We start from the raw sequence: 57,671 nt of genomic DNA on the forward strand, positions 1-57,671 counted from the left end.
ACACCCTGATCACAACCTTCTGCTTGTATATTTTATATGGTGTATTTATTGGCTACTCCATTTCCTATGAAGAAAACGAGTTGAGACATCAAGATCAGAAAGAAAAATCAGGTGAAGTTTCACATTAACAAATCCTTATTATCAGACAATTATGTAGGTATAGGTAAAAGGTTTATGTTAGAATGTTCATGATGAACATTCTATTTTTTTAGGAGTTTACATATGAATAAAATCTTGCTTTTAAATGGTCCTAACTTAAATAGGCTCGGGAAACGTGAACCCGATATTTATGGACATGTCACCCTGCCACAACTTGAGGAAAAGCTTTCGAAACAAGCAGAAGGTGAAGGGTTTCAACTCTTTTCAGCTCAATCGAACCATGAAGGGGAACTGATTGATTACATACACAGGGCAGAGGATGAAGGGTATGGGGGAATCATCCTGAATCCCGGTGCTTTCACGCATTACAGCTATGCGATAAGAGATGCAGTGGCTTCGGTATCAGTACCGGTAGTGGAAGTGCATATATCTAATATCCATGCCCGTGAAGCGTTCAGACATCAATCTGTCGTGGCAGCTGAAACGGTTGGCCAGATCGTCGGTTTTGGACTGTTTGGTTACGAATTGGCTTTACAAGCGATCATAAAGAACATTAAGGGAGTGGAATTGAATGAAGATTGAACGATTAAGAGAGACTTTTTCAGAAAACGAACTTGACGGGATTTTACTTACCAGTACCTACAACCGTCGGTACATGACAAACTTTACGGGTTCATCAGGTGTTGCTCTGATTTCTAAAGACAAAGCATTATTCATAACAGATTTCCGCTACATCGAGCAAGCAACCGAGCAGGCTGCCGATTTTGAAATCGTCCAGCATACTGGACCCATCCATGAGGAAGTAGCCAAACAAGTGAAAAACCTGGGGATCAAGAAACTGGGCTTCGAGAAGAACTACATGACATTCAGTGCGTATGACAGCTATCGTGAAGTGCTGGAAGCAGAACTTGTACCGGTATCAGGGCTGGTAGAAAAGTTACGCTTGATTAAGACACCTGAAGAGCTTAAGATAATTAAGGATGCGGCGGATATCGCCGATGCAGCATTTAAGCATATATTAGATTTTATCAAACCGGGTGTGACAGAGTTAGAGGTTTCCAATGAATTAGAATTCTTCATGAGAAAAGCAGGCGCAACTTCATCATCTTTTGACATCATCGTTGCTTCAGGTAATCGCTCTGCACTTCCTCATGGGGTGGCCAGTGATAAAGTCATTGAAAAAGGTGATTTTGTAACGTTGGATTATGGAGCATACTATAAAGGATATTGCTCTGATATGACACGTACCTTATCTGTAGGAGAACCAAGTGAGAAACTGAAAGAGATCTATGATGTTGTTCTTCAATCACAGCTTCTTGCCATGGAAAAAATTAAGCCTGGTATGACAGGTAAAGAAGCGGATGCGATTGCACGTGATTACATAACAGAAAAAGGGTATGGTGAGTATTTCGGACATTCACTGGGTCACGGAATCGGCCTTGAAGTTCATGAAGGACCAGGATTGTCCTCCCGTTCTGATGTGGTACTGGAGCCTGGAATGATCGTAACGGTTGAACCAGGAGTCTATGTTCCAGGTATTGGCGGTGTTCGAATTGAAGATGATACACTCATAACAGAAGATTCCAATGAAACACTGACACACTCTACAAAAGATCTAATCATTCTACCATTGTAGTCCCGACACAGGTCTACTTGACAATAGGAGGAAATAAACATGATTTCAGTAAATGATTTTCGAACAGGTTTAACAATTGAAGTCGACAACGGGATTTGGCGAGTAATTGATTTCCAACACGTTAAACCGGGTAAAGGAGCAGCATTCGTTCGCTCTAAACTTCGTAACCTGCGCACTGGTGCCATCCAGGAAAAAACATTCCGTGCTGGTGAAAAAGTAGGAAAAGCTCAAATTGATAACCGTAAAATGCAATACCTATATGCTAATGGTGACATGCATGTATTTATGGACAACGAAAGCTACGATCAAATTGAACTTCCTGCTTCTTCCATCGAATATGAATTGAAATACCTGAAAGAAAACATGGAAGTGTCCATCATGATGTACGGAGGAGAAACTCTTGGAGTTGAACTTCCTAACTCAGTTGAATTGAAAGTAACTGAAACAGAACCGGGCATCAAAGGCGACACAGCTTCCGGGGGTTCAAAACCTGCTACAGTAGAAACAGGATTGGTGGTTAACGTACCGTTCTTCGTCAACGAGGGAGACACATTGATCATTAATACAACTGACGGATCTTACGTATCACGTGGATGATTGAGTAAAAAGCCTGAGCGAGATTTTTCTCGTTTGGGCTTTTTTTATTTTTTTTTGTTAGTGGCAGGGGAGGTGTAAGCCGCCTCCGTTTTGGTTTATCTGCCAACACTTCGATATATCTGCCATTCAACAAATTTCGGCAATTTCCGAATCCTCATTCCCTTTCATCTACAACTCTCCAAACAAAAACTCCCAATCCACACCTCATATCTTCCAACTCTACTGTCATAATCTTTTTTTACTAGAATACATTGTATTATCGGGAAGCATGTACGAAGAATTCATTTATGTCGTCCTATATTCCGAAGTGGAACAAGATTAGGAGGTACTTAATATGCAAGAAGTTCTAGCCTTACTACCCAGCACTATTTCTGACAAAGTCCTGAGCCTTCCACAAGATCTTATTGACCGAATTGAAGAAATTAGAGTTCGTACCAACCGCGTGTTGGAGGTCACGGCCAGGGGGAAGCCATATTTTCTTTCTTATACCGTTACCGAGGAAGATAGCGAACAGCTCATTAACAAACTATCCCGGCATTCATTTTATACATTGGAAGAGGAACTGAAGAGAGGCTATATCACGATTGAAGGCGGACATCGAGTCGGCCTTGCCGGCAAGGTTATTCTAGAAGGTGGTGTGGTGAAAGGTATTCGGAATCTTTCTTCCTTTAACATCCGTATCGCGAGGCAAAAGCTTGGCATAGCTCAATCAATTTTTCCATATGTTTATGATAATGGCTGGAAGCATACGATGATTATCGGCTCTCCTCAAACAGGGAAAACCACATTACTCAGAGACCTTGCACGTATGATATCGACGGGCGTCCCGGAAAAAAAGATCCCCCCGTTTAAAGTTGGGATTGTCGATGAACGGTCAGAAATTGCCGGCTGTGTAAATGGAATCCCTCAGCTTTTATTCGGGCCCAGGGTGGATGTGTTGGATGCATGTCCAAAAGCTGAAGGCATGATGATGCTGATCCGCTCCATGAGTCCTGATGTCCTGATTGTGGATGAGATCGGACGAATCGAAGATGGTCAAGCTATCCAGGAAGCCGTGAATGCCGGTATTACCCTTGTGATGACGACTCATGGATCAACATTTGGGGAAGTAGCGAAGAGACCCGTTATCAAGGACATTGTGAATCTTCAAACCATCGAGCGGTTTGTTGAACTAAGGAGAGGGGATGAGCCTGGTAAGGTTCATGAAGTGTGGAATGAACATGGTCAATCTCTTCTGAAAAAAGTGAGTGTGACATAAATGATTAAACTAATCGGTGCTGTTTTCATCCTGCTTTCTACTTCCTGGGCTGGTTTCGAAGCGTCTAAATATTTAACGGAAAGACCGAGGCAGCTTCGGTTATTGAAGGTGGCCCTTCAGTCCTTGGAAGCAGAAATCACTTACAGCCATACCCCTTTGCATGAAGCATCGAGAAAGATCTCCAGGCAGCTGCAAAAACCTGTTTCTTGGTTCTTTGAAACGTTTTCAAAGAAATTGACGGAGCAGGAGATTTCAGTGAAGAAAGCATGGGAAGAAAGCCTGAATGATATTTGGAAATTAACCGCTTTTAAAACAGGTGAATACGAAATCCTGAAACAATTCGGAGAAAACCTCGGCAAACACGACATGATGACACAGCAGAAACATATACAGTTAGCGTTAAAACACCTGGAAAGAGAAGAAGCAGAGGCGATAGAAAAGCAGAGGAAATATGAAAAGATGACAAAGAGTTTAGGCTTTTTATCGGGTTTATTACTGATCATTCTATTGCTTTAACGATGCTTCATAACAATTGTAGCTACCGATCGCTTGCGAGAACAGCTGATAGAAACCAGGAGGGAAACAAATATGGGAATTGATGTAGATATTATTTTCAAAATCGCAGGGGTGGGGATTGTAGTGGCCTTTTTGCATACGATTTTAGATCAGGTCGGGAAGAAGGAATATGCACAGTGGGTTACCCTCTTTGGATTCATTTATATTCTGTTTATGGTGGCCTCGATTGTCGATGACCTGTTCCAGAAGATTAAATCTGTCTTCTTATATCAAGGATAGAGGGGGCGTGCGCGATTGAAATCATTCAAATTGTTGGTATAGCACTGGTTGCGACCTTTCTGGCTTTGATCGTGAAAGAGCAGAAACCGAATTTTGCTTTTTTGCTTATTGTGTTTGTTGGATGTTCGATTTTTTTATTTCTGATCGATCAAATCTACTCCATCATTCATATGATCGAGAAGCTTGCTGCGAATGCAAATGTGAATATGGTGTATGTAGAGACCATTCTCAAAATTATCGGCATCGCCTACATAGCGGAATTTGCTTCTCACATAACAAAAGATGCCGGACAGGGGGCACTTGCGGCGAAAGTGGAGCTTGCAGGGAAAATCTTGATTTTAGCAATGGCGGTACCTATTTTAACAGTGATTATCGAAACGATTATCAACATGATCCCAACTGGATAAGCGAAATGTTAAGAGGTGGAAAAAATTGTTGCAAATATATCGAATACTCGTCATAGTACTCGTAATCTTTTTCATTGGAGCCTCTAGTGGACAAGCAGAAGAAGGGGATGAACAGAATCCTCCCGATTCGACGATTCAGCAGCAAGTGATCGATCAACAGTTAGATCAGTTGGGAATTGAAGAATTAAAAGGCTTTTGGAATAGCATCGTTGACCAATACGGTGGTTACCTTCCTGAAAGTCAAAAAGGCAGTTTGGTTGATTTTATAAAAGGAGAAAAAGAATTTTCTTTTAAAGCATGGTTCAGTGGGATATTCAAGTTTGCTTTCCAGGAGCTTGTGATGAATGGGAAGCTATTAGGAACACTGATTATGCTAACGATTTTCAGTATGTTCCTTCAATCCCTGCAGAATGCATTTGAAGGAGGGAGTGTCAGCAAGGTTGCATACAGCATTGTGTTCATGGTCCTGATCATCATCGCCCTTAATAGTTTTCACGTGGCGATTGATTACACCCGGGATGCCATCTCCACCATGATCCACTTCATCATTGCCCTCATACCCCTGATGTTAGCCCTTATTGCAGCTTCCGGGGGAGTTGTATCCGCAGCATTTTTTCATCCTGTGATTATCTTTTTAATGAACACAAGCGGTTTGTTGATCCAAAATGTCGTTCTCCCCCTGCTATTTCTGGCGGCGTTATTAAGTATCGTAAGTACACTTTCCACTCATTATAAAGTGACGCAGCTGGCCCAGTTATTGCGAACATGGAGCATCGGGTTGTTAGGAGCCTTTATGACCGTTTTCCTTGGTGTTATATCCGTACAGGGAGCCACGGCAGCGGTGACAGATGGGATTACGATTCGAACAGCGAAATTTGTTACAGGAAATTTTGTCCCTGTGATCGGAAGGATGTTCACGGATGCGACGGATACAGTGATCAGCGCTTCCGTTCTTTTAAAGAACACGGTGGGAATCGCTGGTGTGGCCATTGTTCTGATCATTGCGGCCTTTCCGGCAATCAAGATCCTCATGATTGCGTTTATTTATAAATTAGCAGCGGCTCTCCTGCAACCCCTCGGTGGCGGCCCGGTGATCGAATGTCTCGATATCATTGCCAAAAGTGTGATTTATGTCTTTGCGGCCCTTGCCATTGTGTCCTTTATGTTCTTTTTAAGTCTTACTGTCATCATTGCAGCAGGAAATATCACGATGATGATGCGATAAAGAGGAAGGAGTACCGTCATGTCATTTCTCACCGATTGGATTACAAATATTATAATCTTTGTTCTCTTAGCAACCGTCATTGACATGCTTCTTCCCAGCTCCAACATGCAAAAGTATGCAAAAATCGTGACGGGCTTATTGTTGATCACCATTATCCTGACACCATTGTTTAAATTGATGGCCACCGATTTTGATACGGTGCTCGAATCAATTGATATAAATGGAGATTCCCGGAATAATTCAGTAGAAAATTTAATAGAAATGAAGAAAAAAGAAATACAAGCCTCACAACGTGCATATATTTTAGAACAGATGGCTGTCCAAATGAAACAACAAGCTGAAAAGGAGATGATGGATGAACACGGTAAAGTCATTGAGAAGGTTGTAGTCAAAGCTGACGACTTAGAGAATATCCCAGATAGTATCACCGAAGTGACAGTGGTTGTAAAAGACAAACAAGAAAACACCACGATTGAAACCGTTCAAAACGTGGAGATCGATACGGGAGATGAAACGAGAAAGAAAACGCCTGATGAGAGTGTGTCCCAAATGGCCTCCTTACTTGCCAAGCAATGGAATCTTACACCAGACAAAATAATCATTACAGTTGAAGGGGGGACTGGGGAAGCAAATGAACTTTAATAAAGGTCCGCTTAACGCATTGAAGGAATGGCTATCAAAGGAAAATACCAATTCACCACCAAAGGAAAAAAAAGGGAATAAATTTCAATACTTTCTCATTGTGCTGTTAATAGGTATCGCCTTCATGCTGATCAGTGATCTTTGGAGCAGGGATAGTAGCTTAGAGGTCTCGAAATCAGTAGACGAAGAAGCACCGGAAGAGGTAGCGACATTCGGCTCCAACCAAAAGGAATCGGATGGCTCCATGAGGGGGTACGAAGATCAATACGAAAACCAATTAAAAGAAGCCCTGGATCAGATTGTCGGGGTGAGTGAAGTACATGTTGTTGTCAATGTAGAGGCAACAGAGTCAAAAGTATATGAAAAGAATGAATCCACACAGTCACAAACAACCTCAGAAGAAGATAAGCAAGGTGGAAAACGATCGATAGAAGATAAATCACAAGAGGAAGAAATGGTCATCATCAGGAATGGAGATAAAGAAGTTCCCATTGTGAAAGAAACTAAAAAACCTAAAGTCAGCGGTGTCCTAGTTGTAGCAAAAGGCGCCGATAATATACAAATCAAAAAATGGATCATAGAGGCTGTTACCCGTGGATTAGACGTACCAAGTCACCGGGTATCGGTCCTGCCCAAAAAATAAGGGGGAAATGATAGATGTTACTTAAAAAACAAACGGTTTGGTTATTAACGATGTTGAGTCTTGTGATCGTGCTATCAGTATACTACATTACTTCTCCAACGCAGCAAGTGACAGATATGGCTTATGAAGAAAAAGACGGAAAAGAACAAGCGAAGGAAGAGGGTAAAGAAACCATGTCTGACATGGAAGTCGTAACGGACGCTGCTGGAAATGAAATGTTCGAAGCTTTAAGAATTGAAGTATTGGACCAGCGCGAACAGCTTCGTGAAGAATTAGAAGCAAAAGTAGCCAACGCCGATGTATCAGCAGAAGAAAAGAGTGCAGCCTATGAAGAAATGGAAAACTTGAGAGAGTTAGCCATGACAGAATCCGTGTTGGAGACGATGATCAAAACAATGGGTTACGAAGATGCCTTAGTCAGAGCTAATGGGGAAAACATCCGTATTACAGTGAAGTCCGACAAAGAGCACTCAACAGCCGATGCGAATGAGATCATCCGCCTCGTGATGAGTGAAGTGGGCCAGATGAAGCCAGTAGCAGTAGAGTTCCAGCCTACAAATTAAAGTAAAATAAAGAGGTTGGGACAAAAGTGTTTTAGTCTAAGTGAAACCCGAACAAATCTACCTTCTAGGAAGCAGATTTGTTCGGGTTTATTATTTATTTCGATACATTTGATTTTAGCTGTTTCCAGCGGTTGATTGGAGTGCAAGACGAAGACTCCTGCGGGAAAAGTAGCTTATGTGAGACTTGTCCAGCTATAGGGCTTAGAGGCAAATGTCATAAGGCAGATCGTCCATGAAGGCAAAGAACGCCTTCAAGGCCGCTCCGCCTTATGCCAACCGCCTCTGAGCGAAGCCCCTCCGCTTTTCTACCCGCAGGCTTGCCGAGGAGGCTCACGGGCTACCCGCGGAAAGCGTAGTCTTGCACGGAAATCATTAGCGGTATTAAGAACCTACACTTCAATTGTTCGGCTTTACATCGTGGCATTTTAGTTTTGTCCCATGCTCATTTTTTTTGAAAAAGGAAGTCCAAAAGGCTTGGAAGGTCCGCTCTATCTGCCCCCATTTGGCTTCAAACCTTATAAATATTCACTCGTTTTAACAGAGAAATAAAAAATCCTTGCTATTATTTTATTTTTTTCCCAAAAAGGTCTAGAATAGAGAGTAGAGTTGTATGCGCTTTACAGAATGGTAGGAATCACATATTGAATTTATACGAGGTATTATCGTATGATATTAGTAGCTAGTCATAATTTTTTAAACTATAAGAGGGGTGTCAACCGTGTTAAAAATTCAAGAAATTCGTGAAATAATCAAACTTGTAAGTCATTCTAGTGTTGATGAGTTTACATACGAACATGAGGGTTCGAAAATAAAACTTAAAAAGAGCAATGGTGTTACAGTAGCTGCGCAGCCGCAAGTTACTCAAGCAGTGGAAGAAGTGAAACCTGCAGCTCAAGCGGTACAACAGGCTCCTGCACCTGTACAGGAGGCAGCTCCTTCTGTAAATACAGAAGAAAAAGAAGCTCCACAAGCAAAAGAAGATTCAAACCTACATAAAATCACGTCTCCTATGGTAGGGACGTTCTATCAATCTTCCTCTCCAGAAGCAGGTCCATATGTTAAGGTGGGGGATAAAGTCGATGAAAGTTCTGTCGTATGTATCGTAGAAGCGATGAAACTATTTAATGAGATTGAAGCGGAAGTAAAAGGTGAAATTACTGAAATCTTAGTAAAAGACGGTCAATTAGTTGAATATGGACAGCCGTTATTCTTGGTCAAACCTGAATAAGGAGCGGAAATAGATATGATAAAAAAGGTATTAATCGCCAATCGAGGAGAAATTGCGGTACGTATTATTCGTGCATGCCGAGATTTAGGCATCGAAAGTGTAGCCGTTTATTCTGAAGCAGATAAAGAAGCCCTTCATGTTCAATTAGCAGATGAAGCGTATTGTATTGGGCCGACTGCATCGAAAGACAGCTACCTAAACTTTACAAACATCATTAGCGTGGCAAAACTGACAGATTGTGATGCCATTCACCCAGGTTACGGATTTTTAGCCGAGAACTCTGACTTTGCAGACCTATGCCGCGATTGCAACATCATCTTCATTGGTCCTTCACCAGAAGCGATCTCGAAGATGGGTACAAAAGACGTGGCTCGTGAAACCATGAGGGAAGCGGGTGTTCCCATTGTGCCCGGCTCAAAAGGGATCGTGAAAGATGCAGAAGATGCTGTACAGCTTGCGGAATCCATGGGATATCCCGTTATCATTAAAGCTACTGCTGGTGGCGGTGGGAAAGGGATCCGTGTTGCGAAAAGCCAGGAAGAGCTTGTTAAAGGAGTAACGATCACTCAGCAAGAAGCCATGACTGCATTCGGTAACCCTGGTGTTTACATTGAAAAATTCATTGAAGACTTCAGGCATGTGGAAATCCAGGTGCTGGCTGATAATTTCGGAAACGTGATCCATCTTGGAGAACGTGACTGTACGATTCAGCGCCGCCTTCAAAAACTGATCGAAGAAACACCGTCACCTGCTTTAACAGAAGAAATTCGTGTTAAAATGGGGGAAGCGGCAGTAAAAGCAGCCAAAGCGGTTGATTATACTGGTGCCGGCACGGTAGAATTTATCTATGATTACGTTAATCAAACATTCTACTTTATGGAAATGAATACCCGTATTCAAGTAGAGCACCCTGTAACAGAACAGGTAACAGGAGTTGATTTGATCAAAGAGCAGATTCTCGTGGCATCAGGAGAAAAGCTTTCTCTTACACAAGAAGAAGTAACGTTCACTGGTTGGGCCATTGAATGCCGTATTAATGCAGAGAATCCAGAGAAGAATTTCATGCCTTCAGCGGGCCGGATTGAAATGTATCTTCCACCAGGCGGGATTGGCGTAAGAATCGACTCAGCCGCATATCCTGGATATATGATCCCTCCATATTACGATAGTATGATTGCCAAAGTGATTACCTATGGAGCGACACGTGAAGAGGCCATTTCAAGAATGAAACGCGCTCTAAGTGAATTTGTCGTTGAAGGTATACACACAACCATTCCGTTCCATCTGAAACTATTAGAACATGAAACCTTTGTTGGTGGAGAATTTAATACGAAATTCTTAGAGAAATATGAAGTAATGAAATCCTAGTGTGAATTCAGGAGGTGCCTTAAATGGCGGAAAATCAAAACCTTTTACAAATGTCTCACGGTAAAGACGGTCTTGGGAAGATTGAAATCGCACCTGAAGTGATTGAAGTAATTGCAGGTATCGCCGCTTCAGAAGTTGAAGGCGTATCACAAATGCGTGGGAACTTTGCGACAGGTGTCGTCGAGCGTCTCGGAAAGAAAAACCACGGTAAAGGTGTAAAAGTGGAGCTGGCTGAGGAAGGAATCATCGTGGATGTCTACTGCATCATGAAATTCGGCGTAGCGATTCCGACGGTTGCCCAGAAAATTCAGGATAACATTCGTCAAGCCCTGTTGAACATGACTGCTCTTGAAGCAGACGAAGTGAATGTTCATATCGTAGGCGTTCAATTTGAAAATCAAAAGTTTGAAGCTGAAATTGAAGACGAAATGTAATGGGGGAACGGTCCTTTAGGGGGCCGTTCTTTTTTTGTGCCTGGGGTTGTGTTTAGATTGGTTTTTTTTGTAAAACGGCTGGATTATTGCGTAAATCGGCCGGATTATTACCTGGAATGGCTGGATTCCTAAAGGTTTCGGCCGGATTTTTCATCAAAACGGCTGGAATTATTGAAATTTCGGCCGGATTCTTCTGATGGGGGCCAGCAAAGCCCCTCCGCTTTTCGATTGTCCAGCTCCGGGGCTTAGAGGCTCGAGGTCATAAGCCAAACCTGCCAAAAAGGCAAAGAACGCCTTTCTGACAGGTTCGTCTTATGCTTGTCGCCTCTGGGCAAAGCCCCTCCGCTTTTCGATTGTCCAGCTCCGGCGGGTAGCCCCTCGAGGTCATAAGCTAAATGGGCCAAAAAGGCAAAGAACGTCTTCCTAGCCCATTCATCTTATGCTTGTCGGGCCAACCCAGTCGGCTCCGCTTTTCTGTCAGAATATTGATTTTTTTACATAGACGTGCGTATTGCCCTTAGTTTGTGCTATTATCAAAGGTATGAAAATTGATGGATTAAAAGGAGTAAATATAAGATGAAGAGAAGAGTTGCTCGTGAAAAAGCCTTACAAGCGTTATTTCAAATAGATATGAGTGGGATTGAGCCGGATGTTGCATTAACCAATGTGCTGGAGGAAGAGGAGAAGATGGATGCCTATCTTCAACAGATTGTTCTCGGGTTTATCGAGAATCAGGAACGTATCGATGGGCACATTCGTGAAAACCTTGAGAAATGGTCATTTGACCGATTGGCAAAAGTAGATCGTAATATTCTGCGTTTAGGAGTGTATGAACTGCTGTTTGTGGAAGATGTTCCGAATAAAGTAGTCATTAACGAAGCGGTTGAAATTGCAAAGATCTTTGGAGATGATCAATCCAGCAAGTTTATCAATGGTGTTCTTTCAAAGGTAAGTCAATCTTAACAATGTTAGGGGGGCGAGTGGAATGACAGCTTCTATAATTGATGGCAAACTCATTGCAGGTCATTATCGTGAACAATTAAAAAGTCAGATCGGGGAGCTGGAGAAAAAGGGTATCACTCCAGGCTTGGCTGTTATCCTGGTAGGGGATAACCATGCTTCTCATTCATATGTCAAAATGAAGAGAAAAGCGTGCAGTAATCTTGGCATTCATTCAGAGCTCTATCAATATGAATCCAGTTTGACTCAAGACGAACTGCTGAATAAAATAGAAGAGTTAAATGAACAGAGCCATATTCATGGAATTCTAGTTCAACTGCCTCTCCCTGAGCATATTGATCCAATAACCGTGATTGAAAAGATTTCTCCATCTAAAGATGTGGACGGATTTCATCCCGTTTCGATCGGGAAAATGGTCACAAATCAAGATACCTTCTATTCCTGTACGCCGCTTGGAATCATGAAGATGCTTGAATATGAAAACATCTCAGTAGAAGGTAAACACGTCGTGATTTTAGGAAGAAGTAACATTGTTGGAAAGCCGGCAGGCCACTTATTCTTGAATCGTAATGCGACGGTTACGTATTGTCATTCGAAGACAAAGAATATGTCATCATACACAAAGCAAGCTGATATTATCGTATCTGCAGTAGGAAAGGCGAATTTAATCGGCGCAGAAGATATTAAGTCTGGAGCCGTCGTCATTGACGTCGGAATGAACCGTGATGAAAACGGCGGACTTTGTGGAGATGTGAATTTTTCAGAAGTGAAGGAAAAGGCTGGGAAAATCACACCTGTTCCTGGTGGTGTCGGTCCTATGACCATTGCGATGTTACTGTACAATACAGTGAAATCTGCAGAATGGGCCGCTCGGAATCGCCAAAACCGCTAAAAAATAGTACACTATAGGTAACATAAAACGGAAAGGGACAGCAAATCGCTGGTCCCTTTCCGTATTCCTACATATAAAAGCCTTTACAAATTGCAAGAAACAAAGGAGTCTCTTGAGCATGGAACTTGATCAATCACGTTATTTAACGGTACAAGCTCTGACAAAATACATAAAACGCAAATTCGATAGGGATCCCCATTTATCCAATCTATTCGTACGGGGGGAAATCTCTAATTTCAAAAGACATTCAAGCGGCCATATGTACTTTACCTTAAAAGACGAAAAAGCCCGTATCTTGTCTGTCATGTTTTCAAGTAATAACCAATCCATGAAATTCAGACCTGAAAATGGAATGAATGTGTTGATTCGGGGGGATGTCTCTGTTTATGAATCGGGTGGTCAATATCAGATTTATGTAAAAGAAATGCAGCCTGACGGAATCGGTGAGCTATATCTGGCCTATGAGCAACTGAAAGAAAAGCTCGAAAAAGCAGGTTATTTTGATCAAAGCCGAAAACGGATGATTCCTAAGTTTCCAAAGCGAATCGCCGTTGTTACCTCCCCTACAGGTGCTGCGATCAGAGACATTATCACAACCATCAAAAGAAGATATCCCATTGGAGAAATCCTCGTTTTTCCTGCTTTGGTTCAAGGGGAGCAAGCGGCAGGATCAATTGCCGGAGCAATAAGAAAGGTAAACGATCAGGGAGATATAGATGTAGTGATTATCGGCCGTGGCGGTGGTTCGATTGAAGAATTATGGGCGTTTAACGAAGAGATCGTGGCCAAAGCCGTCGTTGAGTCAATCGTTCCAGTTATTTCTGCTGTCGGACATGAAACAGACTTTACGATCGCGGACTTTGTAGCCGACCTAAGAGCCCCTACACCAACAGCTGCGGGAGAATTAGCGGTCCCCCACATTGATGATTTGCTGGAAAGGATCATGAATCGGAAATTACGACTGATCAAAGCGTTCAAGACTAAGCTTCAAAGTGAGCGCAGCCGTTTAAATAGTTTAACTAAGTCCTACGCTTTAAGAAATCCGCGTAATCTGTATCAACAAAAAATTGAAACCGTCGACCGTCTGACCGACCAGCTTCAGAAAAGCATAAGCTTGCATGTGAGACAAAACCGTGACCAATTAACCCGGCTTCACTCAAGACTTCAACGTGTGCATCCTTCACAACTTATTACCATTCAACACGAGAGAGTCTTATTTATGAAGTCGAGGGTAGAAAAGCAATTTAAGCAGGTACTGAAAGAAAAGAACAATCGTTTCAGTTCTTCCCTGTCTACCTTGCATGCCCTCAGTCCTTTAAAGATCATGGACAGGGGATACAGCCTGGTTTATCAGGATGATGATACATTGATTAAATCATCCAGGCAAGTCAAAGCTGGTGACCGTCTCGAGATAAATGTCAGGGATGGAAAAATACATTGCGAAGTTGAATCCGTTGAGGAGCGTGAAAATAATGGCAAAGTCTAAAGAAGAACTATCATTTGAAACAGCTATGGAACAACTGGAAGAAATTGTTGAGAAATTAGAAGAGGGAGAAGTTCCTTTGGAGAAAGCGTTAGAGTTCTATCAAAAAGGAATGGATCTTTCGAAATACTGTCATGATACGTTGCAAAAAGCAGAAAACCAATTAACGAAAATGATGACAGATGAAGGGGAAAAAGCCTTCGATCTGGATAAGGAGGAATAAAGGGTGAATCCTCTCGTTGATCTGAAAGAATTTCAACAACAGCATGGAGAATTGATTACCAATCATATGGTCGAGACTGTAGACAGCCTTTCCATGCCCTCTAACTTGAAAAGAGCAATCATCTATTCTTTGCAAGCAGGAGGAAAGAGAATTCGTCCCATCCTCCTTTTGGCAACGATCAAAGCTTTTAACAAGGACCCATTACTCGGGTTGAACACTGCTTCTGCCCTCGAAATGATTCATACCTATTCCTTGATTCATGACGACCTTCCTTCCATGGATGATGACGATTTGAGAAGAGGGAAGCCGACCAATCATAAAATGTTTGGGGAAGCGATGGCGATTTTAGCCGGCGACGGTTTGCTAACCTACAGTTTTCAACTGGTTGCAGAGGACAAGGGCCTTACAAATGATAACAAGATCAGGCTCATCGGTCTTTTAGCAAAGTGTGCGGGACCCGAAGGCATGGTTGGGGGACAAGTAGCGGATATTGAAGGGGAAAATAAGAAGCTTACAGTTAAAGAACTCGAAAGCATTCATGAGCATAAAACAGGTAAGTTACTGATGTTTAGTGTATTAGCAGGCGGGATCATCTCTGAGGCGCCGGAAGAGCAGCTGCAATTACTTGAGCAATTTGCTTATCATATTGGCCTTGCCTTTCAAATCCAGGATGACATTCTTGATATTGAGGGCTCCGAAGAAATTATTGGAAAGCCAGTGGGGAGCGACGAATCCAAACGTAAGAGTACATATCCAAGTCTCTTAACGATAGGAGGAGCGAAGGAAAAGCTTCAATTCCACTTGAAAGAAGCGTTATCCTCACTCGATCAAATGACAATTGATTCCAGTCTCCTTTCCGAAATTGCCCAATTAATCGTTGCCCGGAATCATTAAAACCATTCTATGTTTGAGCAAATTATTTAACATATGTTATAATACGTTTATAATAAAATTTTGGGTGGTGCAGTATTCTAGTCAGTCCACCAATCCTGAAGGTGGGCCTAAAAATCCACTAAAGGGCACATCGATGAAGTTCCTGGAATTGGCTTGAGGCGCCCAGCTTTGGGTCATATCTGGGAGTAAGGCTTGAGGGCGATCCACAATGGCATGTGGGCGTTGACCCTCAAGCCGCGGAGGCTTTGTTTCTTATGCTGGCATAAGCATATGCAATAAGGACAAAGTATGAACCTGCGATGTGATGATTCACTAGCAGCGTAGCCTGCCTTGAGTGAAGAGTGAGGGGATTATGGTTACAAGGTACACATCAGTTGGCCATTGATATGTGCTTTTTCGCCCATATGAAATCCTCTTTGCAAAAGAGGCTAAGGATTGCGTTAAGGACTGTTGAGGAAAACTCCTAGACTGTTCATAATTGGACATATAAAGAGGATTATAGTGCGGACTAAGTGGTAATCCAGTCTAGCTTGTGGTGACGCGGCTAAGTCGGGTTTAAAGGGAAACCGCCGGTATGGCAACATCCGGTACCTGATTGGGAAAACCTACTGGACCTAAGCTGCAATTTTTACTCTTTATATGACCATCCAATTACATAGTATAGATGATATTTACACAATAGAAACGGTGTGTTTAAACGATAATGAATGAAACAATGAAAAACTCAATAAAGTGGAGTGTCAGCATTGCCGTTATCACATTTGTGTTAGCGGCTATTTTTTCAGTTACATCCAATATGGTTTTAAATGGAGTCGCGTGGTATACAGGACTGGTTGTTGTGTTAATCATCGTCTTTATCGGGATCTTCTTTGATATGCTGGGAATTGCTGCAACGGCTGCTGATGAAACACCCTTTCATGCCATGGCGGCTAAAAAAGTTTACGGTGCACGATACTCGATCAAAATCGTTCGGAACGCCGATCGGTTTGCAAGCTTTTGTAATGACGTAATCGGTGACATTTCAGGGATAATAAGTGGTACTGCGTCAGCGATTGTCATCATTCAACTTGCCGTCTCTTTTCAGCTTGAAGGAGGCTCTTTGAGAGAATATATTGTAAGTGTAACATTGACAAGTATCATTGCATCCCTAACCGTAGGAGGCAAAGCGCTTGGAAAAACGTTTGCTATCACCTATTCTAAGGATATAATATTTAGAGTTGGTAAAGTTCTACAATTTTTTGAAGATCGATTTCACATCACATTGATTAAAGATAAAAAAGATAAAAGCAAGAAAAAACGTTACAAGCGTGCGAAACAAAATATTTAGTGATGAAAGTGAGTGGACCCCATGGATTTATTATCAATAAAGGAGCCTTCTTTTCTTAAAAAGATGTCAAATGAACAATTAGAAGAGCTCAGTCAAGAGATTCGCCATTTCTTAATAAAGAATTTATCTAAGACTGGCGGTCATATTGGTCCAAACTTAGGGGTGGTCGAATTAACAGTTGCCCTTCATAAGCATTTCTCAAGTCCCAAAGATAAAATCATTTGGGATGTTGGTCATCAGTCGTATGTACATAAGATCTTGACTGGCCGTGCCTGTCAGTTTGATACATTGCGACAATACAAAGGGTTATGCGGTTTCCCTAAACGCAATGAAAGCGAGCATGATGTATGGGAAACGGGTCATAGCTCTACTTCACTATCCGCAGCCATGGGTATGGCAATCGCCAGGGATGTCAAAAAAGAAGATTCATTCATCATCCCTGTGATCGGGGATGGTGCCTTAACGGGCGGTATGGCACTCGAGGCACTCAACCACATTGGTCATGAAAAGAAAGATATGATCGTCGTTCTAAATGATAATGAAATGTCCATTGCCCCTAACGTAGGAGCCCTTCACAGTGTTCTTGGCCGATTGCGCACTGCCGGTAAGTACAACTGGGTGAAGGATGAAATGGAATATATCCTTAAACGAATCCCTGCTGTCGGAGGCAAACTGGCAAGTACTGCAGAGCGGGTGAAAGACAGCTTAAAGTATTTATTTGTTTCAGGTATGTTCTTTGAAGAATTAGGATTTACCTATCTTGGGCCAATCGATGGCCACGATTATAATGATCTATCTGAGAACATTCAGTATGCGAAGAAAACAAAAGGACCCGTTCTTTTACACGTTATAACGAAAAAAGGTAAAGGGTTTCATCCTGCTGAATCAGACAAGCAGGGCACATGGCATGGTACAGGTCCATACAAGATTGACACAGGAGACCTGATTAAACCTATAAATGCACCACCTTCCTGGAGTGGGCTTGTAAGTGAGACCGTCAGAAAGGTCGCTCGTGAGGACGAACGAATTGTCGCGATCACTCCAGCCATGCCGGTAGGGTCCAAACTGCTTGGATTTGCTGAAGAATTCCCCGATCGAATGTTTGATGTAGGGATTGCCGAGCAGCATGCCACTACTGTTGCAGCGGGTCTTGCTACCCAGGATATGAAGCCATTCCTGGCCATTTATTCAACATTCCTTCAAAGAGCGTACGACCAAGTGGTTCACGATATTTGCCGACAAAATTTAAATGTTTTCATCGGGATTGACCGTGCCGGCTTAGTCGGTGCCGATGGTGAAACGCATCAGGGTGTATTTGATATCGCCTTTTTAAGGCATCTACCGAATATGGTGATTATGATGCCGAAGGACGAGAACGAGGGCCAACATCTTGTCAATACGGCTCTTCAGTATAATGATGGACCAATTGCGTTACGTTATCCTCGTGGGAATGGATATGGAGTGCCGATGGATCCAGAGCTTAACACGATTCCGATAGGAACATGGGAAATCTTGAAACAAGGAACGGATGCGGCGATCTTGACCTTTGGCACCACCATCCCGATGGCAATGGAAGCGGCTGCTGACCTTGAAAAGCAGGGACTTTCCGTTCGGGTTGTAAACGCACGGTTCATCAAACCGATGGACGAGAAAATGCTCAAAAGTATCCTGGAAGAAGAAATGCCTGTGTTGACAATCGAAGAGGCTGTGCTTCAAGGCGGCTTTGGAAGTGGTGTTCTTGAGTTTGCACAGGAACAAGGCTTCCATGACGCCGTGATTGACCGCATCGGTATTCCTGATTACTTCATCGAGCATGGAAGCGTGAAGGAACTATTGAACGAAATCGGCATGACCAAAGAAAACGTAGTGGATCGCATTTTAACGATCACACCAAAAAAACAAAAAAGGGCTTAATGATGAAAGTAAAAAAACAACGTGTAGACGTACTTCTGGTAGAACGAGGATTAATTGAAACAAGAGAAAAAGCTAAACGGGCTGTCATGGCGGGACTTGTTTATTCCAATGAAATGAGATTGGACAAGGCCGGAGAAAAAGTAAGTGAAGATATCCCCCTTACGATCAAGGGGAAAGTGATTCCCTATGTGAGCCGTGGTGGCTTAAAGCTGGAAAAAGCTTTACAAGTCTTTGATGTAGACGTAAAGGATAAAGTGATGATTGATATCGGGGCGTCTACGGGAGGATTTACCGATTGTGCTCTGCAAAACGGGGCAAAGATGTCCTATGCCCTTGATGTAGGGTACAATCAGCTTGCCTGGAAGCTTAGACAGGATGAGAGGGTCGTCGTGATGGAAAGAACCAACTTCCGCTACGTCACCCCAACCGATTTACAAGGAGAAATGCCGAGTTTCGCATCCATTGATGTGTCTTTTATTTCTCTTTCTCTTATCTTACCTGTCTTAAAAACACTGTTAGTGCCTGGTGGAGATTGTATCGCTTTAATCAAGCCGCAGTTCGAAGCAGGTAAGAACCAAGTAGGGAAAAAAGGAATAGTAAGGGACCCGGCCGTCCATAAGATGGTGATCGAGAAGATTATGACACTGGCTACCAAAGAAGGCTATCATATCGCCGGTTTGTCTTATTCTCCTATTACGGGAGGAGATGGGAATATCGAATTTCTGATTCATCTGAAATGGTCCGGGGATGCTAGTGAAGGGGAATCTTTCTTAACCACTACGCCGGATGAGGTTATTGAGGAAGCTCATCATCAGTTAAAAGCGAATACACAATAAGGAATGGGCTGCTCTTCTTGGAAGAGTGGCTTTTTTTATGTGTCTATGGCAAACGGGATGGTTTTGAAAATAAAATTCTATTTTTGAAAATAAGTGGTTTAGTTTTGAAAATAAAATGGGGAAATTGAAAATAAAGTGATGCGAATTGAAAATAATAAATGGTATCATTCTAAATTGATGTATGTTTAACCCCTCCTGAGCAGCAATTGATCGATTTTTTACCTCATTTTGTTGAAATTACCCCTATCTGCAACTGAAATGGGGTAAATAGCAAATAACTTCACTTGAAAAATTCCGAAATATGCTTGTCGGGCCTAACTGTGCGCCTCCGCTTTTCATTGTCTAGCTTCAGGGGCTTGGGGCTCGAGGTCATAAGTCAAGTAACCCAAAAAGGCAAAAAACGCCTTTCAGGTTTACTCGCCTTATGCTAGTCGCCCCAGAACGAGCCCCTTCCGCTTTTCTTTTTTATTGTACTTCCATACAAAATAGGCTAACATATGCGTAGAGGTATATTTATACAGGTTTTAATCAAATGTAAGAGGTGTATGTTCTATGATGAACAAAGGGCAAAGACATATTAAAATAAGAGAAATCATTACGAATAGAGATGTGGAAACACAGGATGAGTTAGTGGAAAGCCTTAAAAATGCAGGATTTAATGTGACCCAGGCTACCGTGTCGAGGGATATTAAAGAATTGCATTTAGTTAAAGTGCCGTTGATGGATGGGAGATACAAATATAGTTTGCCTGCTGATCAGCGCTTTAATCCCCTGCAAAAACTTAAGCGTACCCTGACGGATGCGTTTGTCAAAGTGGACCAAGCCGGGCATATGCTGGTCATGAAGACTCTACCTGGTAATGCTAATGCGATCGGTGCTTTAATTGATAACTTGGACTGGGAAGAGATTTTAGGGACGATTTGTGGAGATGACACATGTTTGATCATCTGCCGCACTGAAGAAGAGACGAAGATTGTTTCAGAACGTTTTTTAGATATGCTTTAAATTGCAGAATCAAAAATAAAATTAATGGGCTGTATGTAAGGCAGCCCTTCATACAAAATCCAATAGGAAGCTTTTCTTTTAAATTGTTTGAGGGAAAAGTTCCTTTTTATTTGAGGTGAATGTTTTGCTACAAGAACTATCAATCAAAAATTTCGCCATAATCGAATCCCTCTCTCTTTCCTTTGAAGAAGGTCTGACCGTTTTATCAGGTGAGACTGGTGCAGGTAAGTCGATTATCATTGATGCCATTCATTTACTGGTTGGTGGAAGAGGATCCTCAGAATACGTGCGGCATGGGGAGAAAAAGGCTGAAATTGAAGGGTTATTTATTCTTGATAATGAAACTCATCCTTGCTTTCTTAAAGCAGCGAGCTTCGGGATAGAGATCGAAGAAGGAATGATCATTCTTCGACGGGATATCTCGAGCAGTGGAAAAAGTGTTTGCAGAATCAATGGTAAGCTCGTGACGATTGCGATTATGAGGGAAATCGGGGCTTCACTTATTGATATACATGGACAGCATGAGCATCAAGAACTGATGAATGAAAGCCTGCATCTTTCCTTACTGGATCAATTTGGAGGGAAAGAGATTGCTTCTGGTCTCTCGAGTTACGGGGAAGTATATAAAGAGTACCTTTCCATTTATAAGCAGCTTAACAGGCTCAATGAGAACGAGCAGGAGATGGCGCATCGTTTGGATCTGATTCAGTTTCAGCTGAAAGAAATTCATGATGCAAACCTGCAATTAAATGAAGATGATGAGCTGCAGGAAGAGAAAAGGAAGCTTATGAACTTTGAAAAGCTTTTTGAGGCGTTGCAGACGTCCTATGACAGCATTCAAGGTGAGAGAAAAGGGCTTGACTGGACTGGACTTGCTATGAGTCATCTCGAGACAGCTGCAGAAGTGGATTCTCAATATGAAAAGACTCTGGAATCTGTTTCGAATGCTTTTTATATGCTTGAAGACGCTGCTCACCAAGTAAGGGGAGAGTTAGATCAGCTGGAATTTGAACCAAACCGTTTGGATCTCATTGAGGCGAGACTGAATGAGATTAACGGTTTAAAGAGAAAGTATGGTTCTTCTGTAGAAGAAATTCTGGCATATAGTTCAAAGATCGAAGAAGAAATTGAAACCATCATGAACAAAGATTCACATGTGGAACATTTACAAAGCAAATTACAATCACTCGAGAAAGATTTATCATTAGAGGCGAAAAATCTGTCGCAGACAAGAAAGCAGTGGGCGAAAAAATTAACTGCAAGTATTCATGAGCAGCTAAAGCAACTTTATATGGATAAAACGAAATTTGAAGTTCGCTTTGTGAAAAGTGGAGAAAATGAATCGTTTTCCTTTCAGCATTTTAAAAAGGATGGTTGGGACACAGTGGAGTTTTACATATCCACCAATCCAGGGGAGCCTTTAAAGCCGTTATCCAAAGTTGCTTCAGGTGGGGAGCTTTCCCGCATTATGTTAGCTATGAAGACGATCTTTTCAAAGCACCAGGGAATTACCTCCATCATTTTTGATGAGGTCGATACAGGAGTAAGTGGAAGAGTCGCACAGGCGATCGCTGAAAAAATTTATCAGGTCGCCATTCATTCCCAGGTGATGTGTATATCTCACTTACCGCAAGTAGCTGCAATGGCAGATTGTCACTTGTTTATTTCGAAAAAACTTTCAGGCGGCAGAACGAGTACAATGGTTAAACGTCTTCGAGAGAAGGAAAAGATCAAAGAAATCTCCAGGATGATTTCAGGAGTGGAAATTACAGATTTAACATTGGAACACGCAAAGGAATTGTTGCAATTAGCAGGATCCATAAAAGAAACATGAAAAGCTATCCAATTGGGGTAGCTTTTTTTCATGATTACCAGTTATAAATGTGGCTTATAAAGGCAAAATTAAAACTGTAGCCAATAGTTAGTGTGTGTGGATTAGAAGCGAGGAGAGTGAATATATTGAGTTTAGATTGGTTAAGAAAATGTATAGGTGGAATTCTCCTTGTTTCGCTTTGTCTTATTGGTTTTTACAAACCGGTTCAACAATTTATCAATACACCGAACTCTGTAAGGGTAATGGAAGGGGATCAAGTTGCTCTCCCTAAGGCTACATCCGTTACAACGATGGGTTCTTCTGATAATCAACATGTTCAATTTAAAGAAGAGGAAGGTAAGCTCTCGATTCAAGGAAGTTCTGTAGGTAAGGATGAAGTTGTCTTTGAATTAGCTGGTTTACCCATAAAAAAAGTCGATGTAGAAGTGCTGAAAGATTTCAAGGTGATCCCGGGTGGTCAATCCATCGGGGTGAAATTAAATACTGTCGGGGTGTTGGTGGTAGGTCACCATTTAGTTGAAACAGAGGCTGGTAAGATGTCCCCCGGCGAAAAAGCGGGAATACAAGTGGGAGATATGATAACAGAAATAAATGGAACGAAAATTGAAGAGCTTGCGGATGTTGCTCCTTTTGTTCAGAAAGCAGGAGAAGAATCCAAATCTTTAGACGTTGTGATTAAGCGTGAACAAGAGACCGTAAAAACTCAATTGCTTCCGTTAAAAGAAAAAGGGGAAAATAACTACAAATTAGGCTTGTATATTCGTGATTCTGCAGCTGGAATCGGCACAATGACGTTCTTCGATCCGAAGTCCAAGAAATATGGGGCACTGGGACATGTCATTTCAGACATGGATACAAAAAAACCGATTGTGGTTGAAAACGGAGAAATCGTTCATTCAGAAGTAACGTCCATTCAAAAAGGAAAGGACGGAAAACCTGGTGAGAAATTAGCCCGTTTTTCTTCTGATCGAAACGTAATCGGGAACATAACCCGAAACAGTCCATTCGGGATTTTTGGAGAATTAAACCAAACCATTGATAACGACCTGATGGATAAACCGATGTCCATCGCTCTTTCCCACCAAGTAAAAGAAGGACCTGCCCAGATATTGACTGTGGTAGATGGGAAAGATGTAGAAATGTACGATATTGAAATTGTCAGTACCATTCCTCAGAAATATCCGGCAACAAAAGGGATGGTTTTAAAAGTGACAGATCCCAAGCTGTTGGAGAAAACAGGTGGAATCGTCCAAGGCATGAGTGGAAGTCCCATCATTCAAAACGGAAAAGTCATCGGGGCTGTCACACATGTATTTGTAAACGATCCGACAAGCGGGTATGGTGTACACATTGAATGGATGCTCAGTGAAGCTGGAATCGATATTTACAAGAAAAATCATGACCGAGCAAGCTAAAAGTGGAAAACCCTTACTAAAGTCCCGATCGTGGGTGCTTATAAGGGTTCTTTTTTTTCGTGTAAAATGAATGTTTTCACTCAGGACAGTTTGCCAAAACGAGGTATAACTTGTTAAAATAAAGATTATTCGACAAACCCATGAGTAAATATCGAATAGGGTCGAAATATAAAGAAATCTTTAGAAAATCAAAGAAAATATAATATTTTTCAAGTTTTTTTCAAAAATAAAAGGAATTTAGGTTGCATTGTCGAAAAAGTAATTTAGAATAAAATTACAGAGATGAATTAATTAGGATTGAGGAGGAAACCTGTAGTGAAATCGATTAAAGTATGTGTTGTGGATGATAACCGTGAACTGACGTCATTATTGGAAGACTACATTGCTTCACAAAATGATATGGAAGTAGTAGGAATTGCTCATAATGGCCAAGATTGTTTAGATTTGTTAGAAGAAGTGGATCCGGATGTCCTGGTTTTGGATATTATAATGCCTCATTTGGACGGGCTTGCTGTGTTAGAACGACTTCGTGAAAAGAAGAGCATTCCTAATGTCATTATGCTGACAGCCTTCGGTCAAGAAGATGTAACGAAGAAAGCCGTCGACCTTGGAGCTTCTTACTTTATCCTAAAGCCATTTGATATGGAAAATCTAGTGAGTCACATTAGACAAGTCAGCGGTAAATCAAACTCAATCATCAAAAAACCTTCCTCATCCAGAATGCATACCGAGCAGAAACCAAGAAATTTAGATGCAAGTATTACAAGTATCATCCACGAAATAGGCGTTCCGGCACATATTAAAGGGTACTTATATTTAAGGGAAGCGATTTCTATGGTTTATAATGATATTGAATTACTTGGTTCAATTACAAAGGTACTTTACCCTGATATTGCGAAAAAATACAACACTACAGCATCAAGAGTAGAACGGGCGATTCGTCACGCAATTGAAGTGGCTTGGAGCAGAGGGAATATCGATTCAATTTCTTCTTTATTCGGATACACAGTGAGTATGTCCAAGGCTAAGCCGACGAATTCTGAGTTTATCGCTATGGTTGCTGATAAGCTTCGTTTAGAACATATGGCTTCATGAAAGAGTAAGGACTAGTGCTTCATTTTGAAAAGCTGAATAGTAAGATTAAAACCCTATGAACCCAGCTGGTTTCGTAGGGTTTTTTGGTTTAACGATTCCTGTGTCCGGGTCCGTTTCCTCAGTAACAATCGCCTCTTTTTTTTGAATTAAGGAGTACGCCCTTACAGGTTGTCCCTCAATACATAAGATACAATGTAGTGCAAAAATATGAACGGGGAGGTGAGAAAATGGGATGCTTTCGTGATAGAGATGATGTAGCTGGTGCATTCGACAGAGATAGAGACGATTTTAGAGTTCCTGTAAGAGCCTTTATTAGAGGGGAAGATTTCTGCAGAGCTGTACGCCGTTGTGACAGAGACGATGTAAGAGGTATTGAAGACCGCCGCCGCAGAAGAAGATGCTCTTGGTTCTAATAAGATGACACCCTTGACGGGTAAATCGGAAAAATCCTGAGAAACTCAGGATTTTTTTTTGAAAAGGTTTCATCCTTTGAGGAGATTTAAAATAAGTATATAATATGAGTAGACAAACATTCATAAGGGTCGCTAAAGAATGTACATACAGGATTGGATCTTACCTAAAGAAAAGGGAGTGCGCTCATGTCACTAATCTTTGCACACCGTGGCTCAGCCGGGACTCATCCGGAAAACACAATGGAGGCGTTTTATGAAGCTGAAAGAGTGAGGGCAGACGGTATTGAATTAGATGTTCAGCTGACGAAGGACGGAGAAATCATCGTGATTCATGATGAAACGGTTGATCGCACCACGAATGGGAAAGGGTTCGTCAAAGACTATACGCTTAAGGAAATTCAAAAACTGCAAGCGAATTATAAATTTAAAAGTAAGTTGTTTAAAAAAAATCGTGTGCCTTCATTGAGAGAGGTATTTCAGTGGTTAAAGAGCAATGACTTACTTTGTAATATTGAGTTGAAAAACAGTATTATGGACTATCAGGGCTTAGAAGAAAAAGTGATCGGTTTGATTAGGGAGTTTGGATTTGAAGATCGTATCATTATCTCTTCATTTAATCATTACTCGATTGTAGCGTGCTACCGATTGGAGCCTGCAATCGAGATTGCCCCACTATACTCATCAGGGTTATTCATGCCTTGGATTTATGCCCAATCTCTAAGGGCGAAAGCGATACACCCCAACCTGAAGGCAGTCAAGGATGAAATCATAATTGAATCGATGAAAAACGGGATTTGTGTCAGGCCTTACACGGTGAATAAAGTGGAACAAATGGAGAGATTACTGAATGTAGGTTGCACTGCATTTGTAACGGACTATCCTGAAAAGGCATGGAAGCTGAGAGAAAGTAAAAAAGGCTAGCGCATACATAAGCGCTAGCCTTTTTTGTTGAATCGGGACTGTACTTTATTCCGCTTCCGATCTCGGTGTAGAACAAATCCTGCGATAAAACCGAGACCGCATATAAAGAATACTAATCCTATGACAAATTGCAACCATAAATAAGGTATGGGAGGCTGCAGAATGCCAAATAACATATCTCTCATCAATTTAATCCCTAGAGCAGCGAGTGCGCCGGGAATCAACATAATAATAAGGGCAATTAGACGGACCATGAGGTGCATAACTCCTTTTTCGTTTCCATACTAAAATTCTAACTCCAACTAGAAAATTGTCAAGTTTCGAAAAGTAGTGTAACATTATGTTTGTGAAAAAAATTGCAGGTATCGATAATCGGGGTGAAAAATGTTGCAAGAGGTTCTAATTGTCGGCGGGGGTAAGGGTGGAACAGCCATCTTGAAAATCCTCCACGAAGCTTCCGTCATGAAAGTGATCGCAGTTGTAGACCTAAATGAAAACGCTTCAGGGATGTTGTTGGCTAAAGAGCTGGGGATACCGGTTGGTACTGATTGGCGACAATTCCTGAACGATTCTGTTGATATCGTCATTGAAGTGACCGGTGAACAAAAAGTGTTTGAAAATATAAGAGATAGGCGGGGGAAGAACACCGTTATTATTCCAGGCAGTGTTGCCTTTCTTATTTCAAAGCTTCTGGAAGAGAAGGAAGATCTCATCCATCAATTAACAAGTGAATCCTTTAAAAGAGACCTCATTTTTAACTCTACTGATGATGGTATGGTCGGAATAGACGACCAGGGAAATGTGATGCTCTTCAATAAAAGTGCAGAAAGAATGATCGGTAAGGACCAGGAAGACGTAATGGGGCTGCATATTTCTGATGTGATTCCAGAGAGTAAATTAACCACCACGATTGAAACCAGACGAACTGAAATTCATCAGGAAGTTGTTTTGGACAATGGGCTGAAAATCATTTCCAATCGTATTCCAATGATTACGGACAATGATGAAATTATCGGAGCTTTTTCTGTATTTAAAGATATCACGGAAGTCGTGAATCTTGCAGAGGAAATAACGAATCTTAAAGAAATTCAAACGATGCTTGAAGCCATCATTCATTCCAGTGATGATGCAATCTCAGTAGTCGACGAAGAAGGGAAGGGGATATTAATAAACCCTGCTTATACAAGAATCACAGGACTCTCCCAACAAGAAGTAATTGGAAAACCGGCAACGGCAGACATTTCTGAAGGAGAGAGTATCCACTTGAAAGTCTTGCAAACAAGAAGAGCCATCAGGGGAACGAGGATGCGGGTAGGTCCGAAGCGAAAAGAAGTTATTGTTAATGTAGCTCCTATTATCGTGAATGGTAAACTCAAGGGGAGTGTAGGCGTCATTCATGATATGTCCGAGATTCAGTCACTTACTCAGGAGTTGGATCGGGCCAGAAGAATTATTCGCACTCTTGAAGCGAAGTATATGTTTGAAGACATCATAGGGGATTCAGAGGAAATGATGATTGCGGTAGAACAAGCTAAATTAGGGGCAAAAACGCCTGCCACAGTTCTTCTCAGGGGTGAATCCGGTACAGGGAAAGAATTATTTGCACACGCTATACATAATGCGAGTAATCGAAAGTTCAACAAATTCCTGCGGGTCAATTGTGCCGCACTATCAGAGAACTTATTGGAAAGTGAATTATTTGGTTATGAAGAAGGTGCATTTTCAGGAGCGAAGCGGGGAGGTAAGCGAGGTTTGTTTGAAGAAGCGAATAATGGAAGTATCTTTCTTGATGAAATTGGAGAATTGAGTGCCAATACTCAAGCTAAGTTACTGAGGGTCCTGCAGGAAAACGAGATCGTTCGTGTGGGGGGGACAAAATCCATCCAGATTAACGTCAGGGTCATTGCAGCGACAAATGTGAATCTGGAAAAAGGAATCGCTGACGGCTCATTCAGAGAAGATCTTTACTATAGGCTCAATCGAATGCCCATTCAGATTCCGCCACTAAGACATCGTAAATCAGATATTCCCCGCATTGCCGAAACCCTTATTACGAAGATCAATCAGGATTACGGTAGAAATGTTGAAGGGGTAACAGAGCAAGCAATGAATAACTTAATGAATTATCATTGGCCGGGTAATGTAAGAGAGCTTGAAAATGTATTGGGAAGGGCCATTATCTTTATGAATTACAACGAAGTGAAGATAGACATCAAGCATTTACCTCAACTGGAAAATACGTCTAAAACCCTTGTTAAAGAAGTTCCTTATGAGACGGAGGGCACCGTTAAGGACCTTGCAACGCAAGTGGAACAATATGAAAAAAATATAATCCAAAGGGTTTTGGAGCAGAATAATGGTAATAAAACAGCAACTGCCAAAGCATTAAATGTGTCTGTTCGAAACTTGTATTATAAAATTGAAAAATATAACATTGAAATAATTAGCATGAAATAATTTGCGTGGTATGAAAAATATTGCATGAACAAACATGATCGAATAAAGCGTTTTCAGTATATTGGAAGTTGGCACGGTTCTTGCAAGAGGTTTTGTGGGAACATAATAACAGAAAAAAGGGGTTGAAACGACATACATGAATCTACAATCTTTGGTGGAAAAAGCAACCCAGATAGAAAATTCCACTGTAGCGGTTGCTGCTGCAGAAGATAAAGAAGTCCTTGGGGCTGTCGCTATGGCAGTTGAAAAAGATATGGCCAAATTTTTACTTTTTGGCGATAAAGAAGAAATCATCTCTCTTATAGAAGAGGTCGCACCGCAACTTCGATCTCACAGCAGCATTAAAATCAAGCATGCATTTTCGCCGCAGAAATCAGCCGAACTGGCTGTAAAGGCTGTGAAGGAAAATGAAGCAGGTGCCCTGATGAAAGGGAATGTCCCTACTGCTGTTATTTTAAAAGCAGTATTGAATAAAGAGTGGGGTCTCCGCACAGGCAATGTTTTATCACATGTAGCAGCTTTTGAGGTGGAAGGGTTTGATAGACTGACATTTATTACGGATGCAGCGATGAATATTGCACCTGATCTCCAGCAAAAAGCGCAAATTATTGAAAATGCCGTCGAGATTGCCCGTTCGATCGGTGTTTTCCATCCAAAAGTAGCTCCAATAGCGGCAGTTGAAGTAGTGAATCCTTCTATGCAGGCAACAGTTGATGCTGCTTCTCTTACGATGATGAATCAAAGAGGTCAGATCCGAAATTGTGCCGTGGATGGTCCATTAGCCTTGGATAATGCAGTTTCACACCACGCTGCTGAACATAAAGGGATTGAAAGTGAAGTCGCAGGACAAGCGGATATCCTTCTCGTTCCAAACATCGAAACAGGCAATGCTCTTTACAAGTCCCTGATCTATTTTGCAAAAGCGAAAGTAGGGGCTGTGATCGCTGGAGCAAAAGCACCAATCGTATTAACATCCAGAGCCGACAGTGCAGAAAGTAAATTATATTCACTGGCACTGGCTATATGCTCTGCTTCAAATAATTAGTGATACAAATCAAAACATATAAGACTTTAGGGGGAAATGAAAATGAAAATTTTTAGCTATATGGAACAATATGATTATGAGCAATTGGTATTCTGTCAAGATGAATCATCAGGTTTGAAAGCAATCATTGCGATTCATGATACTACACTTGGACCTGCACTTGGTGGGACTCGTATGTGGACATATGAATCCGAAGAAGCGGCGATTGAAGATGCGCTTCGCCTTGCACGCGGTATGACGTACAAGAATGCTGCAGCAGGTCTTAATTTAGGTGGAGGGAAAACGGTCATTATCGGTGACCCTCGCAAAGATAAGAATGAAGAAATGTTCCGTGCATTTGGTCGCTACATTCAAGGACTGAACGGTCGTTATATTACGGCTGAAGATGTGGGGACAACAGTTGCTGATATGGACTTGATCCATGAAGAAACAGATTATGTTACAGGTATTTCACCAGCGTTCGGATCTTCAGGTAACCCATCTCCAGTAACTGCGTACGGCGTATACCGAGGGATTAAAGCGGCAGCGAAAGAGGCATTCGGAACGGATTCACTTGAAGGAAAAACGATCGCCGTTCAAGGAATCGGAAATGTTGCTTACAATATGTGTCGTCACCTTCACGAAGAAGGAGCGAACCTGATCGTAACAGATATCAATAAAGAAGCGGTTCAGCGTGCAGTAGATGAATTTGGAGCAAAAGCTGTTGACATCAACGATATTTATGGAGTTGACTGTGACATCTTTGCCCCATGTGCTCTAGGAGCAATCATTAACGATGAAACCATTCCACAGCTTAAAGCAAAAGTCATTGCTGGAGCTGCGAATAACCAATTGAAAGAAACTCGTCATGGTGACGCTATCCATGAAATGGGGATCGTTTATGCACCTGACTATGTCATCAATGCGGGTGGGGTCATCAACGTAGCGGATGAATTATACGGCTACAATAGTGAAAGAGCCATGAAGAAAGTGGAGCAAGTTTATAACAACGTGGAGCGAGTAATAGAAATCGCTAAACGTGATAATGTTCCAACTTACGTAGCAGCTGATCGTATGGCCGAAGAAAGAATCGAGAAAATGCGCCGTTCAAGAAGCCAGTTCTTACAAAACGGCCAACATATTTTAAGCAGACGTGGATAATTAGAAGAAAAAACGCTTTATTTCTAACAAGAGTAGAGCGTTTCTTCCCTGTTAATACGAACATCGAACAGATTAAGGGGTTATCTATCATAGGGGAAAAATTCTACGTACAAACATAATAATAACAGCTACCCAAATGGAGGTAACAACAGTGCAAGAAAACAAACATCGAATATTAGTCATTAACCCTGGATCGACATCGACCAAAATTGGTGTTTTCGATGATGATCGATCTATCTTTGAAAAGACAATTCGTCATGATACAGACAAGATTAATGAATTTCCAACTATCATTGATCAGTATGAATTCAGAAAGGATACCATTCTTCAAACGTTAGATGAAGAAGGGATCAACATTTCAAAGCTAAGTGCTGTTTGTGGCCGTGGAGGCCTTCTTAGACCGATAGAAGGCGGCACCTACTTAGTGAATGATGACATGCTGAAGGATCTTAAGGAAGGATTTTCAGGTCAGCATGCATCAAACCTTGGTGGGATTATAGCATTTGAAATTGCTTCTGGATTAAACATTCCGTCTTATATTGTCGACCCTGTTGTAGTGGACGAGCTGCAATCCCTTGCCCGGGTTTCAGGGTTTTCACTCATTGAAAGAAAGAGTATTTTCCATGCATTAAATCAGAAAGCGGTAGCAAGAAGAGTTGCAAAGGAACTCGGAAAGAAATATGAGGACCTAAACCTGATCGTCACTCATATGGGTGGTGGAATTACCGTCGGTGCCCACCGCAATGGGAAAGTCGTAGATGTGAATAATGGTTTACATGGCGATGGCCCATTCAGTCCTGAAAGAGCAGGAACGGTTCCAGCGGGTGATTTAGTTGACCTATGCTTCTCAGGTGATTATTACCGTGATGAAATCATGAAGAAACTCGTTGGTCAAGGTGGCTTAGTCGGTTATCTTGGAACAAACGATGCAGTAAAAGTAGAGAAGATGATTGAAAATGGCGATGAAAATGCCAAAGCCGTGTACGATGCGATGGCGTATCAAATTGCTAAAGAGATCGGGGCAGCAAGTGCCGTCCTTAATGGTAAAGTAGACGCCATTGTGCTAACGGGTGGACTTGCTTATGGTAAAGAGTTTGTAAAGGCGATAAGCAATCGAATCAATTGGATAGCGGATGTCGTGATTCAACCAGGAGAAAATGAACTGCAAGCTCTTGCGGAAGGGGCATTAAGGGTCTTGCGAAGTGAAGAAGACTATAAGGTGTACCCTGGAAATGTAAAAGAAGAAGCAAGAGTATAAGAGCAAGGAGGACTCAAGATTGGCAGAAGAATATGATTTAGTCATTCTAGGGGGAGGCACAGGTGGCTATGTAGCCGCCATTCGTGCTTCTCAACTTGGATTAAAAACAGCAATCGTTGAAAAAGGAAAACTGGGGGGGACATGCTTACACAAAGGATGTATACCCAGTAAAGCTCTTCTTCGCAGTGCTGAAGTATATGCTACAGCTAAACACAGTGAAGATTTCGGTGTGAAAATCAATGGGGTAGAATTAGATTTCACAAAAGTTCAATCTAGAAAAGACGGGATCGTTGAACAGCTTCACAAAGGTGTTCAACACTTGATGAAACAAGGCAAGATCGATGTATTTGAAGGACTTGGACGCATTTTAGGACCTTCGATTTTCTCTCCGATGCCTGGGACAATTTCGGTTGAAATGAACAACGGGGAAGATAATGCTATGTTGATCCCTAAGAATGTGATCGTTGCAACAGGTTCCAGACCCCGTTCATTACCGGGACTAGATATTGATGGAGAATACGTATTATCCTCAGATGAAGCGCTTTCACTTGAAGCTCTTCCTAAATCGATCATCATCGTCGGCGGAGGGGTCATCGGTATTGAGTGGGCTTCCATGCTGTCTGACTTTGATGTAGAGGTAACCGTGGTGGAATACGCTGATAAAATCGTCCCAACCGAAGACCATGAGATTTCTAAAGAAATGCAGCGCTTAATGAAGAAAAAAGGCGTCAAAATTGTGACAAGTGCAAAAGTGCTTCCTGAATCCTTAGAAAAAGGGGACGGAGAGGTGACCATTAAAGCTGAGCATAAAGGAGAAGAAAAATCCTTTACTGCAGAAAAAATCCTTGTATCAGTTGGTAGACAAGCGAATGTTGAAGGCATTGGCTTAGAGAACACAGATATTAAAGTTGAAAAAGGCTTTATTGAAGTGAATGATTTCTTCCAAACAAAAGAGTCTCATATTTACGCGATCGGAGATGTCATCGGTGGTCTTCAATTAGCTCACGTTGCTTCTCACGAAGGAATCACAGCAGTGGAACATATGGCGAATGAGAAGCCTCATCCTATTGACTATTCCCTCATTTCAAAATGCATCTATAGTAATCCCGAAATTGCAAGCGTAGGGATTACGGAGCAGGAAGCGAAAGAAAAGGGATATAACCTGAAGACTGGTAAATTCAGCTTCAGAGCAATCGGAAAAGCACTCGTATATGGAGAATCTGATGGATTTGTCAAAATTATAGCTGACAAAGACACTGATGACATTCTAGGTGTACACATGATTGGTCCGCATGTAACGGACATGATTTCAGAAGCGGGACTTGCTAAAGTATTGGACGCAACCCCTTGGGAAATCGCGCACACCATCCACCCTCATCCATCCCTTTCAGAAGCGATCGGAGAAGCCGCATTGGCTGTTGATGGAAAAGCGATTCACTCATAGAAAAGAGAAGCCGACTGTTCTGGCCCGACAAGCACAATGGGGAAATCCCAAAAGGCGTACTTTGCCTTATGGGATTTATCCATTGTGACCTCGAGGGCCAAGGAGGCGCAGCTGGACAAATAGAAAAGCGTATATGGCTTTTTTGGCCGTCTTCAACAAAAAATATTATAAGGTAGAGATCCTCTCTACCTTTCCAACCATTAGATTGTGTAGGAGGTAAACAAAATGGCAGAAAATCGTCATGAAGAGTTAGGACTTTCCAATGAGAAAGTATTAGAAATGTATGAAACCATGCTCCTTGCCAGAAAAATTGATGAGCGTATGTGGTTACTGAACCGTTCGGGTAAAATCCCATTTGTTATTTCATGTCAAGGTCAGGAAGCGGCTCAAGTTGGTGCTGCATTCGCTTTAGATCGTGAAAAGGATTATGTTCTTCCGTACTACCGTGACATGGGAGTGGTATTAACATTCGGGATGACGGCTAAAGAATTGATGTTATCAGGTTTTGCGAAAGCAGAAGATCCAAACTCGGGTGGACGTCAGATGCCTGGTCACTTTGGGCAAAAGAAAAATAATATCGTAACGGGTTCATCTCCTGTAACCACTCAAGTGCCACATGCGGTTGGTATCGCCCTTGCCGGGAAAATGGAGAAGAAAGACGTTGTAACGTTTGTGACATTCGGGGAAGGATCGTCCAACCAGGGAGATTTCCATGAAGGAGCAAACTTTGCTGGTGTACATAAACTTCCTGTTATTTTCATGTGTGAAAACAACAAATATGCGATTTCTGTTCCAATCGAAAAGCAATTAGCATGTGAGAAAGTGTCCGATCGTGCCATTGGGTACGGTATGCCGGGAATCACGGTTGATGGAAATGATCCAATCGAAGTATATAAAGCTGTCAAGGAAGCAGCAGATCGTGGTCGTCGTGGAGAAGGGCCAACTCTGGTTGAAACGGTTTCGTATCGTTTAACTCCTCACTCCTCGGATGATGATGACAGAAGCTATCGTTCTCCAGATGAAGTAGCGAAAGCGAAAACAAACGATCCAATCATCACGTTTGGTGCTTACCTGAAAGAAACAGGCGTTATGAACGATGACATTGAGAAAGAAATCAATGATCGTGTTATGAAGCTCGTGAACGAAGCAACGGATTATGCAGAAAATGCTCCATATGCTGAAGCAGAATCAGCGATGAAGTATGTTTATGCAGAAGAGAAGTAAGGGGGAATTCAATCATGCCAGTAATTTCATATATTGATGCCGTAACGATGGCAATAAGAGAAGAAATGGAACGTGATGAAAAAGTATTCGTTCTTGGAGAAGATGTCGGGAAAAAAGGTGGAGTATTCAAAGCGACTCACGGATTGTATGATCAATTTGGAGAAGAGCGTGTCATTGATACCCCGCTTGCAGAATCGGCTATCGCTGGAGTTGGAATCGGAGCTGCCATGTATGGTATGAGACCAATTGCTGAAATGCAATTTGCTGATTTCATTATGCCGGCAGTTAACCAAATCATTTCTGAAGCAGCACGTATACGTTACCGTTCGAATAATGATTGGAGTTGTCCGATGGTTATTCGTGCTCCTTACGGTGGAGGAGTTCATGGGGCTCTATATCATTCACAATCGGTAGAGGCTGTGTTCGCTAATCAACCAGGATTGAAAATTGTCATGCCATCTACTCCTTATGATGTGAAGGGCTTACTGAAAGCGGCTATTCGTGATGAAGATCCGGTATTATTCTTTGAGCATAAACGTGCTTATCGCTTGATCAAAGGTGAAGTGCCTGAGGATGACTACACTCTTCCAATCGGGAAAGCAGACGTGAAGCGTGAAGGAGAGGACATCACAGTGATCACATATGGTCTGTGTGTTCACTTTGCTCTTCAAGCAGCGGAAAAGCTTGCTCAAGACGGAATTGAAGCGCACATCCTGGATTTACGTACGATTTATCCATTAGATAAAGAAGCGATCATTGAAGCAGCTTCTAAAACAGGTAAAGTGCTCCTGGTGACAGAAGACAATAAAGAGGGAAGCATCATGGGTGAGGTTTCTGCGATTATTGCTGAAAACTGTTTATTCGAGCTTGATGCTCCTATCAAACGCCTTGCTGGTCCTGACGTTCCTGCAATGCCGTATGCTCCGACAATGGAAAAATACTTTATGATTAACCCGGACAAAGTAGAAAAAGCAATGCGTGAACTTGCAGAATTTTAAACACATTGAATATCAATTAAACGCACAGTAAGGAGGGTTCCTCATGGGTATTGAAAATATGAAAATGCCTCAGCTAGGGGAAAGTGTTACAGAAGGTACAATTAGTAAATGGTTGGTGTCACCCGGTGATACCGTCAATAAATATGATCCGATTGCAGAAGTTCAAACAGATAAAGTAAATGCAGAAGTACCGTCATCCTTCACCGGTACAATTAAAGAATTAATTGCTGAAGAAGGAGACACTCTTGAAGTCGGGGAAATCATTTGTTCGATTGAAGTTGAAGGTGGAGGTTCGGCACCTGCTGAAGAAGCTCCGAAAGAAGAGCCTAAAGAGGAAGCAAAAGGATCGGCTCCAGCTAAGCCAAAAGCTCCAAACAAAGATAGTGGAAATAAAGCCAGGTATTCTCCAGCCGTATTAAAACTATCTCAAGAGCATGATATCGATCTGAACCAGGTGGAAGGCACTGGGAACGGTGGTCGTATCACTCGTAAGGACCTAAAGAAGATCATTGAATCAGGTTCTATCCCGAAAGCGGGAGAAGCACCTGCACCTAAAGCTGAAGCACAGGCACCACAACAAGCTGTGAAAGAATCGGCACCGGAGCAACCGGCTAAACAACAAACAGCTGCAGCGAACGTTCCTGTCGTCCCTGGTGATATTGAGATCCCGGTTTCAGGGATCCGCAAAGCGATTGCATCCAACATGGTACGCAGTAAACATGAAGCTCCACATGCATGGACCATGATGGAAGTGGATGTAACCAACCTGGTAGACTACAGAAATTCACTTAAGACAGAATTCAAGCAGCGTGAAGGCTTTAATCTTACTTTCTTCGCATTTTTCGTGAAAGCTGTTGCCCAAGCCCTAAAAGAATATCCACAAATCAACTCTATGTGGGCTGGGGATAAGATTGTGCAGAAGAAAGACATCAATCTTTCCATTGCAGTAGCTACAGACGATGCATTGTATGTGCCTGTGATTAAAAATGCAGACGAAAAAACGATCAAAGGAATTGCCAGAGAAATCACTGAGCTTGCCGGAAAAGTTCGAAGCGGTAAATTGACATCCCAAGATATGCAGGGAGGCACATTTACTGTTAACAATACCGGGTCATTTGGTTCAGTACAATCGATGGGCATCATCAATTACCCACAAGCAGCAATCCTTCAAGTAGAATCGATTGTGAAACGTCCGGTTGTCATGAACAACGGAATGATCGCAGTTCGAGATATGGTGAACTTATGTATGTCACTTGATCACCGTGTTCTGGATGGTCTGGTTTGCGGAAGATTCTTACAGCGTGTTAAAGAAATCTTAGAAAACACTTCAAAAGAAAATACATCTGTATATTAATCGTTATAAGGACTGACCCTGGGTGGTTAGTCCTTATTATTATTTATTTCTAGATAGAATGGTTTATAAAAATTTAATGATAGACTGAACCATCCGGGAAATTCAGGTAGAATATTCCTGGAAGAATATTCTGAAATGATTTATTAAACCACTTATAGGACGTTTTTCAAGTGCCGATATGTAAAAGTATTCTCCTGTGTCTTCTAGCTCAATTATTTCTTGCTTAAATGAAAAAAGTAGAAATACTCCATCCTTTTACCCTATGAAAAGTTCTTTAGTACCCATAATATTCCTCTAGTTATATTCATTTTATTACTATGTACATACGCTCAAAGAGAGTACATGTGACTTTTCTATTAATTTCTGAATATTCAGATTTAATCCGACATAAACTTACAACATTTTACATCATAATTGGTTATCTTTGGTTTAACATCTACTTTTTACCAAGTGGGTGAAGCAAGGAGGTGTCGGATTTACTGAAGGAATTCAAAAATTAGTGGGAGGGAATTAAATGACAGGTAGAAAGCGTAAGGCAAGATGGTTATCCATTGTACTCACCTTAGTAATGTTTGTCCCGTTAATGTTTCCATTCAATGCAGGGGCAGCGAATACCTCACAATCAGCACCAGCCAAAGAAAAACCATCCACTTCAGCAAACGAAACAGCAAAAATAAGTCCACAATCAAAGATCACAACGAAACTGCAGGATCAATTCAAGAAAGATAAGCACGTCACATACTTAGTGAAGTTCAAGGAGCAGCTGGATACAGAAGCTGTAGCTAAGAAGGCGACTGAAAAAGCGAAAAAGCAGAAGCTGTCCGCTAACAGCAAAAAATTACTGAAACGAAATATGGTCGTTTCCGAGCTTCGTGCCACAGCCCTTGAATCTCAAGCAGAAGTGAAAGAATACTTAACGAAACAGAAGAAGTCCGGTGCAGTAAAAGAAATAAAAGACTTCTATGTTGTAAATGGAATGGCCGTTACTTCCACAAAAGAGGTAATGGATAAAATTTCAACATTTGCTGAAGTTGAGAAAATCTTACCGAATGAAACGCGTCAACTCATTCAACCGGCAAAAGCTGAAGGTTCAGCTGCAAATGTTGCAGAAAAAGAAGTTCAAAACAGCCCTGCCTCCATTGAATGGAATATCGACCGAGTGGGTGCACCGGCGGTTTGGGATATGGGAATTGATGGAGCAGGAACCGTTGTAGCATCGATTGATACAGGTGTTCAATGGAACCATCCGGCATTAATGGAAAAATACAGAGGGTATGACCCTCAAAATCCTGATACACCTGATCATGAGTTTAGCTGGTTTGATGCCACTGCCGGTCAAGGTGCACCATATGATGATCAAGGTCATGGTACCCATGTTACGGGTACAATGGTTGGGTCTGAGCCTGACGGAAGCAATCAGATTGGAGTCGCTCCAGGTGCAAAGTGGATTGCTGTCAAAGCATTCACGGCTAATGGAGGAACAGATGTTGATTTATTAGAAGCGGGAGAATGGATTCTTGCTCCTAAGGATGCTGAGGGCAACCCGCATCCGGAAATGGCTCCAGATGTTGTCAATAACTCATGGGGTGGCGGTGCCGGTCTTGACGAGTGGTACCGGGATATGGTGAATGCCTGGAGAGCGGCCGAAATATTCCCTGAGTTTTCTGCAGGTAATACAACATTATTTAATCCTGGTGGCCCGGGTTCAATCGCTAATCCTGCAAATTACCCTGAGTCATTTGCAACGGGCGCAACTGATATTAATGACAACCTTGGAAGTTTCTCACTACAAGGTCCTTCTCCTTACGAGGAAGTTAAACCTGAAATATCCGCACCGGGAGTGAATATTCGCTCTTCAGTACCAGGAAGTAACTACGAAGGCGGATGGAATGGTACATCAATGGCGGGTCCTCACGTCTCTGCAGTTGCAGCATTGTTGAGACAAGTGGATGCAAGTTTGACGGTTGACGAATTGGAAGAAATCTTAATGTCAACTGCTGTTCCATTGACTGACGGTACTTTCCCTGAAACGCCTAACAATGGATATGGTCATGGATTAGTTAACGCATTTGATGCCGTTTCATCCGTAATGAGCGGAATTGGAAAAGTTGAAGGGCAGGTTTCTAAAGAAGGGGATGACACTGAAGCTCCAGTAATCAGTCATGAAGCCCCCGAAGAAGCATTTGAAAGAATGAGTTTGCCACTACAAGCGGAAGTAAGTGATAATGTGAGCGTAACAAATGCTTCATTACATTATCAAAATCAGGATGGCGCATGGGAATCTGTTGAAGCAACAAGATCTGCAGGTGACTATAAATCAGGAACCTATGAAGCGACCATTCCCGGAGAAGCACTGACAGGAGATAGTGTTACCTACAAATGGGTCGCAATGGACTTTGGTGGAAATGAAGTAGAAACGGATGCTTATTCTGTCACTCTTCTTCCAGGAATCACAGTCGGATACGAACAGGACTTTGAGTCTTCCCCTTCTGGTTGGACCTCATATGGCCAAGAGAACAGCTGGGAGTGGGGCGCACCTGCAAATGGACCAGGAAACGCTGCTTCAGGTGAAAACGTATATGCAACGAGCCTGGATGGTACGTATGCCAACAGAGCCAATATGTCCTTGCAAATGCCTCCGATTGATTTACCAGAAGGCGATAGCTTCTTGCAATTCAAGCAGTGGCACGAGCTTGAAAGAAACTATGACTACGGGCATGTCTTTGTATCCACTGACGGTGAAACGTGGACACAGGCGCTTCGTGTAAATGGAAATACGGAAGGCTGGATTGACGGAGAAGTGGATCTAAGTCAATATGCCGGTCAGCGAATCTACGTCGCTTTCAATGTTGCAACAGATGGAAGTGTAGTGAAACAAGGGTGGTACGTCGATGATGTGAAACTAAGTGGAGAGACGATTCTTCCAGCTAAAAAGATGAACCTTGGATTGAAATCAAAGGACGAGACATCATCGTCTGTTTCAAAGAAAGCAAGTGTGAATCCGAATAAAATCAATTTGGCTAAAAAAGTAACGAAAGAAGCACCTATAGAAGACAAAGCGGCACCGGTATTACTTCCGCTTCAAGCAGAAGTGAGTGTCCTGGAAACAGGCCGTTCTGTGTATACAAACCCTGCAAATGGATCATACGAAATGACGCATGCAGCAGGTGACTTTACACTGCAAGCTTCAACCTATGGTTTCAGATCTCAAACACAAAGTGTAACGATTGAAGCAGATCAAACGTCTAGTGCCAATTTTACACTCGAAGAGATTCCTCAAGGGAATATTACTGGAACAGTCACAAATGAAATCTCTGGAGAACCGGTTGAGGGAGCTACTGTCTTCTTACTGGAAGACGCTGTAGTAGAGCCGGTAGAAACGAACGAAAATGGTGAGTATGAACTAGAGGCATATGAAGGTGAGTACACGCTCAAAGTGGTTGCCCCTTACTACTATAGTAAGGAAGTGAGTGTGACGGTTGAAGGCGGAGAAGTAACAAATGCTGACATTTCATTAGAACCATTCATCGGATATCCAGGTGAGATCGGGTACGATGATGGTACAGCCGAAAACGCCCGTGCATTCTATGATGCAGGAAACGGCTGGGCTGTAAAAATGTCCTTGGAAGATGGGAATGATACAGCTTTGGTGACAGGTGGACTATTCCGCTTCTGGGATACAGAATGGCCTGTACCAGGAGGGACGGAATTCCAGGTCGCTGTTTATGATGCATCAGGTCCTGACGGAGCGCCTGGTAAGAAAATAGCCGGTCCATTTGATGGAACTGCTTTACGTAATGGTGAATGGACACATGTAGATTTAAGCCAGCATGGCATCATGGTGGACGGCGATTTCTACATGGTTTACATTCAATCAGCTCCAAATCCGAATGCACCAGGACTTGGAACAGATGAAGATGGGGAAAATGCCGCAAGAAGCTGGCAATTTGTTGGAGGAGCATGGTCGCCATCTCCAGAAGATGAAGGGAACTACATGATTCGTGCAACGGTGAATTATGAAGTCACTGCACCAGTCATCACATCACCAAAAGGTGGATCATTCACGAATACGGAAACGGTTACGGTTGAAGGGACTTCTGCTCCAACCACAACGGTTCATCTCTTTAATGGTGACGAGGAAGTGGTAACAGCAGAAACAATGGAAGATGGCACATTCTCCGCAGATGTTTCTTTACACGATGGAGAGAATACGATAACAGCGAAAGCAGCAACCGAACAAGGTATGACAGGGCCATCTGAGCCTGTAACCATCACCCTTGATCAAGTGAAGCCTGAGCTTGCCATCACGTCTCCGAAAGAAGGAATGAAAACTAATCGTGAGGCCATCACTGTAGAAGGAACGATCGTCGATGATAACCTCGCATGGGTGAAAGTTAACGGAGAGAAAGCTTCAGTTAGCGATGGTGAGTTCACTCACAGATTGCTTCTGAATGAAGGTGAAAATATCATCCAGGTCGTAGCGAAGGATAAAGCGGGAAATAAAAAGAAACAAAGCGTGACAGTTTTCGCTAAATTTGGTGACATTTCCATTAACAATCTCCTTCCGGATGAAGATATTTATCTGAAAAGTGGTGAATCTGTGAAAATTGAATTTGACAGTGAGCCTGGATTAGAAGCAACGTTTGTTATCCAAATGCCACTGACAAATACACGAACGCAAGTAACAAACGCCAATGAGCTGCCAATGATGGAAACATCTGAAGGTCATTACGTTGGTTACTATACGGCCACTTCAAACGTAAAAGCACCTGGGGCCCTGATTGAAGTGAAAATTTCCGATGATTACGGAAATGTAACGACGAAACGTGCAGAAGGTAAATTGTATATCAATACAAAAAAATAGAGCTTAATGGGAGAAGAGTCGACCACGTCGACTTTTCTTTCTTTTTGTACACATCTTCCAGATACATTGAAGAAATACGATTTTTTTTATATACTAAAATAGTATTAGTATAAACATTTCGAATTTTCAATGCGCACTCCTACTAGTTTAGTGAAATTCTTCAAGTGAATATGTAAACGATTACAAAAATGCAGGTTGAAAGAGGGGTATTATGAAGCTTAGTGATATGAAAGAACAATCATTCAGTCGACGAACACTTACAGAATGGCAGGAAGCAGCTGAAAAAGCGTTAAAGGGGAAAGGGATTCGTTCTTTACATACAAAAACCTATGAAAATATTGAACTTAAACCGTTATATACAGCGAAAGATGTACCAGAACGGGATAGGGTGAGAGCCTATATCCCAGATGTCAAAAGAAGAATGGAGCGTACTCCGAAGTGGTTTATTGCTCAACCAATAAAAAGGGGATCATGGGAAGAACTTGCATCAGCAATGAAGGACGCATTATCCCGGGGGCAAAACTGTCTTTCATTTGCAGTTGGAGAATTAGACATAACGGATGGCTTCGATCATTTTATCAAAGAAGTAACAGAGTACCATGCTCCTATATTTGTCATTGAAAAGAATACGGCATCCTCCATTCAGCGCATGAAGGATATACCTGAACTGAAGGAAATCATCGGTGTCATAGGATTCGACCCTATTTCCGAGAGTGCATTTACAGATGGGCCTGAAATAGGGAACTGGTTAGAGGTTGTAGAAGAAGCAGACAAGCACCTTCCGGGTGTAAAGTCGATTATTATCAATTCTGCATCGTATCATAATAAAGGAGCGAGTGCCACACAGGAATTGGCTTATGCCCTTAGTGAAGGGGTCTCTTATATTGAAGTACTGCAGGAAAAAGGCTGGTCCATCGCTAGAATTGCTGAGAAAATGCATTTTCACTTTTCAGTCGGAAGCCATTTCTTTATGGAAGTAGCCAAAATCCGGGCCTTCAAGAAATTATGGCAAGAGGTATTATCTTCTTATGGGCTATCAGATGATATCATTGCACAATCCATCAGCACCAGTGCAGAAACGTCTCAATATAATAAATCCACGCTCGATTCATATGTCAATATGCTCCGCGGGGGTGGAGAAGCATTTTCTGCGATTCTTGCAGGAGTAGACTATCTTGTCGTTTCTCCCTTTAATGAAGTGAGTGGGGAAGTGAACGCATTTTCTGAAAGAATTGCCCGGAATACTCAACTGATCCTCGGTGAAGAAGCTCACTTGGATAAAGTGGTGGACCCTGGAGGCGGTTCTTATTATGTGGAATGGTTATCAGAAGAAATAGGGAAGCTATCATGGAAGGAATTTCAAGACGTTGAAGGTGACGGGGGAATTCTTGCCTGTCTGAAAAATGGTTCCATATATGAAAAAATAAATAGAGTGAGAGAGTCGCGTATTCATGATTTAGCCACAAGAAAAAACTCGATGATCGGGACGAATATCTATGCGAATCTGGATGAGACACTTCCCGCTCTTCCTTTAACCGGGCCGGACAGATTATCCCTTCCTTTTGAAAGATTAAGGGGAAGAGCCCAGAATTTGAAAACAAAACCAGTTGCAGGTCTTATTGGATTAGGCGATCTAAAAACATATAAGCCCCGTGCAGATTTTGTGAAAGGCTTTCTAGCTGCTGGGGGCATTCATGCAAGTCAGAGTAAAGAGTGCTTCTCTAAGGAAGAGGTTCTTCAATTCGTAGAGGAAACCCGCTATCCGTACTATGTGGTTTGTGGGAAGGATGAAGAGTATCAAGACAAACTCACTATGCTGATAGAATCGATTCATCATATAGATCCTGCCATTGTCATTGACATAGCTGGGCAAATTCCAGATAAGCATAAAGGTGAGTGGTTTGGTAACGGCTTAAACGGTTCCGTTTACAACAAACAAAATATACTTGAAAAAGTCGATGAGCTATTAACCATCTGGGAGGAGGGAACAGAAAATGACAAAGCCTGATTGGCAGCAAATCAACCCCTATTCGAACGAAGGTAGAATGAAAGGTATTCCTCTATCGGGCGACACATATGAAACGAATGAGAAGATTGTCATTAAGTCTCTTTATTCAGAACAGGACTCTAAGAATCATGGAGAAGACCTCCCAGGTTTGGCTCCATATACAAGGGGACCGTACCCAACCATGTATGTGAATCGTCCTTGGACGGTACGGCAGTATGCAGGATTTTCAACAGCAGAAGAAAGCAATGCGTTCTATAGAAGAAATTTAAGTATGGGGCAGAAAGGACTGTCTGTCGCTTTTGACTTAGCCACTCATCGCGGTTATGATTCCGATCATCCGCGGGTAGTGGGGGATGTAGGGAAAGCGGGAGTAGCCATTGATTCGATTCTGGATATGAAGATTTTGTTTGATGGGATTCCTCTTGATCAAATGTCTGTTTCCATGACAATGAACGGAGCGGTATTACCCATCCTTGCGTTTTATATCGTGACGGCAGAAGAACAAGGTGTTTCACAGGATAAGCTGTCCGGTACGATTCAAAATGATATTTTGAAAGAGTATATGGTTCGAAACACATATATTTATCCTCCTGAAACATCCATGAAGATCATTGCCGATATCTTTGAGTATACGTCCAAACATATGCCTAAGTTTAATAGCATCAGTATTTCCGGGTATCACATGCAGGAAGCGGGAGCACCTGCCGATATTGAGTTAGCTTATACATTGGCGGATGGTCTTGAGTATGTTCGGACTGGTTTGCAGGCAGGAATCGATATCGACTCATTTGCACCGAGATTATCATTCTTCTGGGCCATCGGCATGAATTATTTCATGGAAGTAGCCAAAATGAGAGCGGCAAGAAGGATTTGGGCAAGAATGATGAAAACATTCGACCCTCAGAATCCTAAATCCATGGCGTTAAGGACTCACTCCCAAACATCCGGGTGGAGTCTAACGGAGCAGGATCCTTATAATAATGTCATTCGTACGTTACTTGAGGCGCATGCAGCAGCCATGGGCCACACACAATCCCTTCATACCAATGCACTGGACGAAGCGATTGCCCTGCCGACAGACTTTTCAGCGCGGATCGCCCGTAATACACAGCTGTATCTTCAAGAGGAAACCGGTATTACGAAGGTGATTGATCCATGGGCAGGATCCCATTATGTTGAATCCTTAACCGATCAGCTGATGGAAAAGGCATGGGAGCACATTGAAGAAATTGAAGAGCTTGGCGGCATGACGAAGGCGATTGAAACCGGATTGCCGAAAATGCGGATCGAGGAAGCGGCTGCCAGAAGGCAGGCGATGATTGATTCAGGAGACGAAGCGATTATTGGCGTAAATAAATATCGCCTCGACAAGGAAGACCCGATTGAAACATTGGATATCGATAATACGGTTGTAAGACAAAAACAAGTAGAACGAATCCGAAAGCTTAAAGAAGAAAGAAATCAAGAGAGAGTGATCGAAGCCCTTCAAGCATTAACCCATGCAGCAGAAACAGGGGAAGGGAATCTCCTTGAGAAAGCGGTTGAAGCAGCGAGGGCACGTGCCACATTAGGAGAAATATCCGATGCGATAGAAAAAGTTTCAGGACGACATAAAGCGACGATTAGAAGTATAAGCGGGGTGTACAGCTCGAATTTTTCAAATGAACAAGAAATCAATGTAGTAAAAGAGATGACAGGAGAGTTTTTGGAAAACGAAGGAAGAAGACCGCGTATCCTTATTGCGAAGATGGGACAGGACGGTCATGACAGAGGTGCTAAGGTGATTAGCACGGCGTTCGCAGACCTTGGCTTTGATGTGGATATCGGACCATTGTTCCAGACGCCGGAAGAAACGGCCCTGCAAGCAGTCGAAAATGACGTTCATGTCATCGGTGTAAGTTCATTAGCCGCAGGACATAAAACACTCCTGCCTCAATTGGTAGCGGAACTAAAGAAATTAGGCAGAGAAGACATTCTCGTTGTCATTGGTGGAGTGATTCCGGCTAAGGATTATGACTTCCTATTGAATAACGGAGCCTCTGCCGTTTTTGGACCAGGGACGATCATACCCGTTGCTGCACAAAAAGTCATCAAAGAAATTTATGAAGTGCTGGGTTATGAGGAAGTGGCTGAATAATGGCAGAGCATGATTCAGGGCGAAAGAAGCGGTTTGTGAAGAAAAAAAAGGGATCTGTATCGATTACCGAATTAAAGGACGGGGTCTTGAATGGCGACCGTAGCTCCTTGGCGAAGGCCATCACGCTGATTGAAAGCAATGCAGAGCAGCATTATGCCAAGGGACAGGAACTGTTGCAAGAGCTCCTTCCTTATACAGGAAAAAGCTTTCGGATCGGCATCACTGGTGTACCGGGTGCGGGGAAAAGTACATTTATAGAAGCTTTCGGGGAAATGTTATGCGAATCTGGACTCCGGGTTGCCGTCCTTGCGATTGATCCAAGCTCCTCCATTTCCGGGGGGAGTATTTTAGGGGATAAAACAAGGATGGAACAATTATCGAAAAATCGCCGTGCCTTTGTCAGGCCATCCCCCACTGCCGGTACACTGGGAGGGGTTCATCGAAAGACAAATGAAACCCTCCTCTTATGCGAAGCGGCTGGATATGACCTGATCATTATCGAAACCGTTGGGGTTGGCCAAAGTGAAGTAATGGTGAGACAAATGGTGGATTTCTTCCTCCTGCTTGTCATCACTGGCGCCGGGGACGAGCTACAAGGCATGAAAAAAGGAATCATGGAGCTTGCCGATGCTCTGCTTGTCAATAAGGCCGACGGAGAGAATAAGCTTCTCGCCGAGAAAACCAAAAGAGAGCTGAACCAAATCCTGCACTTTCTCACTCCAGCAACAAAAGGCTGGAGTTCAAAGGCTTATACCTGTTCAGCTTTAAAGAATGATGGATTACAAGAAATGTGGGATGTGATTCAACAGTTCCAGAAGCAAACAAAGGAACAGGGCGTCTTTGAAGAAAGACGACTTCTCCAAAAGCAGGAATGGTTTCATACGATGTTGAAAGAAAGGGTTCTCTCAGACTTCTTTTTTCACCAAAACATAAAGTCTTCCCTTCCTCATATGGAAAATCGAGTGAAAGAAGGAGATTTTACGACTTCTCAGGCAGTAGAAGAATTGCTAAAGTTGTACAAAGGAGCAATTCATTGAATGGTTTAGTTAATTTTAATTGAAAGATATGGTTTGAAATTGTTATGATAGTGGTACATCAAATTTCCTGTTTTTATGGAGAATGATTAAGTCAGCGATTAAAAGGAGAGTTCAAGTATGGATATAGATTTCAACTTATTTATGAACGACGTTGTTCGTCAGGCTCGTCAAGAAATCGAACAAGCCGGTTATACTCAATTAACTAGTGAAGAAGAAGTAGATCAAGCTTTCGCTAAAGAAGGTACTACACTTGTGATGATCAACTCTGTTTGTGGTTGTGCAGGAGGAATCGCTCGCCCAGCAGCAGCTCATTCCATTCACTACGATAAACGACCGGATCAATTAGTGACGGTTTTCGCTGGCCAGGATAAAGAAGCTACAGCGAAAGCGCGCAGCTACTTTACAGGTTACCCGCCATCCTCACCGTCATTTGCTCTATTAAAAGACGGAAAATTATTGACGATGGTAGAAAGACATGAAATTGAAGGTCACGACCCAATGTCGGTTGTGAACAAAATTCAATCGTACTTCGATCAGTATTGTGAAGAAGTGTAAGTAAGATGAAAATAGCCCGTCAGGTTTCTCACAGGTAGAGTGAGAAGCTTGACGGGTTTTTTATGTTGGTTGGAAGTGGGGAGTTGACATATTCCTTTGTTTACCAAAAAACGCAATTCCTTATTAAAATGACGCAAATAATGGAAAAACGACGCAATAAATTAAATAATGACGCAATTCCCTCCCGAAATGACGCAATAAAGGATTATGAAGGGGAATATGGCCCTTAAATTGCCAAGAACCTTTATCCATATCCAAAGTCTTCATTAAAATGATCCTTTTTTACAGGATCCATACTCAATTCCTCTCAATTATTAGTGAAACTTCCCTCAATTGTGACAGCCAGAAGTTTCGAGACGCTCAATTCCACTATCAATGCATATTATTTGAATAATATTTATCCTTCTCTATTTACTCTAACTTATAAAAATCTAATAAAAAGCACATTAATTTTCAGAAAATATAAACATTTTTCTATAATTATAAAAACTATTGCATAAAAATTTATCTCTGCTACAATACGAATATAGTAATTAATATACATTATATATTATATTTATACATTATAATCAAGGAGGAATTACATTGAAAAAGATATTATCTCTAATATTAGTATTAATCGTTTCTACTACTCTTGCAGCGTGTGGTGCAGGAGAAGAGAATGCAGGAACCGCTTCAGGAGAATCAAAAAAACTGATCATGGGTACCTCTGCGGACTATAAACCATTTGAATACGTCGATACGGCAAACAGTGATGAATTTATCGGGTACGACATTGACTTGGCTCATATGCTGGCAGATGAACTTGGGTATGAAATCGAGATCAAAGATATGGAGTTCAGCGGTTTAATTTCAGCACTTAAAACCGGCCAGGTGGACTTTGTGCTTTCAGCTATGACCCCTACCCCAGAACGACAAAAGAATGTTGACTTCAGTGATGTTTATTACACTGCCAAGGATATGATCATCTCAACTAAAGAAAGCGGAATTGAAAGCGAAAAGGATCTTGATGGGAAAACGGTTGGCGTTCAGTTAGGTTCCATCCAACAGGAAGCTGCAGAAGAACTTTCCACATCCATCCCATTAAAAGTAGAGACCCGTGACCGTATTCCTGAGCTGATACAGGATCTGCAAAATGGACGTTTTGATGCCATTATCATCGAAAATACCGTAGCAAATGGGTATTTGGATAAAAATAAAGAACTTCAAGGAAATACAATGGACGTGAACGAAGAAGAAGCCGGTTCTGCCGTTGCACTTCCAAAGGATAGTGAGCTTACAAGCGAATTCAACGATGCATTGAAAAAGCTCGAGGAAAATGGAGAATTGGATAAACTGGCTGAAAAGTGGTTTAACGGAGAACAGTAGATTGATAGAAGGGCTAACCCATCATCGGTTAGCCCTTCCTATTTAACAGCACGATTGGAGGAGAATACAATGCCACTTGATTTTCAACAACTGATCCCTTCGATTCCTTTTATTTTGGAAGGATTGAAGGTCACTCTTAAAATTGTCGGGTTAGCAGGAATACTTGGATTCCTATTCGGTATTCTGCTTGCTCTTTGTAAAATAAGTTCCATCAAACCTTTAACATTACTTGCAGATATTTATACATCGGTTTTTCGGGGGACTCCTTTAGTTCTGCAATTGATGATCATCTTTTATGGCTCGCCTCAGCTTTTTGGAACTCAGATCGAACCGTATACAGCAGCGATCCTTTCTTTTTCCCTTAATTCAGCTGCCTATATTTCCGAGATCATCCGTGCGGGGATCAATGCAGTGGATAAAGGGCAAAAGGAAGCGGCCATGGCCCTTGGGGTTCCATATCGTTTGATGATGAAAGATGTGATCCTGCCTCAGGCCATTAAAAACATATTGCCTGCCTTAATGAACGAATTCATCACCCTTACGAAGGAATCTGCCATCGTCACTGTTATCGGGGCCGCCGATGTGATGAGACGTTCGTATATGGTAGGTAGTGATTTGTATTCCTTTTTCGAACCACTATTATTTGCCGGACTGATCTATTATGTGCTTGTCTTGGTTCTAACCTTATTGGGAAAAGCGCTGGAAGGGAGACTACGTGGAAATGATTAAAGCAGAAAAGATTACAAAGTCGTTTGGTAAGCTTCAAGTATTAAAAGGGATTTATTTCTCCGTAGAAAAAGGGGAGGTTGTAGCATTGATCGGTCCTTCCGGTTCTGGGAAGTCCACTCTGCTCCGCTGCCTGAATTATTTAGAGGAACCAACTTCAGGATCGATATACTTTGAAGAAGCTGTTGTGAAAGGCAAAAATATAAGCAAAGTGAGACAAGATATAGGCATGGTATTTCAACATTTTCATCTCTTTCCTCATATGACAGCGTTGGAAAACGTGATCTACGCTCCAGTGAAAGTGAAGGGCCTAAACAAAACAGAAGCTAAAAAATTAGGGACGGACCTTCTAACAAAAGTCGGTTTGAAAGAAAAAAGTGATGAGTACCCTAACCGTTTATCAGGTGGCCAAAAGCAGCGTGTAGCCATTGCAAGGGCACTTGCCATGGAACCGAAAGTGATGTTGTTTGACGAACCGACATCTGCACTGGATCCTGAAATGGTCAAAGAGGTGCTGGAAGTCATGAAGTCACTTGCTCATTCAGGGATGACAATGATCATTGTAACCCATGAAATGGGCTTTGCCAGAGAGGTGGCAGACAGAGTCTTATTCATGGATGATGGAAAGATCGTGGAAGAAGGAGAGCCTCTTCCGTTTTTCTCGAACCCGCAAAGCGACCGGGGAAAAGAATTCTTAGAGAAAATACTGTAAACGATGGAAGGATTAGCGAACAGTTTCGTTAATCCTCCTTTTTTATGTTCAAGGGGAATTATGGTATTCTAAAGAAGCTAATAAAGAAAGAGTTAGGAGAAATATGAATGTTTCGAATCGGGTATCGAACACTTAAAACTGGGATCGGCACTGCAGTTGCAATCAGCATTGCACAGTGGTTCCAGCTGGATAACTTTGTATCTGCTGGCATTTTGACGATTCTTTGCATTCAGAACACGAAGAAGAAATCGGTGAATGCGTCATGGAGCCGTTTCCTGGCCTGTGTGATCGCCATGGTGATTTCGGCTGCGTTCTTTGAATTCATTGCCTATCACCCTGCCGTAATCGGCTTGTTATTACTTGTGTTCATTCCTATCACGGTAGCCCTGAATATCAAAGAAGGGATTGTCACCAGTTCCGTTATCATTTTACATATTTATTCAGCAGGTAAGGTGACCCCCGGGCTTTTCGAGAATGAATTAGGCATCATTGTGATCGGGATCGGGATTGCTCTTATCATGAACCTTTATATGCCGAGTGTAGATAAAAAGATGATCGAATATCAAGAAAAGATTGAAGCCAATTTCTATAAAATCTTTTGTGAAATGATCAACTACCTGCGAACAAATGACAGCCAATGGGATGGTAAAGAAATCACTGAAACAGAACAATTACTTAAAGAAGCGAAGACAATAGCATTCAAAGATGTTGAAAATCACTTTTTACGTCATGAGAACTTATATTATTTGTATTTTAAAATGAGGGAAAAACAGTTCGAAATCCTACAACGTATCTTACCGATTGCGACATCGATCTCATTAACGGTGGAGCAGGGACATCGGATTGCAGAATTCCTGGATGAGCTTAGCGATCACATACACCCGGGAAACACGGCCCTGTTTTATCTGAAAAAATTGTACGATATGAAAGTGGAGTTCGAGCAAATGGATTTACCGAAGACGAGGGAAGAGTTCGAAACCCGTGCAGCCCTTTATCAGTTCGTCCAGGAGATGGAACAGTATCTTCTACTGAAAAGCTCGTTTAAAGGAATAAAGAAGGATGAAAGTGATCAAAGAGAAGTACACTACACCTAAAACACGAAAAAGGTGATAGGATGCGTATACTTCTTGCCATTATCTTGTTCGCTTCTCCGATATGGCCACTGGGCAGGAATCCACTGCCCGGAGATCCGTTTATTATCGTGAACAAGGAAAGCAATCAATTAGCCTATATCGACGATGGAAAGATCCAGCGCACATTTCCGGTAGCAACAGGGAAAACGACGACCCTCACCCCGGAAGGACTATTTAATGTAACAGTCAAAGCCAAGAACCCTTATTACCGTAAGAAGAATATTCCTGGGGGAGATCCAAGGAATCCATTGGGATCGAGATGGATCGGCTTTGACGCCAAGGGAACAGACGGAAGGATCTATGGAATCCATGGTACGAATCAACCTTCAAGCATTGGGAAATATATATCAAATGGTTGTATTCGGATGCATAATAAACATGTTGAGTATCTGTTTGATCAGGTGCCGGTCGGAACAAAAGTGCTGGTCGTCAAAACGAACAAAAGCTTCCATCAGCTGGGAAAAGAACATGGTGCGATAAAATAAAAAGGATCTGCTAATCGACCCGGTCGATTAGCAGATCCTTTGTTTTCTATTATAATAAGAAAGTCAGTCCCGCCATGATTGTCGATGCAATCATCGCAAACAACATGACAAATACAATTATTTTTTGTAATTTTTTATTACCCATTGTATCTCTCCATTCTTCATCTCACCTTATAGAGGCGATTTTCAACTCTATTTTATCGTGAATAGTGAGAGAAAACAACCATTGGCATAAAAGAAAACGCTTTAATTATTCGCCGTATTAGGAGGGAATTCGACACCGTTTATCGAATACTATACGGGTGGAACATGTAAACAACAGGGGGATGATAGGGATGAAAAAGGTAGACCATATCGGAATAGCAGTATCATCAATAGACAGTGTTCTTCCATTTTACGAAGATACTCTTGGGCTTTCACTCGTCAAGATCGAAGAAGTGGGAAATCAAGGTGTGAAAGTAGCATTTATTGATGGTGGGAATATTAAGCTTGAGTTACTTGAACCACTACATAAGGATAGTCCGATTGCCACATTCATTGAGAAAAAGGGAGAAGGCATTCATCATATTGCCTTTGGTGTTGAAGGAATTGAAGAACGGATCAAGGAACTGCAAGCCAAAGGAGTCAGGATGATCAACGAAACACCAAAACCTGGTGCTTTAGGGGCTGCTGTTGCCTTCATGCATCCAAAGTCGGCTCACGGTGTACTATATGAACTATGTGATAAATCAAACATCAAAGGGGAGTAACATAATGGATATCTATGAAAAGATTAATGAATTGTATGATCGCAGAAGAGAAGTAGAATTAGGCGGCGGAGATAAAAAAATAGATAAGCAGCACGAAAAAGGAAAATTGACTGCCAGAGAACGAATCGATATTTTAGTGGATCCGGGCAGCTTTGTCGAGCTTAACCCATTCATTGAGCATCGCTGTTCAGACTTCGGACTGGACGGGGTTCAAGGACCAGGAGATGGAGTCGTTACAGGTTATGGGAAAGTAAACGGAAATCCCATCTACTTATTTTCTCAGGATTTCACGGTTTTTGGCGGCGCATTGGGGGAAATGCATGCGAAGAAGATTTCACATGTCATGGATCTGGCAGTCAAAAATGGTGCGCCTTTCATTGGATTAAATGATTCAGGTGGTGCAAGAATTCAAGAAGGCGTCGTTTCTTTAGATGGATACGGACATATCTTCTATAGAAACTCCATTTATTCCGGAGTGATTCCACAAATATCCGTGATTATGGGTCCTTGCGCGGGAGGAGCGGTTTATTCACCTGCCATCACGGATTTTGTATTTATGGTGGACGATACAAGCCAAATGTTCATCACGGGACCTAAAGTAATCGAAACCGTCACCGGTGAAAAAATCAGTTCTGAAGATTTAGGAGGGGCAAAGGTCCATAACTCCATTAGCGGGAATGCCCATTTCAGAGGGAAAACCGAAGAAGATGTTCTCCTGGAGGTTCGGAAATTATTAGCTTATTTACCTCAAAATAATGAAGAGAAGCCCCCTCGTTTAGACGTGAATGAGGAAGATGATTACCGTGCTAATTTAACAGATATTATTCCTTTTGATGCGATTCGTCCCTACGATGTCCGCACCGTCATTAATGAAGTTGTGGATAAAGACAGCTTTATGGAGGTTCAAAAGGAATTTGCGAAAAATATCGTCGTAGGACTGGCCCGAATCAAAGGAGAGGTCGTAGGACTTGTCTGTAATCAGCCAAAATTCATGGCAGGAGGACTGGACATTGATTCCTCTGACAAAGCTGCACGTTTTATCCGTTTCTGTGATTCCTTCAATATCCCGTTAATCACGTTTGAAGATGTAACCGGCTTCTTCCCTGGCATCAAGCAGGAGCATGGAGGGATCATTCGTCATGGTGCGAAAATCCTATATGCCTATTCAGAAGCTACGGTCCCGAAAATGACGGTGATATTAAGAAAAGCATATGGTGGGGCGTATGTTGCCCTCAACAGTAAATCCATCGGAGCTGACCTGGTGTTTGCTTGGCCGAATGCAGAGATTGCCGTCATGGGTCCACAGGGAGCTGCGAATATAATTTTTGCAAGGGAAATCGCAGCCAGTGAGAATCCTGAACAGCTTCGGGAGCAGAAAATAGAAGAATACCGTGAGAAATTCGCTAATCCATATGTAGCGGCGTCCCGTGGAATGGTCGATGACGTCATCGATCCTCGGGAAACACGTATCAAATTGATTCAAGGATTGGAAATGATGAGAAATAAACGGGAAGATCGACCAAAGAAAAAGCATGGAAATATCCCATTGTAAAAGAGGTACTATTTGTTGAACAAGGCTATTCACGCTATACTATAGAAGTGAATACATATTGTGGAGGTCTACTAAATGATTAATCATGAACGTTTACTAAATGAATTTATGGAATTGGTTCAAATCGATTCAGAAACGAAAGAAGAAGCTGAAATTGCAAAAGTATTAAAACAAAAATTCTCTGATCTTGGAGTAGACGTATTCGAAGATGATACGATGGGTGAAACCGGTCATGGTGCAGGTAACCTTATCTGTACTCTTAAAGGAAATAAAGAAGGCGTAGATACCATCTACTTCACTTCTCATATGGATACAGTTGTTCCTGCAAAGGGGGTTAAGCCAACTCTTAAAGAAGATGGCTATATTTACTCTGACGGCACAACCATTCTTGGAGCCGATGATAAAGCGGGACTTGCAACGATGCTTGAATCTGTTCGAGTATTAAAAGAAAACAATATATCTCACGGTGATATTCAGTTCATCATCACAGTAGGGGAAGAATCAGGATTAGTCGGAGCGAAAGCCCTGGATTCATCTCTGGTAAAAGCGAAATACGGTTTCGCTCTTGATAGCGATGGCAAAGTAGGAAATATCATTGTGGCTGCCCCTACACAAGCAAAAGTAAAAGCAACGATTTACGGAAAAACTGCACATGCCGGTGTAGCTCCTGAAAAAGGCGTTTCTGCCATCACGATTGCGGCTAAAGCGATTTCCAAAATGCCACTTGGCCGCATCGACGAAGAAACGACTGCGAACATCGGACGATTCGAAGGTGGAAAAGCAACGAATATCGTATGCGAACAAGCGGATATTCTTGCAGAAGCACGTTCACTCGTTCCTGAAAAAATGGAAGCACAAGTAGAAAAGATGAAAGCTGCATTTGAATCCGTGGCAGAAGAAATGGGCGGAAAAGCGGAAGTTGAAGTACAGGTGATGTATCCAGGCTTCAAGTTCAAAGACGGTGACGAAGTAGTAGAAGTGGCGAAACGTGCCGCAAAGAAAATCGGTCGTCCAAGCGAACTTCTGACAAGCGGAGGCGGAAGTGATGCAAACGTAATCGCAGGATTCGGAGTACCAACAGTCAACCTGGCAGTAGGCTACGAAGAAATCCACACGAAGAGTGAAAGAATGCCTGTTGAAGAACTGAACAAGCTCTCTGAAATGGTTGTAGCGATCATTCAGGAAGTAGCGGGAGAATAGAAAAGCGGAGGCGGCTTGATCAGGCCCGACAAGCATAAGATGAATCTGGCGAAAAGGCGTTCTTTGCCTTTTTGCCAGATTTAGCTTATGACCTCGAAGGCCTAGCCGCCGGAGCTGGACAAATAGAAAAGCGGAGGCGGCTTGCTCAGAGGCGACAAGCATAAGCCGAACCTGCCGGAAAGGCGTCCTTTGCCTTTTTGGCAGGTTTGACTTATGACCTCGAGCCTCTAGCCGCTGTAGCTGGACAGCTCGTCGATACAATCAAATGTCCGCGTTCAAAGGTTCTCCCTTTGAACGCGGACATTTTCTTCTTTCACCTAACCTTTCTAAAATATGGTACATTAGAAGCATACATAACATATCAGAATTTTAAGAGGGGACGTTATACAATGCCGAAAGTAGTTGTATTTCATGCTGGAAAAGAGGAATATGCTCTACCGATTGAGAACGTAGTATCGATTGAAAGAGTGGAAGAAGTGAGGCCCATCCCTCATCTTCCTTCATTTGTCCTGGGATTTGTAAAAGTCAGGGGTGAGCTGATCCCTGTCCTTGATTTAGCAAATATCCTTTATAACACGAGTGCAGGTGCAGAAACAGGAATGTTTCTACTCGTCGTTCACACAGAAACAATTCAGATCGGTTTGGTCGTAAAGGAAGCGAAAGAAATTCTCGAAGTACCGGATGACTCCTTTACAAACGTAGGTTTACTTGCATATTCAAAAACAAATTATTTCTCAGGAATCATCAATCTTGAAGACTCGCTCATCACCCAGATTGATCCCAATGTTTTAGTAGAGAGCTTAGAAGGTATTAGAGAGATAAAGGATTACGTGAACGAGCAAAAAACACATCAAAATTAGACAAAGAAAGCCGCGATTTAAATGATCTCACATTATCCAAAAAACGGACGAGTGATCCTTCATGTTGATATGAATAGCTTTTATGCCTCTGTTGAAATGGCATTTGACCCAACATTGAGGGGCAAACCATTGGCTATAGCCGGGAATCCCCAAGAGAGACGAGGCATTATCGTGACATGCAGCTACGAAGCGAGAAGCTTGGGAGTGAAGACGACAATGCCTCTTTGGGAAGCCAAAAAACTGTGCCCAGAGCTCATTATCATGACGCCTAACTTTGACCGTTACCGCGCAGCCTCCAAAGGAATATTTGATATCCTCAGACAATATTCAGAATTAGTGGAGCCTGTCTCAATTGATGAGGGATATCTGGATATCACGGACTCCTTTGAAAAAGGCACCCCGTTACAAATTGCGTCAGACATTCAATCCCAAATTAAAAGTCAACTCGATCTTCCCTGCAGTATCGGGGTGGCCCCTAACAAATTCCTGGCCAAGACTGCATCCGACATGAAGAAACCTATGGGAATCACCGTATTAAGAAAGCGTGATATCCCTGAAAAGCTTTGGCCACTTCCTGTCATTGAGATGCACGGCATTGGACAGAAGACCGCAGAAAAGCTCAATTCGTTTGGTATTCATACCTGCGATGATCTCGCTCATGCCAATGATATACAGCTGAAATCACTGCTTGGAATCAATGGTCTCCGTCTCAAAGAACGTGCCAACGGGATCGATAGGCGAAGCGTGGACCCTGATTCGATCTATGATTATAAAAGCGTTGGAAACTCCACTACTTTACCAAAGGATACAACGAACCAACACGAGCTATTAATGGTTGTAGAGAAACTATGTGCAAAAGTGTCGTCACGCCTGCAGCAGAAAGACGTTCTGGGGATGACGATCCAGCTCATGATCAGGGATAAATTCAGAAAAACCATTACGAGAAGCAAGAAGCTGGAAAATCCGATATATAAAAAAGAAGATTTATTTCATTATGCTAAAGACTTATTGTTGAAGCACTGGGATGGAGATCCCGTAAGACTTTTGGGTGTCACCGCACAGGATATAGTGGAAAAGAGTGAAGCAACCGAACAATTGGACCTATTCTCTTACAAAAAGGTAGCAGAAAAGGAACCACTTTACACTGTTTTATCACAGCTTCAGGAAAAGTTCGGGAAAGATTCCATCTCCCAAGGAATAAAAGGGAAGAACAAGAAGAAAACCTTTGACTCAAAACAGGACACAAGCTTCAACAAAG

The 57,671-nt window shown here is 42.2% G+C and carries 54 protein-coding genes (2 of these 54 running past the window's edge); 52 read left to right on the top strand and 2 right to left on the bottom strand.

Features of this window, described 5'->3' with window-relative positions:
• From ACFQWC_RS02640 to ACFQWC_RS02780, 29 genes are all read left to right on the top strand, one after another.
• A protein-coding gene (locus tag ACFQWC_RS02640) for a YqhR family membrane protein (protein ID WP_299738333.1) crosses the window boundary here: on the top strand, positions 1 to 128 show its 3' end. It extends 442 nt beyond the left edge of the window; 128 of the gene's 570 nt are visible here — the last part of the coding sequence; the start codon falls outside the window, past its left edge; its stop codon occupies positions 126 to 128.
• Positions 129 to 222: 94 nt separating this feature from the next.
• Positions 223 to 681 carry a type II 3-dehydroquinate dehydratase gene (gene aroQ, locus ACFQWC_RS02645; protein ID WP_299738331.1) on the top strand — a complete coding sequence of 153 codons (459 nt, stop codon included), beginning with the start codon at positions 223 to 225 and terminating at the stop codon, positions 679 to 681.
• Complete coding sequence (locus ACFQWC_RS02650) at positions 671 to 1,735, top strand: M24 family metallopeptidase (protein ID WP_299738329.1); 1,065 nt, start codon at positions 671 to 673, stop codon at positions 1,733 to 1,735. Before aroQ ends, ACFQWC_RS02650 begins: the two co-directional genes overlap by 11 nt.
• Positions 1,736 to 1,774: 39 nt before the next feature.
• Complete coding sequence (gene efp, locus ACFQWC_RS02655; RefSeq protein ID WP_034757996.1) at positions 1,775 to 2,332, top strand: elongation factor P; 558 nt, start codon at positions 1,775 to 1,777, stop codon at positions 2,330 to 2,332.
• 334 nt (positions 2,333 to 2,666) lie between these two features.
• The gene (gene spoIIIAA, locus ACFQWC_RS02660) at positions 2,667 to 3,590 is read left to right on the top strand and encodes a stage III sporulation protein AA (protein WP_377105973.1); all 924 of its coding nucleotides are present in this window, start codon (positions 2,667 to 2,669) and stop codon (positions 3,588 to 3,590) included.
• Positions 3,591 to 4,106 (top strand): stage III sporulation protein SpoIIIAB, encoded by a 516-nt coding sequence (gene spoIIIAB, locus ACFQWC_RS02665; protein ID WP_299738323.1) that lies wholly within the window; start codon positions 3,591 to 3,593, stop codon positions 4,104 to 4,106.
• Positions 4,107 to 4,178: 72 nt separating this feature from the next.
• The gene (spoIIIAC, locus tag ACFQWC_RS02670; protein ID WP_034758004.1) at positions 4,179 to 4,385 is read left to right on the top strand and encodes a stage III sporulation protein AC; all 207 of its coding nucleotides are present in this window, start codon (positions 4,179 to 4,181) and stop codon (positions 4,383 to 4,385) included.
• 14 nt (positions 4,386 to 4,399) lie between these two features.
• Positions 4,400 to 4,792, top strand: coding sequence for a stage III sporulation protein AD (spoIIIAD, locus tag ACFQWC_RS02675; RefSeq protein WP_172655798.1), 393 nt, complete (start codon positions 4,400 to 4,402; stop codon positions 4,790 to 4,792).
• 28 nt (positions 4,793 to 4,820) lie between these two features.
• Positions 4,821 to 6,017, top strand: coding sequence for a stage III sporulation protein AE (gene spoIIIAE, locus ACFQWC_RS02680; protein ID WP_377105976.1), 1,197 nt, complete (start codon positions 4,821 to 4,823; stop codon positions 6,015 to 6,017).
• Positions 6,018 to 6,035: 18 nt separating this feature from the next.
• Positions 6,036 to 6,659: a stage III sporulation protein AF gene (gene spoIIIAF, locus ACFQWC_RS02685; protein WP_299738310.1), complete on the top strand. Its 624-nt coding sequence runs from the start codon at positions 6,036 to 6,038 to the stop codon at positions 6,657 to 6,659.
• Positions 6,649 to 7,302, top strand: coding sequence for a stage III sporulation protein AG (gene spoIIIAG / locus ACFQWC_RS02690; protein WP_299738308.1), 654 nt, complete (start codon positions 6,649 to 6,651; stop codon positions 7,300 to 7,302). Before spoIIIAF ends, spoIIIAG begins: the two co-directional genes overlap by 11 nt.
• A gap of 14 nt (positions 7,303 to 7,316) precedes the next feature.
• The gene (locus ACFQWC_RS02695; protein WP_299738306.1) at positions 7,317 to 7,865 is read left to right on the top strand and encodes a SpoIIIAH-like family protein; all 549 of its coding nucleotides are present in this window, start codon (positions 7,317 to 7,319) and stop codon (positions 7,863 to 7,865) included.
• A 718-nt stretch (positions 7,866 to 8,583) separates the two neighbouring features.
• The gene (gene accB / locus ACFQWC_RS02700) at positions 8,584 to 9,093 is read left to right on the top strand and encodes an acetyl-CoA carboxylase biotin carboxyl carrier protein (protein WP_341356581.1); all 510 of its coding nucleotides are present in this window, start codon (positions 8,584 to 8,586) and stop codon (positions 9,091 to 9,093) included.
• A 15-nt stretch (positions 9,094 to 9,108) separates the two neighbouring features.
• Positions 9,109 to 10,461, top strand: coding sequence for an acetyl-CoA carboxylase biotin carboxylase subunit (accC, locus tag ACFQWC_RS02705; RefSeq protein WP_299738302.1), 1,353 nt, complete (start codon positions 9,109 to 9,111; stop codon positions 10,459 to 10,461).
• 23 nt (positions 10,462 to 10,484) lie between these two features.
• On the top strand, positions 10,485 to 10,895 hold the full coding sequence (locus ACFQWC_RS02710) for an Asp23/Gls24 family envelope stress response protein (protein WP_034758025.1): 411 nt from the start codon (positions 10,485 to 10,487) through the stop codon (positions 10,893 to 10,895).
• Positions 10,896 to 11,471: 576 nt separating this feature from the next.
• A complete protein-coding gene (gene nusB / locus ACFQWC_RS02715; RefSeq protein ID WP_299738299.1) occupies positions 11,472 to 11,858 on the top strand; it encodes a transcription antitermination factor NusB in 387 nt (128 codons plus the stop codon).
• Between the two features lie 22 nt (positions 11,859 to 11,880).
• Complete coding sequence (folD, locus tag ACFQWC_RS02720) at positions 11,881 to 12,747, top strand: bifunctional methylenetetrahydrofolate dehydrogenase/methenyltetrahydrofolate cyclohydrolase FolD (RefSeq protein ID WP_299738297.1); 867 nt, start codon at positions 11,881 to 11,883, stop codon at positions 12,745 to 12,747.
• A gap of 118 nt (positions 12,748 to 12,865) precedes the next feature.
• Entirely contained in the window at positions 12,866 to 14,233 is a 1,368-nt protein-coding gene (gene xseA / locus ACFQWC_RS02725) for an exodeoxyribonuclease VII large subunit (protein WP_299738295.1), read from the top strand.
• On the top strand, positions 14,220 to 14,453 hold the full coding sequence (gene xseB, locus ACFQWC_RS02730; RefSeq protein WP_299738293.1) for an exodeoxyribonuclease VII small subunit: 234 nt from the start codon (positions 14,220 to 14,222) through the stop codon (positions 14,451 to 14,453). Before xseA ends, xseB begins: the two co-directional genes overlap by 14 nt.
• A 21-nt stretch (positions 14,454 to 14,474) precedes the next feature.
• Positions 14,475 to 15,347: a polyprenyl synthetase family protein gene (locus tag ACFQWC_RS02735; protein ID WP_377107218.1), complete on the top strand. Its 873-nt coding sequence runs from the start codon at positions 14,475 to 14,477 to the stop codon at positions 15,345 to 15,347.
• A 703-nt stretch (positions 15,348 to 16,050) separates the two neighbouring features.
• Positions 16,051 to 16,674: a CNNM metal transporter family protein gene (locus ACFQWC_RS02740; protein WP_299738291.1), complete on the top strand. Its 624-nt coding sequence runs from the start codon at positions 16,051 to 16,053 to the stop codon at positions 16,672 to 16,674.
• A 21-nt stretch (positions 16,675 to 16,695) separates the two neighbouring features.
• On the top strand, positions 16,696 to 18,588 hold the full coding sequence (gene dxs, locus ACFQWC_RS02745) for a 1-deoxy-D-xylulose-5-phosphate synthase (protein ID WP_341356580.1): 1,893 nt from the start codon (positions 16,696 to 16,698) through the stop codon (positions 18,586 to 18,588).
• 2 nt (positions 18,589 to 18,590) lie between these two features.
• Positions 18,591 to 19,424, top strand: coding sequence for a TlyA family RNA methyltransferase (locus ACFQWC_RS02750; RefSeq protein WP_377105982.1), 834 nt, complete (start codon positions 18,591 to 18,593; stop codon positions 19,422 to 19,424).
• Positions 19,425 to 19,979: 555 nt separating this feature from the next.
• Complete coding sequence (gene ahrC, locus ACFQWC_RS02755) at positions 19,980 to 20,429, top strand: transcriptional regulator AhrC/ArgR (RefSeq protein WP_044340153.1); 450 nt, start codon at positions 19,980 to 19,982, stop codon at positions 20,427 to 20,429.
• A 124-nt stretch (positions 20,430 to 20,553) separates the two neighbouring features.
• A complete protein-coding gene (gene recN / locus ACFQWC_RS02760) occupies positions 20,554 to 22,263 on the top strand; it encodes a DNA repair protein RecN (protein WP_299738286.1) in 1,710 nt (569 codons plus the stop codon).
• A gap of 125 nt (positions 22,264 to 22,388) precedes the next feature.
• Positions 22,389 to 23,678: a SpoIVB peptidase gene (gene spoIVB, locus ACFQWC_RS02765; protein WP_341356579.1), complete on the top strand. Its 1,290-nt coding sequence runs from the start codon at positions 22,389 to 22,391 to the stop codon at positions 23,676 to 23,678.
• Between the two features lie 315 nt (positions 23,679 to 23,993).
• Complete coding sequence (gene spo0A, locus ACFQWC_RS02770; protein WP_299738282.1) at positions 23,994 to 24,773, top strand: sporulation transcription factor Spo0A; 780 nt, start codon at positions 23,994 to 23,996, stop codon at positions 24,771 to 24,773.
• A gap of 227 nt (positions 24,774 to 25,000) precedes the next feature.
• Positions 25,001 to 25,186: a hypothetical protein gene (locus ACFQWC_RS02775; RefSeq protein WP_299738280.1), complete on the top strand. Its 186-nt coding sequence runs from the start codon at positions 25,001 to 25,003 to the stop codon at positions 25,184 to 25,186.
• Between the two features lie 186 nt (positions 25,187 to 25,372).
• Positions 25,373 to 26,107, top strand: a complete 735-nt coding sequence (locus ACFQWC_RS02780; protein WP_299738278.1) for a glycerophosphodiester phosphodiesterase — start codon at positions 25,373 to 25,375, stop codon at positions 26,105 to 26,107.
• A 14-nt stretch (positions 26,108 to 26,121) separates the two neighbouring features.
• Here ACFQWC_RS02780 and ACFQWC_RS02785 read toward each other — a convergent pair whose 3' ends face one another.
• On the bottom strand, positions 26,122 to 26,361 hold the full coding sequence (locus tag ACFQWC_RS02785) for a DUF2627 domain-containing protein (protein WP_299738277.1): 240 nt from the start codon (positions 26,359 to 26,361) through the stop codon (positions 26,122 to 26,124).
• A 133-nt stretch (positions 26,362 to 26,494) separates the two neighbouring features.
• Here ACFQWC_RS02785 and ACFQWC_RS02790 point away from each other — a divergent pair, with 133 nt between their 5' ends.
• The 18 genes from ACFQWC_RS02790 (at position 26,495) to ACFQWC_RS02875 (ending at position 52,052) form a co-directional block, all read left to right on the top strand.
• Entirely contained in the window at positions 26,495 to 28,564 is a 2,070-nt protein-coding gene (locus ACFQWC_RS02790; protein WP_299739598.1) for a sigma 54-interacting transcriptional regulator, read from the top strand.
• A gap of 136 nt (positions 28,565 to 28,700) precedes the next feature.
• Complete coding sequence (gene yqiS, locus ACFQWC_RS02795) at positions 28,701 to 29,609, top strand: phosphate butyryltransferase (protein WP_299738275.1); 909 nt, start codon at positions 28,701 to 28,703, stop codon at positions 29,607 to 29,609.
• Between the two features lie 42 nt (positions 29,610 to 29,651).
• On the top strand, positions 29,652 to 30,749 hold the full coding sequence (gene bcd, locus ACFQWC_RS02800) for a branched-chain amino acid dehydrogenase (RefSeq protein WP_341356578.1): 1,098 nt from the start codon (positions 29,652 to 29,654) through the stop codon (positions 30,747 to 30,749).
• A 136-nt stretch (positions 30,750 to 30,885) separates the two neighbouring features.
• Complete coding sequence (buk, locus tag ACFQWC_RS02805; RefSeq protein ID WP_341356577.1) at positions 30,886 to 32,007, top strand: butyrate kinase; 1,122 nt, start codon at positions 30,886 to 30,888, stop codon at positions 32,005 to 32,007.
• Between the two features lie 19 nt (positions 32,008 to 32,026).
• The gene (gene lpdA, locus ACFQWC_RS02810) at positions 32,027 to 33,451 is read left to right on the top strand and encodes a dihydrolipoyl dehydrogenase (protein ID WP_299738269.1); all 1,425 of its coding nucleotides are present in this window, start codon (positions 32,027 to 32,029) and stop codon (positions 33,449 to 33,451) included.
• Between the two features lie 225 nt (positions 33,452 to 33,676).
• Positions 33,677 to 34,675 (top strand): thiamine pyrophosphate-dependent dehydrogenase E1 component subunit alpha, encoded by a 999-nt coding sequence (locus tag ACFQWC_RS02815; protein ID WP_299738267.1) that lies wholly within the window; start codon positions 33,677 to 33,679, stop codon positions 34,673 to 34,675.
• Positions 34,676 to 34,689: 14 nt separating this feature from the next.
• Complete coding sequence (locus tag ACFQWC_RS02820) at positions 34,690 to 35,673, top strand: alpha-ketoacid dehydrogenase subunit beta (RefSeq protein WP_299738265.1); 984 nt, start codon at positions 34,690 to 34,692, stop codon at positions 35,671 to 35,673.
• 43 nt (positions 35,674 to 35,716) lie between these two features.
• Positions 35,717 to 37,027: a dihydrolipoamide acetyltransferase family protein gene (locus ACFQWC_RS02825; protein ID WP_299738264.1), complete on the top strand. Its 1,311-nt coding sequence runs from the start codon at positions 35,717 to 35,719 to the stop codon at positions 37,025 to 37,027.
• 514 nt (positions 37,028 to 37,541) lie between these two features.
• Entirely contained in the window at positions 37,542 to 41,891 is a 4,350-nt protein-coding gene (locus ACFQWC_RS02830) for a S8 family serine peptidase (RefSeq protein ID WP_377105989.1), read from the top strand.
• Between the two features lie 211 nt (positions 41,892 to 42,102).
• Entirely contained in the window at positions 42,103 to 43,899 is a 1,797-nt protein-coding gene (locus ACFQWC_RS02835) for a methylmalonyl-CoA mutase family protein (protein WP_299738260.1), read from the top strand.
• 37 nt (positions 43,900 to 43,936) lie between these two features.
• Positions 43,937 to 46,036 carry a methylmalonyl-CoA mutase gene (gene scpA / locus ACFQWC_RS02840; RefSeq protein ID WP_377107220.1) on the top strand — a complete coding sequence of 700 codons (2,100 nt, stop codon included), beginning with the start codon at positions 43,937 to 43,939 and terminating at the stop codon, positions 46,034 to 46,036.
• Entirely contained in the window at positions 46,036 to 47,073 is a 1,038-nt protein-coding gene (meaB, locus tag ACFQWC_RS02845) for a methylmalonyl Co-A mutase-associated GTPase MeaB (protein WP_299738258.1), read from the top strand. The genes scpA and meaB overlap by 1 nt, the downstream gene beginning before the upstream one ends.
• A 117-nt stretch (positions 47,074 to 47,190) precedes the next feature.
• Positions 47,191 to 47,628, top strand: coding sequence for a BrxA/BrxB family bacilliredoxin (locus tag ACFQWC_RS02850; protein WP_341356575.1), 438 nt, complete (start codon positions 47,191 to 47,193; stop codon positions 47,626 to 47,628).
• Between the two features lie 585 nt (positions 47,629 to 48,213).
• Entirely contained in the window at positions 48,214 to 48,996 is a 783-nt protein-coding gene (locus tag ACFQWC_RS02855) for a transporter substrate-binding domain-containing protein (RefSeq protein ID WP_377105992.1), read from the top strand.
• Between the two features lie 69 nt (positions 48,997 to 49,065).
• A complete protein-coding gene (locus tag ACFQWC_RS02860) occupies positions 49,066 to 49,725 on the top strand; it encodes an amino acid ABC transporter permease (protein ID WP_377105994.1) in 660 nt (219 codons plus the stop codon).
• Positions 49,718 to 50,434 (top strand): amino acid ABC transporter ATP-binding protein, encoded by a 717-nt coding sequence (locus tag ACFQWC_RS02865; protein WP_377105996.1) that lies wholly within the window; start codon positions 49,718 to 49,720, stop codon positions 50,432 to 50,434. The genes ACFQWC_RS02860 and ACFQWC_RS02865 overlap by 8 nt, the downstream gene beginning before the upstream one ends.
• A 107-nt stretch (positions 50,435 to 50,541) precedes the next feature.
• Positions 50,542 to 51,528 (top strand): aromatic acid exporter family protein, encoded by a 987-nt coding sequence (locus tag ACFQWC_RS02870; protein WP_299738247.1) that lies wholly within the window; start codon positions 50,542 to 50,544, stop codon positions 51,526 to 51,528.
• Positions 51,529 to 51,548: 20 nt separating this feature from the next.
• Positions 51,549 to 52,052, top strand: a complete 504-nt coding sequence (locus tag ACFQWC_RS02875) for a L,D-transpeptidase (RefSeq protein ID WP_299738245.1) — start codon at positions 51,549 to 51,551, stop codon at positions 52,050 to 52,052.
• 49 nt (positions 52,053 to 52,101) lie between these two features.
• Here ACFQWC_RS02875 and prli42 read toward each other — a convergent pair whose 3' ends face one another.
• Positions 52,102 to 52,197 carry a stressosome-associated protein Prli42 gene (prli42, locus tag ACFQWC_RS02880; RefSeq protein ID WP_148969555.1) on the bottom strand — a complete coding sequence of 32 codons (96 nt, stop codon included), beginning with the start codon at positions 52,195 to 52,197 and terminating at the stop codon, positions 52,102 to 52,104.
• A 190-nt stretch (positions 52,198 to 52,387) separates the two neighbouring features.
• Here prli42 and mce point away from each other — a divergent pair, with 190 nt between their 5' ends.
• From mce to ACFQWC_RS02905, 5 genes are all read left to right on the top strand, one after another.
• Entirely contained in the window at positions 52,388 to 52,801 is a 414-nt protein-coding gene (gene mce / locus ACFQWC_RS02885; RefSeq protein ID WP_299738240.1) for a methylmalonyl-CoA epimerase, read from the top strand.
• Between the two features lie 4 nt (positions 52,802 to 52,805).
• Positions 52,806 to 54,353: an acyl-CoA carboxylase subunit beta gene (locus ACFQWC_RS02890; RefSeq protein ID WP_299738239.1), complete on the top strand. Its 1,548-nt coding sequence runs from the start codon at positions 52,806 to 52,808 to the stop codon at positions 54,351 to 54,353.
• A gap of 75 nt (positions 54,354 to 54,428) precedes the next feature.
• Positions 54,429 to 55,553, top strand: coding sequence for a tripeptidase T (locus tag ACFQWC_RS02895; RefSeq protein WP_299738237.1), 1,125 nt, complete (start codon positions 54,429 to 54,431; stop codon positions 55,551 to 55,553).
• A gap of 389 nt (positions 55,554 to 55,942) precedes the next feature.
• Positions 55,943 to 56,413, top strand: a complete 471-nt coding sequence (locus ACFQWC_RS02900; RefSeq protein WP_299738235.1) for a chemotaxis protein CheW — start codon at positions 55,943 to 55,945, stop codon at positions 56,411 to 56,413.
• 21 nt (positions 56,414 to 56,434) lie between these two features.
• Positions 56,435 to 57,671: the 5' portion of a DNA polymerase IV gene (locus tag ACFQWC_RS02905; protein WP_299738233.1), read on the top strand. It continues 17 nt past the right edge of the window; 1,237 of the gene's 1,254 nt are visible here — the first part of the coding sequence; its start codon is at positions 56,435 to 56,437; the stop codon falls past the right edge of the window.

Origin of the sequence: Rossellomorea sp. GCM10028870 (assembly GCF_042666755.1) — a bacterium.
Classification (GTDB): Bacteria; Bacillota; Bacilli; order Bacillales; family Bacillaceae_B; genus Rossellomorea.

Excerpts from the sequence above, each read along its gene's own strand:
- ACFQWC_RS02785 (WP_299738277.1), bottom strand. The coding sequence starts at position 26,361 with ATGGTCCGTCTAATTGCCCTTATTATTATGTTGATTCCCGGCGCACTC.
- aroQ (WP_299738331.1), top strand. The coding sequence starts at position 223 with ATGAATAAAATCTTGCTTTTAAATGGTCCTAACTTAAATAGGCTCGGG.
- spoIIIAG (WP_299738308.1), top strand. The coding sequence starts at position 6,649 with ATGAACTTTAATAAAGGTCCGCTTAACGCATTGAAGGAATGGCTATCA.
- spoIIIAC (WP_034758004.1), top strand. The coding sequence starts at position 4,179 with ATGGGAATTGATGTAGATATTATTTTCAAAATCGCAGGGGTGGGGATT.
- ACFQWC_RS02775 (WP_299738280.1), top strand. The coding sequence starts at position 25,001 with ATGGGATGCTTTCGTGATAGAGATGATGTAGCTGGTGCATTCGACAGA.
- ACFQWC_RS02825 (WP_299738264.1), top strand. The coding sequence starts at position 35,717 with ATGGGTATTGAAAATATGAAAATGCCTCAGCTAGGGGAAAGTGTTACA.
- ACFQWC_RS02835 (WP_299738260.1), top strand. The coding sequence starts at position 42,103 with ATGAAGCTTAGTGATATGAAAGAACAATCATTCAGTCGACGAACACTT.
- spoIIIAA (WP_377105973.1), top strand. The coding sequence starts at position 2,667 with ATGCAAGAAGTTCTAGCCTTACTACCCAGCACTATTTCTGACAAAGTC.
- ACFQWC_RS02780 (WP_299738278.1), top strand. The coding sequence starts at position 25,373 with ATGTCACTAATCTTTGCACACCGTGGCTCAGCCGGGACTCATCCGGAA.
- spoIIIAB (WP_299738323.1), top strand. The coding sequence starts at position 3,591 with ATGATTAAACTAATCGGTGCTGTTTTCATCCTGCTTTCTACTTCCTGG.
- ACFQWC_RS02750 (WP_377105982.1), top strand. The coding sequence starts at position 18,591 with ATGAAAGTAAAAAAACAACGTGTAGACGTACTTCTGGTAGAACGAGGA.
- scpA (WP_377107220.1), top strand. The coding sequence starts at position 43,937 with ATGAAAGGTATTCCTCTATCGGGCGACACATATGAAACGAATGAGAAG.
- prli42 (WP_148969555.1), bottom strand. The coding sequence starts at position 52,197 with ATGGGTAATAAAAAATTACAAAAAATAATTGTATTTGTCATGTTGTTT.
- ACFQWC_RS02695 (WP_299738306.1), top strand. The coding sequence starts at position 7,317 with ATGTTACTTAAAAAACAAACGGTTTGGTTATTAACGATGTTGAGTCTT.
- ACFQWC_RS02865 (WP_377105996.1), top strand. The coding sequence starts at position 49,718 with ATGATTAAAGCAGAAAAGATTACAAAGTCGTTTGGTAAGCTTCAAGTA.
- efp (WP_034757996.1), top strand. The coding sequence starts at position 1,775 with ATGATTTCAGTAAATGATTTTCGAACAGGTTTAACAATTGAAGTCGAC.
- ACFQWC_RS02820 (WP_299738265.1), top strand. The coding sequence starts at position 34,690 with ATGCCAGTAATTTCATATATTGATGCCGTAACGATGGCAATAAGAGAA.
- dxs (WP_341356580.1), top strand. The coding sequence starts at position 16,696 with ATGGATTTATTATCAATAAAGGAGCCTTCTTTTCTTAAAAAGATGTCA.
- ACFQWC_RS02870 (WP_299738247.1), top strand. The coding sequence starts at position 50,542 with ATGTTTCGAATCGGGTATCGAACACTTAAAACTGGGATCGGCACTGCA.
- ahrC (WP_044340153.1), top strand. The coding sequence starts at position 19,980 with ATGAACAAAGGGCAAAGACATATTAAAATAAGAGAAATCATTACGAAT.
- ACFQWC_RS02850 (WP_341356575.1), top strand. The coding sequence starts at position 47,191 with ATGGATATAGATTTCAACTTATTTATGAACGACGTTGTTCGTCAGGCT.
- xseB (WP_299738293.1), top strand. The coding sequence starts at position 14,220 with ATGGCAAAGTCTAAAGAAGAACTATCATTTGAAACAGCTATGGAACAA.
- xseA (WP_299738295.1), top strand. The coding sequence starts at position 12,866 with ATGGAACTTGATCAATCACGTTATTTAACGGTACAAGCTCTGACAAAA.
- mce (WP_299738240.1), top strand. The coding sequence starts at position 52,388 with ATGAAAAAGGTAGACCATATCGGAATAGCAGTATCATCAATAGACAGT.
- folD (WP_299738297.1), top strand. The coding sequence starts at position 11,881 with ATGACAGCTTCTATAATTGATGGCAAACTCATTGCAGGTCATTATCGT.
- ACFQWC_RS02900 (WP_299738235.1), top strand. The coding sequence starts at position 55,943 with ATGCCGAAAGTAGTTGTATTTCATGCTGGAAAAGAGGAATATGCTCTA.
- accC (WP_299738302.1), top strand. The coding sequence starts at position 9,109 with ATGATAAAAAAGGTATTAATCGCCAATCGAGGAGAAATTGCGGTACGT.
- meaB (WP_299738258.1), top strand. The coding sequence starts at position 46,036 with ATGGCAGAGCATGATTCAGGGCGAAAGAAGCGGTTTGTGAAGAAAAAA.
- spoIIIAF (WP_299738310.1), top strand. The coding sequence starts at position 6,036 with ATGTCATTTCTCACCGATTGGATTACAAATATTATAATCTTTGTTCTC.
- ACFQWC_RS02830 (WP_377105989.1), top strand. The coding sequence starts at position 37,542 with ATGACAGGTAGAAAGCGTAAGGCAAGATGGTTATCCATTGTACTCACC.
- ACFQWC_RS02815 (WP_299738267.1), top strand. The coding sequence starts at position 33,677 with ATGGCAGAAAATCGTCATGAAGAGTTAGGACTTTCCAATGAGAAAGTA.
- ACFQWC_RS02860 (WP_377105994.1), top strand. The coding sequence starts at position 49,066 with ATGCCACTTGATTTTCAACAACTGATCCCTTCGATTCCTTTTATTTTG.
- ACFQWC_RS02740 (WP_299738291.1), top strand. The coding sequence starts at position 16,051 with ATGAATGAAACAATGAAAAACTCAATAAAGTGGAGTGTCAGCATTGCC.
- yqiS (WP_299738275.1), top strand. The coding sequence starts at position 28,701 with ATGAATCTACAATCTTTGGTGGAAAAAGCAACCCAGATAGAAAATTCC.
- ACFQWC_RS02875 (WP_299738245.1), top strand. The coding sequence starts at position 51,549 with ATGCGTATACTTCTTGCCATTATCTTGTTCGCTTCTCCGATATGGCCA.
- nusB (WP_299738299.1), top strand. The coding sequence starts at position 11,472 with ATGAAGAGAAGAGTTGCTCGTGAAAAAGCCTTACAAGCGTTATTTCAA.
- ACFQWC_RS02890 (WP_299738239.1), top strand. The coding sequence starts at position 52,806 with ATGGATATCTATGAAAAGATTAATGAATTGTATGATCGCAGAAGAGAA.
- ACFQWC_RS02650 (WP_299738329.1), top strand. The coding sequence starts at position 671 with ATGAAGATTGAACGATTAAGAGAGACTTTTTCAGAAAACGAACTTGAC.
- ACFQWC_RS02710 (WP_034758025.1), top strand. The coding sequence starts at position 10,485 with ATGGCGGAAAATCAAAACCTTTTACAAATGTCTCACGGTAAAGACGGT.
- buk (WP_341356577.1), top strand. The coding sequence starts at position 30,886 with ATGGAGGTAACAACAGTGCAAGAAAACAAACATCGAATATTAGTCATT.
- ACFQWC_RS02895 (WP_299738237.1), top strand. The coding sequence starts at position 54,429 with ATGATTAATCATGAACGTTTACTAAATGAATTTATGGAATTGGTTCAA.
- bcd (WP_341356578.1), top strand. The coding sequence starts at position 29,652 with ATGAAAATTTTTAGCTATATGGAACAATATGATTATGAGCAATTGGTA.